Raw genomic sequence first — 56,595 nt, forward strand, 5'->3', positions numbered from 1 at the left:
GGCGGGGGAAACGTGTTGCAGTGGCATCCGGAACATGATTCATGCTGACACGAACCACTGACGCTGGCGACGATGGCTCACGATTCTCACGGAGTCCCCAGCAACGCCGCCACGCAAGAAATCGCTACGACAAGCAAAAGACTGCTCTCGGGTAGACTGAGGTGTAATCCCCCCACTTCTTCGAAGGGATCCACCATGCCAGCAATCGTCATCATCGGCGCCCAATGGGGCGACGAGGGCAAGGGAAAAGCAACCGACCTCCTCGGTAGCCGCATCGACTATGTCGTGAAATTCAACGGCGGCAACAACGCCGGTCACACGGTCGTGATCGGCGACGAAAAGTACGCGCTTCACCTCCTGCCGTCGGGCATCCTCACCGAGGGCGTCACCCCGATCATCTCCAACGGTGTCGTCATCGACCCCGAAGTTCTCTTTGAAGAACTGGACGCCCTGATCGCCCGCGGAGTCGACGTCTCCAAACTGCTGGTGAGTGCCAACGCGCACATCATCACCAACTACCACCGCACCCTCGACAAGGTGACGGAACGCTTCCTCGGCAAGCGCCAAATCGGCACGACCGGCCGCGGAATTGGTCCGGCGTATGCCGACAAGATCAACCGCGTCGGCATCCGAGTTCAAGACCTTTTTGACGAGAACATTCTTCGCCAAAAGGTTGAGGGCGCTCTTGACCAGAAGAACCACCTGCTCGTGAAGGTCTACAACCGTCGCGCAATCGAGGTTGAAGAGATCGTCACCGAGTTGCTCAGCTATGCCGACCGTCTGCGCCCCATGGTCGCCGACACCGGTCTGCTGCTGAACAAGGCACTCGACGATGGCGAGATTGTGCTCTTCGAGGGCGGCCAGGCCACGATGCTGGATGTTGACCACGGCACGTACCCGTTCGTCACGTCCTCCAACTCCACCTCGGGTGGCGCGGCTACCGGTTCGGGCGTTGCCCCCAACCGCCTCGAGCGCATCATCGGAATCGTCAAGGCCTACACAACGCGTGTGGGTGCTGGCCCGTTCCCGACCGAACTGCACGATGAGTCTGGCGAGTTCTTGCGCTCTAACGGTTTCGAATTCGGCACCACCACCGGGCGCCCGCGTCGCTGTGGTTGGTATGACGCCCCCATCGCCCGCTACACGGCACGCGTCAACGGAGTCACCGACTTCGTGCTCACCAAGCTTGATGTGCTCACCGGCCTCAAGACGATCCCCGTGTGTGTCGCGTATGACGTTGACGGTGTGCGCTTCGATGAGATGCCTGTATCGCAGTCTGACTTCCACCACTCGGTGCCGATCTACGAAGAGTTCCCCGGCTGGGACGAAGACATCACCGGCGCTCGCACCTTCGAAGACCTGCCCAAGAACGCGCAAGACTACGTGCTCGCCATTGAAGCAATGAGCGGCGCCCGCATGTCAGCAATCGGTGTTGGCCCCGGCCGCGACGAAATCATCGTTCGTCACGACCTCGTCGACTAAGCCTCGACACTCAGTTCGCACTCAAGCGGCACGCACCGGAGAGATTCGGGGCGTGCCGCTTCTGCGTGGGCGGGGCGGGGCGGGCGTGCAGTCGAGCGAACGTGTGGTGGCGCCAGTTCAGGGTGGACTGGTACGGTCGAAAAACCGTCGACGAGAGGAGTAATCATCAGATTCCTAAAGTATGGTTCTGCCGCGATGCTGGTCTTGCTCTTCCTCTCCCTTTTCTGGCGTCGAGAAGGAATGATCGACGATCCGCTCGCCCTGATCCTCCTGCTCGTGGCCGTAATCGGGTTCGCGGCCTTCACTCTCGCGGTCGGTCTGCGATCGATGACGCCCGGAAAGAGTCTTGGCGCTGTCACGATTGTGGGACTCGTGACGGTTTTTCTCGCGTTAGCAGGCACGCTTAGCTCGTTCTCAGTGGTCAGCGCTGGCGGAACAGAAGGCTTCATCTACTTCCTCGTGAACATCAGCCTGGCCCTGACCGGAGTGATTCTGGTCGTTGTAGGCGCTCGGCGGGCTCAATCGGAGTCACACGAGCGCGGTAGCGCCGCGGGCGAATTCTCCGAACCTTGGTAGTCAATTTGTCAGCGCGGTGGAACCATAACATCCACTATTACCGTCGCATTCTTGATGCCGTGCCCGCGAGCGCACGCAACGCGCTCGACGTCGGGACCGGCAACGGACTACTGGCGGCCGCACTTCGTGAGCGTGTGCCGAGTGTCACAGGGATCGACATCGACGCCGCCGTGCTGGAATACGCGCGCGCTGAGACCGACCGCGTCACCTGGCTTCAGGGCGACGCATTGACCTATCCGTTTCGCCCGGCCTCGTTCGACGTCGTGGCTTCGGTGGCAACCATCCATCACATGCCGGACCTTGAAAGCACGCTTGCCCGGTTGGCGGAACTAACGGTACCCGGCGGCGTGATAGCCGTCGTGGGGTTGGCCCGGTCGACGCGACCGATCGATTTCGTCTATGACCTCGCGGGGCTCGTGGAGCAACGCCGGTATCGTCGGCTTGCTAGTTCGTGGGAGCATTCCGCACCGGTCGTCTGGCCCCCGCCGCACAGCTACGCTGACGTTCGGCGCGCTGCGGCGCGAGTGCTTCCCGGAGCGAGGTGGACTCGGCTCGCTTTGTGGCGCTACTCCCTCATCTGGACCAAGCCAAGTCTCTGACGACTCCCGCACTGCCGCACGCCGCGGGTAGCCAATCGCGGATTGCTGGACTAAACGGCCGTAATCGGTGGGTGAAAGTCCGAAAACCGCGGGTACGCAGGCTCCGCAGGGTGGGAGGATTTGGGAGTGACCGTAACGCGCCCGCAGCCCCGCATCCTTCAGGGAACTTTTGTCTCCGTTGAGCCCCTGACCGAAGCGCACCTTGCTGCGCTCTGGCCCGCCCTCGGAGTGCCCGCGGTCTTCGCGGGAGGCTACGGCGGAGGACCCGCAGGATTGCCCGCCGATGAAGCATCCTTCGTGGAATGGATGCGCGCCGGCTACCTCGGTTACACCGACCGGATGCCGTTCGCGGTGCGCGTGAACTCTGGCGCTGGTGTCGATGGTGGCCCCGACGCCGGACGGCTCGTCGGCGTGAGCACCCTTGGAGACCTTGACGAGGCCAATGCCAACGCGCACATCGGCTGGACCGCCTACGACCCGACCGTGTGGGGCACCGCCGTGAACCCCGAAACGAAACTCCTGCTGCTCGGCTTCGCCTTCGGCAACGGCTACAACCGCGTGCGACTCCAAGCGGATGCCATCAACGCCCGTTCGCGCGCCGCCATCCTCAAGCTCGGTGCGACCTTCGAAGGCATCCAGCGCCAACACCTGCTGCGGGCCGACGGCTCGTGGCGCGACACCGCGGTGTACTCCGTGATCGACACAGACTGGCCAGAGGTGAAGGCCGGGCTGCTCGCCCGCCTCGAGCAGGAGTCGCGCGCGTGAGCCGCCCCACTGCTTCCGCTGGTCGGGTCGAAAAGCACGACACGGCATCCACTCTGGGTACGACGCTGCGCTTTGCCGCAGCCGGCCTCGTCTGGGGTTCAAGCTTTTTCTTCATCAAAGTGGCCCTGGATGGCGTGAGCTTCGGCCAGGTCGCCTGGAGCCGGGCAGTGCTCGGCGCTCTCGCGCTCGTCGTGGTGTTTGCGGTCAGCCGCCGGAAGCTCCCGCGCCAGCCCATCGTGTGGGCGCACTTCACAGTGCTCGCGTTCCTCTTCGCCGTGTTTCCGTACCTGCTGTTCGCGTGGGCTGAGCAGTACGTGAGCTCGAGCCTCGCGAGCATCTACAACGCGACAACGCCCATCATGACCGCTATTTTTGCCACCCTCGTGTTCCGGGTAGAGAAGCTCACGCGCTCGCAGATCGCGGGCGTCACCCTGGGCATCTTTGGCGTGCTCGTGATCATCGCGCCGTGGCAAGCGGGCGACATCAGCGGCAGCCTGTTGGGCCAGCTCGCGTGCCTCGGCGCCGCGCTCTGCTACGGCGCCGCCATGAGCTACCAGCGCAAATTCGTGGCGCCGTACAAGGTGCCCGGCGTCACCTCCGCCACGATGAACATCGGCATCGCCGCCGTCATCTACCTTCTGCTGACTCCGCTCGTCGCGACCGGCCCGGTGAACCTCACCCTCCCCGTGGTGGCCAGCCTCCTCGCGCTCGGGGTGCTCGGCACCGGCATGGCCTACGTCTGGAACTACCGGGTGCTCGCCGAATGGGGACCGACCCGCACCTCGACCGTCACCTACATCACGCCCGTGATCGGCGTCATCCTCGGTTTCGTCATCCTGAAAGAAACAATGTCCTGGCATGAGCCTCTGGGGGCCGTGATCGTTTTGGTCGGGGTGCTGCTGGCTCAGGGGCGACTCACCCTGCCGAGGGCGCTGACTCGAGCGGCTTAGATAAAGCTTTCCTATGAATTCCATCGGCAATGCCGTTTCGGTGCTCTCTGGCGGCGAGGGTCTGGGAAAATTGAGCCGTGTCTTCCCCTTATCTCGCGCGCCGTATCGGCGTCGGTGCAGCAGCCCTCGGCGTTGTCGCGGCCATTACCGCGCTCATCATGCTGGCTGCCTCAGCCGTCGAAACGGCATCCCCGGCTGCTGAGGATGTCGCAGCCGTCGCCTCCGGAACGCCCCAAGTGCACGAGGTCAGTGCCACCGCCGGCACTCTCGTAGGCGGGGAATCCATCACCATCACCGGTGCTTCCCTCGACGCGGTCACCGACGTTACCTTTGGCGGAGTCTCTGCCACCAACGTTGTCGTTTCCGACAGCGGAACTCTCACCGCGACAGTACCGTCGGCCGTCGACTTTCAACCCACAACCGTCGCCATTGAAGTTGTCGCCGATGCTGAGCCGGTTCAGGCCGCAGCCACGCTCGACTACACCTACGCGGCATCCACCCCGGTCGATAACCAGATGCAGTACCTCATGGCGCACTGGGAGGACTACAACGTTGACGAATATGGCGACCTCAACTCGGTGGGCGGAGACTGTGCCAACTTTGCGAGCCAGTCGCTGCTCATGCGCGGCTGGACGATGACCGAGGAATGGTTCAACTACGACGCGGCCGCAGACTGGAGCGGAGCGTGGGGCTACGTTCCCACCTTCGAGAACTGGCTGACTGAAAACCCGGAACTTGGCGCCACCTCGTTGACCTTTGACCAGCGCGATCAGGTCAAAGTCGGCGACCTCGTCGTCTTCGACTGGAACGACAACGACTATCTCGACCACATTCAGGTCGTTTCCTCAGTAGAGACCGTCGACGGCGAAATCGTCATCAAGATGGTCGGCCACAACCTCGACACCAACTACCGTGACCTCGACGAAACCATCACCGTTGACCACCCTGACGCCACCGGGCACTTCTGGAGCATCCCGTAGCGAGCCGTGGGCGCTGAAGCGCTAGCCGTTGAGGGCCGCGTCGACAATCGCCTTCGCTTCGGCCTGCACGAGCCGCAAGTGCTCGGCACCCTTGAACGATTCGGCGTAGATCTTGTAGACGTCTTCGGTGCCGCTGGGGCGCGCAGCGAACCACGCAAACTCCGTCGTCACTTTCACGCCGCCGATCGCGGCGCCGTTTCCGGGAGCCTCCGAGAGCTTCGCCGTGATGGGGTCGCCCGCCAATTCGGTGGCCGCGATCGCAGCCCCGCTCAACTTGCCCAGCTTGGCCTTCTGCTCTTTGCTGGCCACAGCATCCACTCGTTCGTAGGCCGGGTCGCCGAACTCTTCGACGAGCTCGGCGTAGAGAACGGATGGCGTTTTGCCGGTCACTGCCAGAATCTCGGCTGCCAGCAGGGCCAGCAAAATCCCGTCTTTGTCGGTCGTCCAGACGGAGCCGTCTTTGCGCAGGAAGCTTGCCCCCGCGCTCTCCTCGCCACCGAAAGCCACCGAGCCATCGACGAGGCCGGGCACAAACCATTTGAAACCGACGGGCACCTCAATGAGGTCGCGGCCCATGGCGGCAGCAACCCGGTCGATCATGGAACTCGAGACGAGGGTCTTGCCGACAGCGGCATCCGGGTTCCAGCCCTCGCGGTGCGTGTAGAGATACTGAATCGCTACTGCCAAGTAGTGGTTAGGGTTCATGAGGCCGCCGTCGGGCGTGACGATGCCGTGGCGGTCAGCGTCGGCGTCGTTGCCGGTGAGGATGTCGAACTCGTCGCGGCGGGCGACGACAGAGGCCATGGCCGACTTCGATGACGGGTCCATGCGAATCTTGCCGTCCCAGTCGAGCGTCATGAATGCCCAGGTCGGATCGACGTCCGGATTCACGACGGTGAGGTTGAGGTCGTACTTTTCGGCGATCAACTTCCAATAGTTGACGCTCGCACCACCCAGCGGGTCTGCACCGATGCGGATGCCAGCCGTACGGATCGCATCAATGTCGATGATGTTCTCGAGGTCGTCAACGTAGCGCCCGCGGAAGTCGTAGCTGCCCGCCGTCGTGTTCTCAGCCCCGGCGTCGCCGATGTGCTTTACGGCCGTGTTGCCGTCAGCGATGATCGCATTCGCACGGTCAGCAATCCAGCCGGTCGCATCGCTGTCGGCAGGGCCACCGTGCGGCGGGTTGTACTTGAAACCACCATCGCGGGGCGGGTTGTGGCTCGGGGTGATGATGATGCCGTCGGCCTCATCGCCGTTGTCGGCCGCGTTGTACGTAATGATCGCGTGGCTCAGTGCGGGAGTGGGCACGAAGTCGTCGAACTCGTCTTTTAGCGCGAGAACGCCATTGGCGGCGAGCACGTCGAGCGCGGTAGTCTCGGCGGGCTGCGAGAGCGCGTGGGTGTCCCGCCCAATAAACAGCGGGCCCGTGATGCCCTGGCTGGCACGATATTCCACGATCGCCTGCGTGATGGCGGCGATGTGCCCTTCATTGAAAGCGGTGTCGAGTGCGGAGCCACGGTGGCCGCTCGTACCGAACACCACCCGCTGCTCGGGCACCGAAACATCCGGAACCAGCGCGTAATACGCCGCCACCAACTCGGTCACATCAATGAGGTCGGATGCCTGGGCTGTCGTGCCTGCGCGATCGTTCATGCAAACCAGTCTTCCACCTTCACTCGGCGGTGCGCGCGTCATGTGGCAAACACGCAGCCTTCAGAACCCCTAAAGTCGTTATATGGCAGCAGGAGATCAGGCCCACAACGACAACGTCGACCCCGAAGTGCGCGAGCAGCTTCTGGGCGCTCGCCGCAGCATTGACAACATTGATGCGGCCCTCATCCATTTGCTTGCCGAACGCTTCAAATACACGCAGCAGGTTGGTCGTCTCAAGGCCACCAAGGGCCTGCCCGCGTCTGATCCCAACCGTGAGCGCGACCAGATCGCACGCCTCAAGTCGCTCGCCGAAGAGTCGCACCTCGACCCGGCCTTCGCCGAGAAGTGGTTCAACTTCGTCGTCGCCGAGGTCATTCACCACCACGAGCAGATCGCGTCGGGCAGCGAGCCCGATTCCGCCAACTAGGCACGCAGCAGGCTAGCGCGCGCGGATGCCGTGCTGATCGAGCACGTCGAGGAACGTTGTCGGCTCGGGCCGCACCCGGTGGTTGTCGGTCTGTTCGGCCCAGAGCACGGTTCCACTGGCGTCGGTGATGATCACGGTCGGCACGACGGTATCGCCGCCTGCGGGTGCTCCGGCGCTGAAGATGACGGGCGTTCCGCCGGGTTGCACGAGGTCGAGAGCGGCGGCGGCTGCGCCATCCGTATCGATGTAGAAGTTGACGGGGATGTCGAAGCGTTGCGAGAGCTCAACGGTGTCGGCGGGCTTTTGGGGGCTGATGATCGCGACGGCGACTCCGCGGCGATCGAGCTCGCGATACTGGTCGGCGATCTGGGCGACCTGAGCCATGCAGAACGGGCACCAGTTACCGCGAATGAACATGAGCACGTGCGGTTGCTGGGTGAAGACGCTGCTGTCGACGGCAGCGCCATCCACGGTGGTGAGCGGGAACAGGGGCAGCGGTTCATCGACGCGCACTGGCTCGGTCGAGACGTGCTGCACCGAGTACCAGTAGTTGTAGCCGAGAATCACGGCCAGCCCGAGAACGGCCACGAGCACGGCAAGCGGTCCGGCGAGGATGGCGGCAAAGATCGCCACGCCGGAGACAGCAAGCTGAACCCATGGATGCCGGCGCTGCACAACGACGACGCGCGTCATCAGCAACGCCAAATAGAGCGCGTACGCAACCCACGGCAGGGCGGCGGCGAGCCACCACGGTTGTGCTTCCGTGATGGCGCGCAGGATGACGAGCGTGATCACCCCGAGGGCGAGCGCGGCGGTGACTTCTCCGTAAACCCTCTTGATGGTCTGCACGCTAGGCGCCGAAGGCCTTCGCGAGCGTTCCTTGGTGAGCAGTGAGCAGTTCTTCGAGGGTCAGCGTGAACTGGTCTTGAATTTCCAGTGCGGGGGAGGCGGCATCCGTGACTCCGATGCGCACGGCAGGGTAGCCGCGGCCTTCGCAGAGTCCGCGGAATTTCACGTCGTCTTCGCGCGGGATCGAGACGACCATGCGGCCGGTTGATTCGCTGAAGAGTGCGGTAGCCGCGTCGATTTCGTCGCGCTCGAGCAGTTCGCCGAGCCACACGCGAGCGCCAACGCCGAAGCGCATGACAGATTCGGCGAGGGTTTGGGCGAGTCCACCGTCGGCGAGGTCGTGGGCGCTGGCGATGATGTTCTGCTCGTTGCCAGCCTTGATGAGGTCCGCGAGGCGACGTTCGCCGGCGAGGTCGACCTTGGGCGGCAGACCACCGAGGTGGTCGTGGATTGTGCCGGCCCAGGCCGAGCCGTCTAGCTCAAGCGCGGTGGTGCCAAGCAGGTAGATGTTGTTGCCTTCGTCTTGCCAGCCGCTCGGGATGCGCTCAGCAACGTCACGGATCAGGCCGAGCACCGCGACCACAGGGGTCGGGTGGATGGGCACATCGCCGGTCTGGTTGTAGAACGAGACGTTCCCGCCGGTGACGGGGATTTCCATCTCGAGGCAAGCATCCGCGAGACCTTCAACGGCCTTGCTGAACTGCCACATCACTTCGGGGTTCTCGGGGCTGCCGAAGTTGAGGCAGTCACTGACGGCGACGGGGTTGGCGCCGGTGGCGGCCACGTTGCGGAACGCTTCGGCGAGAGCAAGCTGGGCTCCGGCGTAAGGGTCGAGCTGGCAGAAGCGACCGTTGGCGTCGGTCGCGACAGAGAAGCCGAGACCGCTCTCTTCGTCGATGCGCACCATGCCGGCGTCATCCGGGAAGCTTAGGGCGGTGTTGCCGAGAACGTAGCGGTCGTACTGGTCGGTGATCCAGCTCTTGTCGGCGAGGTTGGGGCTCGCGAGCAGCTGCAGCATCTGGTCGCGCAGCTCGATGCCGTCCTTGGGGCGTGCGAGGCCCGAGGCGCTGTCGGCCTGAAGCTTGTCGATCCACTTGGGGTACGCAACGGGGCGGTCGTAGACGGGGCCATCGATGGCGACGGTGCGCGGCTCGACGTTCACGATTTCTTCGTCGTGCCAGTTGATGATGAGGCGGCCGGTGTCGGTGACTTCACCGAGCACGCTGGTTTCGACGTCCCACTTCTCAACGACCTTGAGGAAGCCTTCGAGCTTCTCGGGCTTCACGATCGCCATCATGCGTTCTTGGCTTTCGGACATCAGAATTTCTTCTGCCGTGAGGGTGGGGTCGCGCAGCAGTACCTTCTCGAGTTCGATGAACATTCCACCGTCACCGTTGGAGGCGAGCTCGCTCGTCGCGCAGCTGATCCCGGCAGCACCGAGGTCTTGGATGCCCTCCACGAGGTCACCCTGGAAGAGTTCGAGGCAGCACTCGATGAGTACCTTTTCGGCGAAGGGGTCGCCGACCTGAACGGCGGGGCGCTTGGTTGGCCCGCCTTCGGAGAAGGAATCGGAGGCGAGGATGGATGCTCCACCGATGCCATCGCCACCGGTGCGGGCACCGAACAGCACAACCTTGTTGCCCACGCCGCGAGCGTTAGCCAGGTGCAGGTCTTCGTGGCGCAGCACTCCCACGGCCAGCGCGTTGACGAGCGGGTTGGCCTGATAGACGGAGTCGAAGTAGGTTTCGCCGCCAATGTTGGGCAGGCCGAGGCAATTGCCGTAGAAGCTGATGCCCGAAACGACACCCTTGGCAACGCGAGCGGTGTCTGGATTGTCGATGGCGCCGAAGCGGAGCGCATCCATGACAGCAACGGGGCGAGCACCCATGGAGATGATGTCGCGCACGATGCCGCCGACACCGGTCGCAGCACCCTGGAAGGGCTCGATGTAGCTGGGGTGGTTGTGGCTTTCGATCTTGAAGGTGACAGCCCAACCCTCACCAACATCGATAACACCGGCGTTTTCGCCCATGCCAACCATGAGGTTCTTGGTCATGTTCTCGCTAACCTTCTTGCCAAACTGGCGAAGGTAGTTCTTGGAAGACTTATAGGAGCAGTGCTCGCTCCACATGACGGAATACATGGCGAGCTCGCCGCTCGTGGGGCGGCGGCCCAGAATCTCACGAATCTTCGCGTACTCATCGGCCTTGAGGCCGAGGGCGCCGTAGGGCTGCTCTTTCTCGGGCGTAGCCATCGCGTTCGATACCGTGTCGGCAACATGCTGGCGGGAATTGGTTGAGACGTCAGTCACGAGGGGCTTCTCCCAGAAGATTATGGATGCCGGGGTGCTCACGCCGGCCGCCTCCAGTCTACCTAGGTGCGCGGGCGCGCTTCAGCGCGTCAGAAGGCCATTAGAGCGAAGCCCGCAATGATACTCAGGAGGCCGATTCCGGTGAGGATCGAGCCGATGATGAGGGCAATGTTCGTGCGGCGGGGCCGCGCGAGACTCCACCGCGAGGGATGGCACTGGTCGTAATACAGAGCGACTTGAGCGCCGACATCCATGATGGGAACTTCTGACGGCTCGTGAAGGATGGAGTATTGCTTGCCGTCGCTATCGGACCACCGAAAACCTTGAAAGCCTCCGGCTTCGAAAACCTCGGCGGTGGTCGCGATCCATTTGCACGCCCGCAGAGCGAGAATCCACCCGAAAAGGAGCAGCGGGATGCCGGGGACGAGTCCGACCCAGGACATCGTTTCGAGCACCACTCCTAAAGCGCCCTCAGGTCCGGTCATTGTGCAATATTATCGGCTGAGTTGCTCAGGAAGCGTGGGCGTCGGAGGGGGAATTGCTGCAGGCCATTCCGACATACCTGCAGTCGCTATGACCGACTTTCAGTGCATCGCGAAGTTCGTCAGCGTAATGCTGCGTCTAACCGGATGCTGTTTTGCGGTGAGGACGAATCCGAAACGTTCGAAGAATGGCCTGGCTGGTAGTCCGCTCCCAGACCCATCGTTCACCATCTGACGTCCGCTACGCACAGCCCGTTTTCGGCCTTGCGGTAGAAGACAAAACTTGGGCTGACGTCGCTAGTCTCACTCCATCCTTCGAGGTTGATGCTCCACGAGGCGTCGAGCGACGGACGATCGATCGAGATGTCGGCGCTGAACTGTTCGGGCTCTCCGGCACGCAACCCGTTCCACGCTTGCGGGTCACCAAAGTCCGCTGCAAAGTCTTCGCACGCGAGCGCATCTTGATCACCCGAGGATGCAGCGCGGATGAGCTGCTTTGTCGTGTCGATGACACGAGCACCGTCGGCGCCCCAGACGGCGGTGTCGACCCAGCGCCCCGAAAGGATCGCCACGGCGATGACCGCAATGATCACGCCAGCAATCCGCATGAGCGTTCGCGTATTCATGGGGTAACCATAAGCGTCAGGTGTTGGAGCGCGACTCGTTGTTGAGTCCAGGCAGGCTGACGACGAAGCCCCCGATCATGATGACCCCGGCAATGCCCCCAACGATGAAGGGGAGCAGGAATGAGGGAGGCGCCGCGTTGAGTGGCCCCGCTTCATCAACCCACGTGCCGTACTGGATGCCGTAGAAGAACAGCACCACAAGAATGGCCGCGCCCAGCAGGCCGCTCGTCACTGACCAGATTCGGTTTCGCATATTTGGGTCCTCCGCGAGTGGATAAAAGTAAATGACGGTCGAGTGTTGCGTGCGCCGCTCGAGCAGTTAGCCCTGACCAGGCCCGCCCCAGCGACCACCGTCGGGAGGTTCTGGGCACACGGAGTCTTCACGGAAGACTCCGATTTCCGCGCGTACGGCCACTCCGTTAGCGGTGCGGTTCACGGTGTAGGCGATGCCTTCGAGGGATTCTGGTTCGGGAACGTTGCCGAGGGTCACGGTGTCGTATTCGGTTTCATCGTCAACCGTGATCGGGATCGGAACCGGATCGTTCAGACCGGCTGTGGGGTGCTCTTTGAGCCAGTTTGCAGTATCGATTACGTCGGCACCCGCGATGGTCCAGTACGCGGTCCGAGTTTCCATGGGCGAGCACGGCCAGGCGTAGTACGAGTAAGAGAAGGGGTAGGTCGATGCCGGGGTGCTTTCGGACGGCACGGCGCCGGACGGCAGGACCGCGCCTTCGAGCCACGAATCCGCCTTCGCGACGGCGGCGACATCCACCTTCGTGGGGGTGGCGGTGGCACTGGGAGAGGGGGAAGTGGATAGCGATGGTTCCGGAGCGGCAGCGCCGTCATCCGCTACCGTTGCGCACCCCGCCAGAAGCACAGCGCTGACCGACAAGACGAAGACACTGCGTAGACGTGGCATTTGCTCACCTTACGTCGCGAAGGCGACTCTGGCTAGATGGTCGCCGCGATCAGACCGCGGCGAGATCGAGCGAGCGCTTACGGCCCGGCAGCGCGAACCAGCGGCCGTCGTGCTGGCCGACGCGGATCGGATGCGCGAAGGCGGTCGTCACATTCTCGGTGGTCAAGACCTGTTCGGCTGGCCCGGCCTGCGAGATCCGACCGTTCGCAATCAAAGCGGCATGGGATGTCGTGGAGGGCAGTTCTTCGAGGTGGTGCGTCACGAGAATCGAGGCCAGCCGCGGAAAGTTGTGGGTGAGCGAATCGATGGTTTCGAGGAGTTGCTCGCGTGCCGCGACATCCAACCCGGTGCTGGGTTCGTCGAGAAGTAGCAGGTCAGGTTCGGCGATCAGGGCGCGTGCGATGAGGGCTCGGCCACGTTCTCCCTGCGACAACGTCGGCCAGCGGTGGGCATCCTTGCCTGCCAGCCCCATCTGTTCGATCAGTTCTGTCGCGCGGTTTGCCTGCTGCGCGGAGGGATCCCAGCGTGCGGGAATCTCGAGGGATCCGGTGAGGCCGGTGAGCACGACATCCCGAATCGTGAGGGGTGCGTGAAGCGGATGACGCGGGTTGACGTGCCCGATGGAACGACGCAGCGCCTGCAGTTCCACCCGCCCGAGGCGTTGCCCGAGGATGTCCACGGTTCCAGACGTCGGGTGGGTTGACGCGCCCACGAAACCGAGGATGGTGCTCTTGCCGGCGCCGTTGGGACCGAGGAGCGCCCAGTGTTCGCCCGCGCGCACGGTGAGGTCGACCTCGTGGAGGATGGTGCGCTCGCCGCGGCGGAAGGTCACGCCGCGCAGCTCGACGACGATGGGGTTGCTGGTCACGATGGGGGTTTGGCTCACGAGGGTGCTTTCGCTGATGAGGGTGCTGTTGTTCATGAGAGGGCTCGATGCACGCCGGTGAGGTGCGCCCGGCTGCACTCGGCCGCGGCGGCCGGGTTTCGTTCAGCGATTGCTTCGACGAGTGCGACGTGGGCGGCTTGGTCTGCGTCGTAGTCGTGGATGGGGCGCAGCTTCAGCATCTCAATCATTGCGACGCGCACTCGCGGCACGAAGCCGTCGAACAGTTCGAGCAGCACTTCGTTGTGGGATGCCGCGACGACTTCCCGGTGGAGCGCCATGTCGACGTCAACGAACTCTTCGAGTGGGTGTTCCGTGCCCGAGCGGCGGGCAAGTGCTCGGCGCATCGCCCGCAGGTCTGATGGTGTCCGCCGGTGCGCCGCGAGTGCTGCCGCTTCGGCCTCGATTGCAACGCGGGCCTCGATGACTGAGGCGATAGACACTCGGCGCAACACGACATCCCAGTCCTCGGCGATGTCGGTCGAGATTACAAAGACACCGGAGCCTTGGCGGCTTTCGAGCACGCCTTGCCCGGCGAGTTCGCGGATGGCCTCCCGCAACGTGGAGCGCCCGACACCGATCTCAAGGGCCAGCGTCGTCTCGCCCGGCAGCTTATGCCCCAGGGGCCACTCGCCGGCACGGATACGCCCGAGCAGCACTTCGGCTGCCTGCGCTGCAAGCCGACCGTGTTGCACTGCTGGTGTCATGCAGGTGCTCCCGTCGCAGTGTTTGTCTATCGTGAAACTCTACACCTCAGACAAGTTGGGGTTCGGCGTTCCCACGCCAGGCAATGCCAATGATGTGGCCCGTCTGGTTGGGGCTGCCGGCGAGCAGCTTCTAGAGCTGCTCGAATTCCTGTCGTTTTTTGAACCAAGACTGCTGCAGGGATACTCCTCTTCAGGCATTGCGGGGGGTGTTCACACCGTATCGAAAACGGGCTGGCGGGAGTTGGTGCTGGTGTCAGCCGGGGCTACACTCCGTCGCTGATTGAAGTCGACGCGCTAGCAGCTTCTTGGCTGTCGCGAATACGGCTTCGTGGTTCTAGGAACAGGCCTGCCGCGGTGCAGTCGCGGCGGGAAAATGGCATCCTGACCATTGGCGTGCTCGAATTCGTGGCGCCTGCCGCGGGGTCGAGCGGCCCTTCAACTGCGAGCTAGCTGGGTTCGTAACTCGTGGATCACTTTCGACGGGGCGTGTTCTCCGAACCCTGCAGTGCTTAGGCCAAGTCTGTGGGTCCGGAGCTCGAGGTTTTCCGCTCTGCCGTCTTTGTGCCGGCCCACTTCTTGGACTTCCAGCAGGCCGAACCACTCCAAAGTTTTTCGAGCTGACGAGTAGGCATCTCGGTGGATTCCGTAATTCTTGAGACGAATTTCGGGTGGAATTACAACGAGCCCACCCTCAGGCCATCCGCCTTCTTGACACGCGACCATAAGCAAAAGAGCGATTTCTGAGTCCTCGAGGACATGCAACCAGCCGTTCGCTATGAAGCCATTGGGTACAGCGAAAATGGATTCCCCGGGTACCGGAACGCGATACTCCTCGGCTTCTCCGACGGACTCGACTCCACGTTCATTTAGAAGAGCAAAGTCGTCGAAACGGTTACGAGCTCTCGGTTCGCCCGGGATCGAAACTAATCCAGCCTTGGCTAGCCTGCGAAGCGCGCTGCGTACACTTCGCGCGCGCTTGTCGCGAGCCGTTAGATAGACCCCGTTGCTGTGGCTGTCAGTCGCATCGGCGACGAGTAAGTCCGCCCATCCAAGGTGCTTTGAGTCCCCTGCAATAGGGATGTCGAACTCATGCAGCCGGGCCTTCTCGCCTGGTTTACGTTTCGTCTGCACCAGCGCAAAAACTATAAGGGCGAACCGTAGTGATCCTCCGCGGCTGGTGATGAGGCGGGTCGCGGGTGGGCGCAGGGCGTGCGGCGGGGCTTTTCTGTCAGAGGCATCAGGCGCAGTGTCCTTGTCTCGGAAGGAGAAGCCCGAACGCAAGAGGAGTCCTGCCGCCGGCATTGGGGCCGGCATCGATTTGTAGACTCTTTCGATCCTGTCGACGTGTTCGGCTCGGTCTAGGCGGCGTAGACGCGCCTCGAGCTTCGAAAATTCTTTCGTGGTCGGGCGCCGCGTCGAATCCGCTGAAACACTCATTAGAACAACCCCAAGATGCATCAAAATAGTCTGAACGTTTTAACCGGCCAGTACGATCATCGCTTACAAGTTGGATATTGGTGTCTGGCTGGTTGAAGCGTCTTCTCATCCTAGTGGAAAACCCTCGTGCGTTGTGGGGTAATGATCACACGAGGCGCTGAGGGTCAGCGTGAACGGGCATCACAATCGTGAAGGAGGTGGCTAGGGTGGCGAGCAAACACCGGGTGCGGGCAGGCATCGAGCGGGCAGGAATGTGGTCGACCATCACCGGAGCTGTGCATGCTGGTTGGGGCCCGACTGTGCGATTGCTTATGGTCTTGGCGATTCTTGGCGCGGTTTTTATCGCTGCTAGCGACAGTGCAGCTTTGTCTGCTTTCTGGTCGTTTTTGGCGGCTAGCCGATGAACCCCGACTGCTATTCATGTGGAGAATGGTCGGTGACTGATTCTTCAGGTGACGATTTGCCGCCCAGCGGGTACTAGGTCAGTCGAGGACCAAAGCCGGCTCGCCTCCAAGACTGAGTCTGGGTCAATCTCGAGTTGCTGGATTGGCGATAGCTCAAAACCGTTGGCGGTCGAAACGCTCGACCACCATTCTTGCGCTCTCAATGACTGTGCGCTTTGATCTTTTTCGATTTTCACAATACGCGAGAACAGATTTGCGTTCACATGGCCGACGATCGGCAGAAAGCTGTTTTCGGCAAATTGGAACGCGGGATAGTAGGTCTGGGGGCCAAGCTTGTGCGCGATCAATGCGCCTCTAGACCGAAGGTACTGGAGCCAGTCCTTCTGGGCTTTCTCATTCCCTTTCGTTGACACATGCAGCCGTGCCTCTGCATTGTTCAAGCATTCCAGAGCGTCGATAGCATCGACCAACCGGCTGATGATGGGAGCGCCTCGATATTTGGGCTCCCAGATTCGTTCGTTCTGCCAGCCAGGGGGAAAGCCGAGGTTTCTCAACGAAACATCCCCTTGACGGGCAAAGTCAGTGATCACGTCCAGTGCCCGGGCGTACCAGCAAGACTCAGGCTGAATGCGAGCGAGGAAGAAGCGGATAACAGTCAGAGTCCCGTACACCTTGCGAAGGGCGATCGAATCTAGATGTTGGAGTTCGGGCAGGGTTGTTTTTGCTGGCGGCGGCACGACCACGTCGAGGGTGCGATTCCACAACCGTCCGTGGTGTGCGCATATGTTTCGCACGTGTCGGAGGTGGTTGATCCACTTCTCCATCGTTGCGCTATCGCCATCGCCATTCCGATCAAGGATTTCGAAGCGCGCCGCGATTAGCTTGCGGTCGTTATCCTGCATCATCTTGAAGAGGTTGCGCAGCGTTCCAAGGGACATCACCTCGGTCGCAGCCCACACTGGGAGTCGAGAGCCGTACCGGCGGCGGAAGTGTTTCACGAATTCTTCTTGTGAACGCCTTTCCTCGCGGTTGTAGGCCTCTACCCACTCCGCTTGATCGGACCGAAATACGGCTGTGTCATTTGCGGCCCAGACGCCTGCAGAAGGCGCGAGCGAGGAGGGGTTCCGATGCGCGAAACTCGACCGGCGGCCTAGACGGTGCCCCACGTGAAAGCGAAGCGCGATTTCAATTTGCCCAATGCCCTCGAGAACTACAAGGCGCAGTTGCTCGTCGAGGTTATAGAGCAACTCCAGCTTCCGCAGAGAAGTGCCGTCTTTCACCCTGCTTGACGAAGAATTCTTTCTGTAAAAGTAGGTATACCCAGATAGCCGGTAATAACCACAACGGCGCAGAAAATCCTCTGCGTAAGCGTCGTCCCCTACGTCAATTCCTCGACTTTTGAGGATGTCTACTTGTTCGGGTATTGACGCGAATGGCTTCGAATATCCTGTAGAAGAAAAGTCCATAAAAGAAAGCTAGCCGCCTCTCCTACGGAGAGAACGGCTAGTCGTAATAAATTTATTCTAACTGATTGCCTAATTTAAGCAAAGCACTTTTGCGCGGATGTGGATTGGGTTCGAGCGTCAGCGGGTTTTCGGGCTCGACGTGATGCGACAATCGTTTGCAAAGCGAGATGTGATGCTTCATCCACATTGCGTCTTGAGAAGTGAGCGTCGGGGTTGGCTATGGGCCCTTTCCGCGGTCATGTTTCGAAGTTGTCTTGAGTTATTCAAAACAACTGGTACCGTCGTAGGTGTGGAAACAGTGACGGATTCGGCGCTCGCCGACACTCTGCGAGAGGCCGGTCTCAAAGTGACCGAGCCCCGCGTCGCTGTGCTGACCGCGCTCACCGACATCCCTCACTCCGATGCCGACACGATTTTCGGAGCTGTACTGCCGAGTGTGCCCGGCACCTCCCTCCAAGCCGTGTACGGAGTGCTGGCGGCGTTGACGGCGGCGGGCTTGCTGCGCAAGATCGAACCGGCAGGGTCATCCGCCCTCTATGAACGTCGCACTGGCGACAACCATCACCACATCGTGTGCACCGAATGCGGTGCCGTGCGCGATGTGGACTGTGTCGTCGGTCACGCGCCGTGCCTCACGCCCTCCGATGCCGGTGGCTTCACCGTGCACATCGCCGAAGTGAACTTCTGGGGTGTCTGCCCCGATTGCCAGAACGCTCTCACCCAAAAGAGCGCAGACTGAACAACAGAGACAGAGCTGTCTACGCTGTAGCCCATTCTTCAATTTGCCACTAATCACACCCACACAAAGGAGACATCGTGACTGAACCCACGACAACCCAGGCCGGCGCACCCATTGCGAGCGACGAACATTCGCTCACCACGGGTCCCGATGGCGCAACCGCACTTCACGACCGTTTTCTGGTCGAGAAGCTTGCCTCGTTCAACCGTGAGCGTGTGCCGGAGCGCAACCCTCACGCCAAGGGTGGTGGAGCATTCGGAGAGTTCGTCGTCACTGAAGACGTGTCGCAGTTCACGAAGGCCGCCGTCTTCCAGAAGGGTGCGAAGAGCGAAACGATTCTGCGGTTCTCGTCCGTAGCCGGTGAGCAGGGTTCGCCCGACACCTGGCGCGACGTTCGTGGCTTCGCGCTGCGTTTCTACACGACCGAGGGCAACTACGACATCGTCGGAAACAACACCCCCGTCTTCTTCCTCCGCGACGCCATGAAGTTCCCCGACTTCATCCACTCGCAGAAGCGCATGGGCGACTCTGGCCTGCGCAACGGCGACATGCAGTGGGACTTCTGGACCCTCTCGCCCGAAAGCGCCCACCAGGTCACGTACCTCATGGGTGACCGCGGCCTCAGCAAGTCGTGGCGCCACATCAACGGCTACGGATCGCACACCTACCAGTGGATCAACGCTGCCGGTGAGCGCTTCTGGGTGCAGTACCACTTCCACTCCCGCCAGGGCGTAGAGCTGATGGAAGCTGCGGATGCCGAGCGCATCGCCGGAGAAGACGCCGACTACTACCGTCGCGACCTCTTCGATTCCATCGCCAAGGGCGACTTCCCCACGTGGGACGTTTCGGTTCAGGTCATGCCCTACGAAGAAGCCAAGACCTACCGCTTCAACCCCTTCGACATGACCAAGACCTGGTCGCACAAGGACTACCCGCTGATTCCGGTGGGCCACTTCACGCTCAACCGCAACCCGGAGAGCTTCTTCGCGCAGATCGAGCAGTCAGCGTTCTCGCCGTCGAACATGGTTCCCGGCACCGACATCAGCCCCGACAAGATGCTGATGGCGCGTGTGTTCTCCTACCCGGATGCCCAGCGCAACCGCATCGGAGCCAACTACAACCAGCTCCCCGTCAACCAGCCTCACGCCTCCGAAGCGCGCAACTACCAGCACGAAGGCGCCATGAACTACAAGATCGGTGACGCTGCAGCACGCACGTACACGCCGAACTCGTTCGGTGGACCCGCAGCTCAGCCCGAGCTTGCTGGCGAAGGTGGCTGGGCAAGCGACGGCGAACTCATGCGCAGCGCTCAGACCCTGCACTCCGAAGACGACGACTTCGGCCAGGCCGGAACGCTCTACCGCGACGTCTTCTCGGCAGAGTCGAAGGCTCGCTTCATCGAAACCCTCACCGGACAGGGCCGCGGCATCACCGTTCCCGAGATCCTCGAGCGTTTCTACTGGTACTGGGGCAGCGTGGATGCCGAACTCGGCGCCACCCTCCGCAAGACCGTTCCCGGCAACGGCGACACCGCCAACGAGGAAGCCGACCCCGTCGGAGTCGGCCCCGCCGAGTAGCACTGAGTTAGAACGGCAGCGCTAACGCGAAGTCGAACACCGGATGCCCGGTCCCACCTGTGGGGCCGGGCATCCGTGCGTTAAGCCGAGAGACCGAGTGCCCCGTCGATCACAGCGACCGTGCCTCCGACATAGGCCACGATAATCACCGCGATGCGAGCAGCCCGGTGGCTGACATGGCGAGTGAGCACTTCACCCAGCGCGAGCCCGACCAGCAGTGAGCCGACGATGAGAATCCAGCTGGCGGCATCCAAATCAGGAAGCACGCCGCCCGAGAAGAACGCCTTCGTGACGAGGGATGCCGTGCCCACGATCACAAAATACGGCTGCAGCGTGGCCGCGAAGTTCACTTGAGGCCAGCGCATCAGCACCGCGTAGATGCTGAGAGCCGGGCCGCCGACGCCCGCCGCCGTATTCATGAAACCGGATGCTGCCCCCGCCACAATTGCCGTCGGGCGGGCCGGAACGATATGTTCCGCGCGCGTGATGAGCAACGTCGCGGTGAGAGCCAAGATGACGAGCACGCCAACGCTGAGCTGCAGAACGGAGCCGGGCAAACGGGTGACGAGTAGCGATCCGGGAATGATGGCTAGCACTGCCGGGATCGCCAGCCACGCCAGGGTGCGCCACTCGATGTGGCGCCAGACCCGCGGAATAATGAGCAGCGACGACACGACGCCGCACAGGTTCACGACGAGCACGCCGTCGAAGGGGCCGAGCAGAATCACGATCAGCGGCGACGCTACGAGCGCGAACCCCATGCCCGTGATGCGTTGAGAGAGTGCTCCTATAACGACGGCGAGAGCGACAAGAGCGAGCACCGCCCCAGCCTAAGCGGATGCCGGGTTTACCAAAGACCGCAGCAGGCGCAGAGTGCGGGCTGCCCGTCGCGAGGCAGCGGGGATGGTGGCAGGGCTAGAGGTTTTTGGCGTAGCAGACGCTCAGTGGCTCGCCCACGTAGTCGCCGAAGTTTTCGATGCGGCTGTAGCCCTCGCGCTCGTAAAAGCGCATGGCGTCGGGCTGGGCTGTTCCGGTTTCGAGCGCCAACGTCGTTGCTGACTGGGCGCGGGCCCATTCTTCGAGTCCCTTGAGTACAGCAACTGCAATACCGGTACCGCGCTGAGCGGGCGTGACGTACATCCGCTTCACTTCAAAGATCTCTTCGCTCAGCTCACGGAGCCCGCCGCACCCAGCCGGAACGCCATCGACATAGGCGATCAAGAACACCACAACAGAGTCAGCGTTCGGCTTGACGCCGGGTTCGCTGTCTTCGGTTCCGTACCGTGCTGTGAGCTCAGCGCGCTGCGCTGAACGCAGCATGACCGAGTCGGCGTGCTCAAAGGGAACGCTACGGAGTTCGAGTTCGTAAGTGTCTTCCACGTCAGAATTCTAGTCTGCGTGCCACACGGAGCTCGCCAAGTGTCGACGACGCTGCTAGCGGTGATTAGTTGCGACTCGGGAAGATTCCTAGGTGGCAGAGTGTCCACGTCATGTTGTTAGGCGTGACCGCGCTCATGTCGGGAATGTTGAAGGTGGTGCGACCATCACCGCCGTAGGTGGTCCCTAGAAGCGAGAAGAGTGCAGTGTTGTTTGCAATTGACAGTTCACGCCCATCGGCCACGATGCCTTCACCGGCGTAGCTTGATGCTGTCAATGAGAGGGTGCCCAGATAGCACTCGTAGGTTCCGCCGTCACCCGCGCGATTAACGCTACTTCCGAAGCTGTTGGAGAGAGCGGAATCGCCGGTTGCGCCGGTTGCGCCGGCAGCTCCTGTTGCGCCGGCAGCTCCCGTTTCGCCTGTTGGGCCCGCGTCGCCCTGAGGCCCCTGCGGGCCGGCCGGGCCGTCAGCGCCGTTGGTGCCCGTTGCGCCGGTGGGGCCTGTGGCGCCGGTGAGGCCGATGGGGCCGGTCGCTCCGGTGAGTCCTGTAGTGCCGTCAGTGCCGTCTGCACCCGCGGCGCCAGTGGCTCCCGTCGGTCCTCTGAGCGCGGTGCCTCCGTTCGCCCCGGTGAGTCCTGTTGCGCCTGTTGCGCCATTGAGACCGTCGGCGCCATCAGCTCCGTCGCTACCATCAGCGCCATCAGTGCCGTTTTTCCCGTCTTCGCCGTCCGCGGCAGCGTCGGTCATGAAGACTGCTTCGACAAAACCGGCACCGCACGAGTCGCCAGCGTCAATGAGCTTGATAGCCGAGGCGGTGGTGTCGACGCAGGCCTTCTGCAGCGCATCCGCAGAACTGCCCTGGCTCGTGCAGCCGGCAAGCATGACGGCTGCCACGGCTGCTCCTGCAAACAGTCGAAGTGAACGGGACGGCGTACGGGAGGCTGAAGGCAAAGAGGAGATCCAGACATAGGAGAAGCGCAGTAATGCGTCACGGGTTGATACAAACATAACGAAGTTCTCTCAGTTAACCCAAGTGGTCTCGGCCCCCAGTATGGGGGTGCAGCGGGCGTTCTACCTGCCTGCCATGGTGGGTGAACACAGCTACAGGGTGCAGAATTCGAAGCATGATGAATGCGAACGGCGGTGGGCAGCGCGGTGGCGAAGAACTGATCAGTGACGTAGCCGAACCCGTCGCATTAATAGCTTCCTCCCACGCCTTCGAGGAAGTGGTGGCTGCTGTTCGCGCCGGCACAATCGATGCGGATGAGGCCTCAGCCCAACTCATCAGACTGCTGACCGACAAAGAGATGCTCGGTCTGCTCGACGGTGACTCTCCCCGGCGGCTCCTGCCCTTCATCCCGGCCCTTCTCGGGCGGCGGCCATTCGTGGCCGGTGCAGTGTCACGGCTCGGCATCCCCGGCATCCGCTTCAGCGATGGTGCTCGCGGCGTCGTGATTGGCGCGGCTACGGCGTTCCCCGTGACAATGGCGCGGGCGGCAACGTGGGACCCAGAGCTTGAGGAGCGCGTCGGGGTGGCAATCGGCGCCGAGACCCGCGCTCGGGGCGCCAACTACTCGGCGTCGGTGTGCGTGAACCTGCTGCGGCATCCGGCCTGGGGGCGCGCGCAGGAATGCTACGGCGAAGACCCGGTACTCGTCGGCCAGATGGGCTCGGCCCTCACCCGCGGTGTTCGCGTGCACACGATGGCGTGCGTCAAGCATTTCGCGCTCAACTCCATGGAGAACGAACGTTTCGAAGTGGATGTCGCCGTCGACGACCACGCCCTGCACGAGGTGTATTTGCCCCATTTCAAAGCCACGGTGGATGCCGGAGCCGACTCGATCATGAGCGCCTACAACCGGGTGCGCGGCGAGTATATGGATGTCAACCGCGCCCTGCTGACAGACGTACTGCGCGACGAGTGGGGCTTCACCGGCTTCGTGACGAGCGACTGGGTGTTCGGTACGCACGATGCCGTCGCGAGCCTCGAAGCCGGAATGGACGTCGAGATGCCGCTGCGGATGCTGCGGGCTCGTGCCCTCCCTGCGGCTCTCCGTAACGGTGAGCTCGACCGCGCGACCGTGCTGCAGTCGGCCCACCGCATCCTGCGCACCAGCATTCTGCATGCGGCCACGCGCCAGCAGCAGGAGCCGGATGTGTCAGTCATCGCCTCGCCCGCGCACCGGGCTCTTGCCCTTCACGCCGCCGCCGAGTCGATCGTGCTGCTCAAGAACGACGCTGTTGAAACCGCGCCCCTGCTGCCGTTGCCGCGCACCACGCGTCGGCTCGCTGTCATCGGGCGGCTCGCTGACGCAGACAATCTGGGCGATCACGGCTCATCGCGGGTGCGGCCGCCGTCCACCGTTTCCCCGTTGCAAGGGTTGCGCGAAGCGTTCCCCGCGGCTCACATCACGACCGCCACAGGCAAGGACGAGAGCGCTGCTGCGGCGCTCGCGGCGCAGGCAGAGATCGCGATCGTCGTTGTCGGGCTCGATCAGCATGACGAGGGGGAGTCGGTTGTCACCGGGGGAGTCGACGTCGGAATCCTCGGTCGCGCATTCAACTCCGGCCTGTCTCGCCGCATTTTCATCGGGCTGGCGCACCTCGCGGCACGCTTCGTTCGCGGTGGCGATCGCAGCTCGCTCGAACTGCGGCCTTCTGACGCGAGTCTCATCAGAGCCGTTGCCGCAGCCAACCCGCGCACGGTGGTGGTGCTGGTCGGCGGCAGTGCGATCGTGACCGACGCCTGGCGGGATCGTATTTCTGCGCTGGTTCTCGCCTGGTACGGCGGCATGGAAGGCGGGCACGCGCTCGCGAGCATGCTCACCGGCGAGGCCGAACCCGGAGGCCGGTTGCCCTTCGTCATCCCGCGCGACGCCGCTCAACTGCCTCCATTCGACAGCGCAGCGAAGGCAGTGGTCTATGACGACACCTGGGGCCAGCGCCACCTCGATGGCACCGGCAGCACTCCCGCCTTCCCCTTCGGATTCGGCCTGGGCTACACGACGATGACCCACGAGCTGCTCGACCACACCTTCGCCGACACCGGCGGCAGCGCTCGCGTGCTCGTCACCAATACAGGGGACCGCGACGGATCGATCGTCGTGCAGCTTTACGCTGCTGACGTGGCGGCCGAGCATCCGGTCGCCCAATTAGTGGGCTTTCAGAAAGTGATAGTGCGGCGCGGGGCGAGCACGACCGTACAGATTGCGCTCGATGCGGGGCCGACGTTGCAGCGGGATCCGAATACTCGACAGTGGAGCGCGCGGTCAGGCGAGTGGGCGCTGCTCGCCGCTCAGCACAGCCCGTCGAACTGGACTGGCGCGGAGCCGTTGCGCCCTATCGCCGGCTAGCGCCGGTAGCCGCGTGCGGGAGCGGGTCAATGCGAACACGCAGGGAGTCGTCGTGGCGCAGAACGGCCCGGATCAAGCGGCGGCCCTCCCAGCGAAGCGACGCGAGTGTCTGATCGGGGCGGAGCACTAACTCGCCCTCGGTCGACGCGTAGCGCTTCTGCAGGTCTTTCAGCTCGTCGGCTTTCAGGAGTGCGACCGTGCTGTTGTCGGTGGGATCGGTCAGCCGTACCAGAGCGGAATCTCCCCGCAAGTCGCTCGCCACCAGTCGTTTTTCGCTGGCGGCAAGAATAGCTTTTTGAGCGTCTCGGGTCACGACAATCGGGCGGCGCGGGCCATCGAGCAGGCCGGTAAGAACGTCCGCTGCGGCATCTGGCCGGCCAGTTTTCTTCGCGGCTGCTTGCATCCGTTCGAGGCGGCCGGGCTCGCGCAAAATCTGGTCGATCTTCCAGCCGAGCGTGGTGACGTCATTGCAGCGAACAGCTGCACCCTGCTCCATCAGGTAGTCACCGTTGCGAACCTCTTGCCCCGGGATGGGGTTTACCAGCACCATCGGCAACCCCGCCGCCATGCATTCGGAAGCCGATAGCCCGCCCGGTTTACCCACAAAGAGGTCGGCGCTTCTCAGAAGTGCGGGCATCTCGGTTGTGAATCCCAGAATGTGGAAGCGATCGTCAGTGCCAACGAGTTTCTCAATGTCGTCACGAGTCTCCTCGTTGTGTCCGCATACGACGGTGGCTGTGAAGGCTGAGCGCATATGCAGTGTCTGCCGCACCGCAGCGACGGCGTAGTCCCCGCCCGCAGCGCCTGCAGAAATCAAGATGTGGGGAACGTCATGGGCGACGCGGTCGGTTTCGGCATCCGGATACGAACTGATCGGGATGCCGGTGGCGGCTACACGATCGGCGGGCAGGCCGAGCGCCATCAGTTCCACCCTGCCTTCCTCGCGCGCCACATTAAACGAGTGGAATGCGCTGGTCAGCCAGAGGCCTTGAGGGTCGTAGTCGGTGGTGACAACCGCTGTTTTGGCATCAATTACTCCGCGCATAAGGAGCGTGGACATGAGCTGGGCGGGAAGAAAGTGTGTGCTGACGATTGCGGTCGGCTGAAAGCGTTTGATGGCGCGAATCACGGGAAGAGAGTTGGCCTGCGTCCAGGGGTCGATCGGTCCCCTGCGCCAAAAAGGGGCGTCGCTGACGTCGTACGCCCACTCAAGCACCCACGGCAAACCTTTGGCGAGCACGAAGTAGCCCTTGCCCAACACGTCGCGGTACAGAGTGCTGCTCACCTGAAGCACGTCGAGCACTTTCACTTCGACGACATCCGTGCGCGCATCACACGCTTGGCGCACTGCCGCGGCGGCGCTGTTATGCCCCGAGCCGACACCAGCAGACAAGATCAGTACCCGCTCTCCTCCAGCAGTGGGGGAATGAGTGGGGAGGGTCTCTGGCATGGAGGAAATGATAGTCGAGCCCGGTGCGGCTGCGCCCGGAGTTTGTGCAGTTCCGTTCCCGGAAAACTTCTTAGAGCCAGCGATGCTCTGAGGTCGCTACGCGCGCAGCCTCGGCGAAGCGGGCGAATCGTTCGCGCTCCACCGCGTCATACGTTTCTGCCGCCACGGATGCGTCGAGCCGGTCGATCTGCGCCGACACCGCTTCGGACTGTTCGGTGCGTTGCGCGCGGTAGCCCACTTCTTGCAGCAGTTGGTACAAACGCTCGACCACTCCGGGGTCGCTCGCGCCATAGCGCCGTGGCTGAGTCAGGGCGACGTCGAGCAGGTTGATGAAATTGTGGGGCTTGATGATCACGCGCACGATGTCGTCATCATCGGTGAGCCCGCGAGACTGAATCTCCAGGTCCGCGAGCGAGCACAGCGTCGCCGAAATATGGCCGAGCGTGTGCACTGCCGTCGTCGGGTCGTTAACTCCCGGGGAGAGAGCGCGTGCCGTGATATCCACGAGCTGGCGGATGCCAAAACCAATATCTTGGCTGGCCGTGCGCTCGTAGGCGAGGCTGACGGCGCCGACCAACGCACTGTTGATGGTGGCGCGTTCTTCGTCATCCATGTGGCGCATGGGGTCACGCGGCCACCAGCGCAGCACCGGGGTGCCGCTGACCACGTGATGGCCGACGGTGTGTTCTTCGCGCGCCACGATGTCGTGTTTGATCGCGATCGTCAGCAGGCGTGAGCGATCACTGGAACGAATGAACCCTGAGCGCTTGGCGAGGCTCAGCTCGATGCGCTCGGCGGGTGGCCACTCGGGCAGTTCCGTTTCACCGGTTGCCATGGTGGATGCCACGAGCTCGATGGTCTTACTGGTTTCGAGGTACACCTGCCGCATCGTTGTCTCAATGCGCAGTTGCCGCGCGAGGTGCGCCAGGAACAGCGTGAGCATGACAACGCTCGCGAGGGTCAGGAGCGACGCCAACGTCACCGCGAGGCGCGGCACGATCGGGTCGATGCTGTCGTCGCCGTCCTGAACCGTGCGCAACACCGTGAGGGCGTAAGCGAAGGTGCCCACGAACACCGAGAGCGTCCAGTGCACCGTCTGGTCTTTGAGGAAGGTGCGCAGCACGCGCGGCGATGCTTGGCTGCTGGCCAATTGGAGCGCGACGACGGTGAGAGAGAAAGTGAGGGAGGTTGCGGTGATCAGCGAACCCGAGATGGCCGAGAGCACGGCGCGGGCGCTTTCGGGGCCGCCGGCAAACAGGAATCGTTCAACGCCGACGGGCAATGACGAGTCAACGGCACGATCGATCAGGGGGAGCACGATGCCCAAGATCACGGCAATGATGATCGACATCGTAGGCAACGGCCACAGCTCAGCGGCGATGCCCTCGCGCACGGTGGCGATCCACCGGCGCAGGGAATTGCGGCGTGCACTCTGTGTTGCTAGCTCGCTCATGACATCCCTCTCGAATTGCCCTAGTTAATCACGTCAGCCTTTGTTGTGGTGCCTGCCCCTAGGCTGGAGCAACGCCAATGAAAGGAAATCACTCGATTGTTTGAATGGGTATCGTGGCTGGGTCTTGCCGTTGCTGTCGTGATTGCGCTTGTCGCCGTCGTCATTGCCGTCGGGGTGATCTCTCTCATTGTGCGCGGCATCGCACGGCTTCGGCCTGGGGTTTACGAAACCTTGGCTCCAACTCGCCGCCGACTTCGCGTACTCATGGCCTTGCTTGCCGTGTGGGCTGCGATCTCGATCACTCTTCCGGTGGAGAGCATGCGCGACGTTATCGATGGTGTTCTTCTCGTGCTGGTGATTGCCGCCAGCGGCTGGGTGCTGATCGCCGTGATCAACCTTTTGCTCAATCGCACCCTCACTCGATACCCCACTGACGTTCCCGACAACCGGGCTGCTCGCCGAATCCGCACCCAGATTCAACTGATTCGCCGCATCCTCGGAGCGGTCATCATCATCGTCACGATCGGCGCCATCCTCTTGACGCTCCCCGGTGCCGAAGCACTCGGCGCCAGTGTGCTCGCCTCTGCTGGTCTCGTCAGCGTTGTGGCCGGTATCGCCGCGCAGTCCGCTCTCGCCAACGTCTTTGCCGGAATGCAGCTCGCCTTCAGCGACGCCATCCGAGTGGATGACGTCGTGATCGCCGACGGCGAATGGGGTCGCATCGAAGAGATCACCCTCACCTACATCGTCGTGAGCATCTGGGATCAGCGCCGCCTCGTGCTGCCCTCCACGTACTTCACGACCACGCCATTCCAGAACTGGACCCGTAACGCCACCGAACTTCTCGGCGAGATCAACTTCGATCTCGACTGGCGCGTCAACATCGACCAGATGCGCGTGCATCTCAAGAAGATCGTTGCCGAATCCGACCTGTGGGACGGCCGCACCGCCAACATCCAAGTCGTGGACGCCACGGGTGGCTTCGTGCGCGTTCGCGTGCTGATTAGCGCCGCAGACTCTGGCGCTCAATGGGACCTCCGCACTCACGTGCGCGAAGAGATGGTCGGCTGGCTGCAGCAGAAAGACTCCGCAGCCCTGCCGCGCACTCGCGTGCTCATGGTCGACAACGAAGCCCGTGGTCGCACCAAGGGCTCGGTCGAACCTCAAGAGCGCGGCCTCTTCAGCGGTAGCGCTGAGGCCGACGCTCGTCGTCAAGAGTTCACGGGGGCGATTCCGGTTCAAGACAACGTTCCCGAAAACCTCGTTGGCCCAGAAGAGACCGATGCTGATGAGGCTCAGGCTTCCACTGACAAGCGCGTCATCAACGACTAGGAGTCATTCACGATGCCCGGCCTCGACAATGTTGTCAGTTCCCCGCCACTCAGTTCACGCAGCTGGGGGTTGGTGCCGGCAGCGCTGTTGAGCGGATCGGCGGTGCTGATGTTCTCGCTTCGGCTTCCGCTGCTGGGCTATGTCGTGGTGGCATTTGCGCTCGCCGCCGCGTGGTTCACCGACAGCCGCAAGCACACCGAGGGGCTCGCGAAAGACCTGCTGCTGATCGCGGTCGGCATGATCATCGTCTCCACGGTGTCGGTTGAAGCCGACATCAGCTGGGGCAACTTCTTCCTGCTCGGTTTCGTGCTGGCTGCGGCCGTTGCCGTGCCCTACGCACTGTCACGTTTTGTGTTCAAAGACCGTCTCATCCGCTTTCCATGGCGGGGCGGATGGCCGTGGAACCGCGTTCAGTGGGGCTACCTGTTTCTCGTGCTCTTTCTCGGCTGGCTCATTCTGCCGTTCTACTTCATTACGAGTGGCGTGTACCTCAACTGGCCCATCGTCACGACGCCCGACGAGATCGGCCGTCTCTTCGTTGGTGTGAACGCCGTCGGCACGTGGGATGAGCTGTTCTTCATCCTCACCGTCTTCGTGCTCTTCCGTCGACACTTCCCGGTGTGGCAGGCCAACCTGCTGCAGATGGTGATCTTCGTGGCGTTCCTGTGGGAACTCGGCTACCAATCGTGGGGCCCGCTGCTCACCATCCCGTTCGCCCTGCTGCAGGGCTGGATCTACTCGACCACCAAGTCGCTCGTCTACGTGCTGAGCGTGCACCTACTGTTCGACGCGGTGGTGTTCCTCGTCATCGTGCACGCCAGAAACCCGGGAGTGATCGGGTTCTTCCTGCTGTAGCAGGCAGTGCGGCGGTGCCGCCGATCCTGCGAAGTTACTCTTTGCCGCCGGGAGGACCCACGGTGATCAGCACGACGTAGAGCAGAATGACGGCGCCCGCGATCAGCGCAACCAAGATGTACGGGTGGTTCAAGAACCAGCGCATCGTGCGGTCGACCCAGCCAGCATCTCGCGGATGATCGGATGCTTCCTTGCGCCAGTCGCCCTTGAGACGACCCGAGCGTGCAAGCCACAGCTCCACCGGAATGGTCGCGTACGGAATCACGGCGCTACCGATGGTGAGAACGGCGGTGCCGACGCTCCAACGCTGGTTCACCGTCAACAACACGGCCGTGGCACCGTAGGCGAGGAAGACGAAACCGTGGATGGCCCCACCGATCGACACCGCGACATCCAGCCCCGCCGTAGCGCGCAAGATGAGGCCGGTGATGAGCAGGGTCCAGGTGACCGCCTCAGCAAAGGCAAGAACACGGAACAGTGACTTCGGGGTCGCAAACATGGGGCCGAGCTTTCAGTTTTAGGCGTTGGCCATCAACGAGCTGATCGCGCTCGTGAAGAACGTGAGGCCGTCGGTGCCCGAACGCATGGCAGCGCGAGTGTCTGGGCCAAAACCAGGCTCGGTCGCGTGCTCGGGATGAGGCATCAGACCAACAACGTTGCCACGAGCATTCGAGATGCCAGCAATGTCATTCGCCGACCCGTTGGGGTTGACCTCGAGGTAGCGGAACACAACCTGGCCTTCACCCTCAAGGCGGTCAAGAGTGTTCTGGTCGGCGATGTAGCCGCCCTCACCGTTCTTGAGCGGGATGATGATCTCTTCGTCTTCTTTGAAGCCGTTGCTCCACGCGGTGTCGACGTTCTCGACGCGCAGCTTCTGGTCGCGGCAGACAAAGTCGCCGTGATCGTTGCGCACGAGGCCGCCAGGTAGAAGGTGTGACTCCACCAAAATCTGGAAACCGTTGCAGATGCCCAAAACAGGCATTCCGGCGTTAGCGGCCGTGATGACTTCGCTCATGATGGGCGAGTGGGCTGCGATTGCGCCGGCACGGAGGTAGTCGCCGTAGCTGAAACCACCGGGCAGAACGATGGCATCCACGTTCTTGAGGTCGTGGTCGCCGTGCCACAGGGCTACCGGCTCACCGCCACCCAGCTTGACAGCACGCTGAGCGTCACGGTCGTCGAGCGAACCCGGGAAGGTGATGACTCCGACGCGCACTATGCGCCCTGAGCGTCGTCGGCGGGGCGAGCCTCGCCGACATAAATAACGTCTTCAATGACCGTGTTGGCGAGAAGATCGTTCGCGATCTCGCGGGCCTCAGCCAGCAGCTCATCAGTGATCGGGCCCTCAACGGTGAGCTCAAAACGCTTACCGATGCGCACCGCGCTGAACTCGCTCTTGTCGAGACGGACGAGGGCGCCGGCTACGGCCTTACCCTGAGGATCGAGGATTTCAGCCTTAGGCATTACCTCGACGACAATAATTGGCACCGAATCACTCCATGATTTCGCGCGGGCGGATTGCACCAAGTCTAGCGGAGGGTAGCCGTGCGCCAGACTGTACCCATGGACATTGACCGCGCAGTGCAATCTCGCATCGTTCGTACGCTCGTTGCGGGGCAAGTGCTCGCCGGTCTGGGGCTCGGAGCAACCGTTGCCGTCGGTGCGATTCTGGCTGCCGATCTAGGTGGCGAGACGCTCTCGGGTGCCGCCGCGACCTCCAGCACCCTGGGCGCTGCGCTTGTATCGATTCCGCTGGCACGACTTGCTCAGCGTTGGGGGCGGCGGCCTGCACTGGCACTGGGCGCGGGCGTTGCGGCCGGCGGTTCGCTCATCACCGTTATCGCGGTGGGCGTCGCGTTCTTCCCGCTCCTCATTCTTGGTTTTGCGATGCTCGGTGTCGGAACGGCCGTTGGTCTTCAGGCGCGCTTTGCGGCGACGGATGTCGCGGCTCCGGCACACCGCGGTCGTGACCTCTCTCTCGTTGTCTGGTCGACCACGATCGGTGCCGTCGCCGGCCCGAACCTCATCGGCCCGGGCGAAGCGATTGCGCAGTGGCTCTCGTTGCCCACCAACACCGGATCGTTTGTCTTCGCGATCGCCGCGCAGCTCGCAGCGATGGCGCTCTATCTTGTGGCGCTGCGCCCCGATCCGCTCACTCTCGCTCGCAACCGCCCCGTCGATGCTGCGGTTGCTGCGGATGCCGGAATCGTGCGCGGTCGTGGCCCGTTGGTCTTCGCTATCGCTGCTATCGCGATTAGCCATGCGGTGATGGTCTCGATCATGGCAATGACTCCCGTGCACTTGAGCCACCACGGAGCGAGCCTCACGATTATCGGCTTCACCATCAGCCTGCACATCGCCGGTATGTACGCACTCTCGCCCGTGTTCGGTTGGGCGAGTGACCGTTTCGGGCGCATCCCGACAATTCTTATTGGGCAAGGGTTCTTCGCGGCATCCGTCGTGGTCGTTGCGCTGGGAGAACTCAGCAACACGGCTGTCACCGTCGGGCTTGTGTTGCTCGGGCTCGGCTGGAGCGCATCAACCGTTGCGGGCTCGGCACTCGTCGCCGACCTTGCGACCGGAAAAACGAAGCTCCGCATTCAGGGTCGCAGTGACACCATCATGAGTCTCGCCGGTGCCTTCGGCGGAGGGTTTGCGGGGCCCATCCTCACGCAAGTTGGCTACGCCGGCCTCGCCTGGGGGGCCGGAATCCTGGTGCTGGTCGTTACGGTGGCCGCGCTTGTCGTCTGGCGAAGCGCTGCTGTTGCCGCAGCCGAAGAAGTATTGCTCGACGACAAAGTCACCTCATAACAAAGGCCTCTCCGCGCAGTGTGCAGAGAGGCCTCGTCAGGAAATCGCGAGAGCGCGACTACTGCTGGAGTGCAGCCTGAAGGTCGAAGGTGAGGGCCACGTCTTCGCCGAGAAGAACGCCGCCGGTTTCGAGAGCTGCGTTGTAGTTCACGCCGAAGTTGGTGCGGTTGATCACAGTGCTGGCGCTTGCCGCCGCAATGGTCTGGCCGTAGGGGTTCTGGGCGATGCCGCCGAACTCGCCCTTCAGGGTGACAGGCTTCGTGACGCCACGGAGGGTGAGGTCGCCCTCGATGGTGAGGTCATCGCCGTTGATTGCGACAGAGGTCGACTTAAAGGTGGCGGTGGGGAACTGCTCAACATTGAAGAAGTCGTTGTTGCGCAGGTGGCCGTCGCGGTCTGCCTGGTTGGTGTTGATCGTCGCCATGGCGATCTCTGCCGTCACCGAGTTCTCGGCGGGCGTTTCGGAGGTGACGATGGTGCCCGAGAAACCCTCGAAGGTTCCGCGAACCTTGCTGATCATGAGGTGCTTGACGGTGAAAGAAACCGTCGAGTGAGTGGCATCAATGTGCCACGTGCCGGTAGTGAAGCTGGGGTGTTCAAGGAGAGAAGTAGTCATGTAGATCGGCAACTCTCAGTGGGGCTAATCCATTCCGAGAGTGCGGGTCTGTTCGCTGGGAGCGTGACTCAGCAATCATCGAGGCCACCCACAGCATCCGCTGCCCAATTGACGAGCGACAGTAGGTAGGCTCGCACTATGGACACCACGGGACTCGACGAATTTCTTGAGCACAACGACTTCTCTGGCACGGTCCTCATCAAGCGAGGTAACGCCACCATTTACGAGGCTGTCGCGGGCAAGGCCAGCCAGCGCTGGGATGTGCTGAATACGCCAGATACTCGCTTCGACTCGAGCTCGATCACCAAACTTTTCACGAGCGTTGCTGCGCTGCAGCAAGTGTCGAAGGATGACCTCGACCTCGAGACATCCATCCACCACTATGTTGATTTGGCCGAGACCGAGATCGACCCGGCCGTGACGCTGTTGCATGTGCTCACCCACACGAGCGGCATTGCGGATGACGTGGATGAAGAGGAGGGCGAAAGCTACGCCGACCTCTGGGCAGAATTCCCGACCTACACAATTCTTGAGCCCGCCGACCAGCTCCCCACCTTTGTGAACAAGGAGTCGCTGGCCGAGCCCGGTGTCGAATGCGTTTACACCAACGCGGGTTACGTGCTCGCAGGCCTTGCGCTTGAGAAGGTCACGAAGACCGACTACCGCCAGTACATTTTCGACGAGGTTTTCACGCCGGCCGGCATGGTCGACTCGGGGTTCTATGACCGTCGGGATGCCGCCCCTCGCGTTGCCGAGGGCTGGGACTACATCGACGGCCGTTGGGTTTCCAATATCTACAGCGCCCCGCCCATTGGTCTGCCCGATGGCGGAGCTCACGTCACCGCCGCCGACCTCATTCGCTTCATTCAGGCTGTGCGCAACGGCGAGCTTCTCGACACCGAATTCACCGAAGAGTTTCTCACCCCGCAGGTGCAGTACGACGAAGAGACCTGGTACGGCTTCGGTCTCGAGTTCGACATGAATGAAGACGGCACCGTGCGCAGCTACTTCGCCGACGGTGTCAGCCCCGGCGCCTCCGGAATCGTGCGCCACTACCTCGAGAACGGTCTCGACGTTGTGGTGCTTTCGAACTCCGAAGAGGGCGCGTGGCCGGTCATCCGCGAGATCGACGAACGCCTCGGCGGGTAACCTGTCGGTTCGCTAGCTCGCTAGTGCGCTCGGCGGCTAGCTCGCGCTACTGCGCAGTGCTGACGCGAATTGTGTTGGCCCACGGGTCATCGAAGCTGAGGGTCTGGCCATCGTGACGCAGCGGGATGCCGTGGTGTGTCATCCGTTCGCCAAGCGCTCCGAGATCGTCGGCATTCGGCACCGCTATATCGATTTGGGCAAGCCCGAGTGCGGGCAGGCGCGGACCAGCGCCGCTCGAGTTCCACGTGTTCATAGCCATGTGGTGGTGGTAGCCGCCGGCGCTCACGAACACGGCGCTTCCGGGGATTTCGGTGGTCGCTTCGAAGCCGAGATGGTTCACGTAAAACTCGCGGGCTGTTTTTACGTCGCCGACTTGCAGGTGCACGTGGCCGACGCGGGCACCACCGATGACGGGCTGCTCGACGGCGGCCTCGGTGAGGTACTCCTGAAGGAAGCTGTTGGGGTCGAGAAAGAGGGTCGCCATTTCGACGGCGCCGTGGGTCCAGCTCCACTGGGTGCGGTCGCGATCCCAATAGAGCTCAACGCCATTGCCTTCGGGGTCGGTGAAATAGAACGCTTTGCTCACGAGGTGGTCGGCGCTGCCGGTGAAGGTCTTCGGGTAGCGAGTGGCGACCGAATAGACGGATGCCGCCAGCGCTTCTTCGGTGTCGAACAGAATGGCGGTGTGGAACAGTCCGGCATCGCGCGGGCTCGCGTGCTTGAGCGCGGGGGAATGCTTAAGGATCACGACGGGCGTGGTGCCGCGACCGAGAACGACCGTGTCAGAAGACTCGCTCAGCACGGTTAGCGCCACGGCATCCCGGTAGTACGCGGTGAGCGCATCAAGGTTTGCGACGCTGAGCGTCACCGCGCCCATGGCGGTGTCGGCGGCAAGGAGATCGGTCATGGCCGGTACAACCTTGCCGCCAACAGCGGTATTCCGAAAGCTCTGGGGGAGTGGGCGGGCAGACCTAAGCGGCCGCGCTCACACCTTTAAGCTCTGCAAGCTCGCGCAGGCCAGAAGCCAAGCGTGAGACGCCTTCCCGGAAGATTTCGTCGCGGCCGTTCGAGCCGTACATGACGCGGATGTAGCCCTCGCCGACGTTGCCGAACCAGTTGCCGGGGGAGACACCGAGCTGCTGGGTCTCGACGAGGTGCTTGACGACTTCGAGCGAGGTGCCGAGCTCGGAGATGTTGACCCAGTGATAGAAACCACCGGCCGGCATTGTGACGCCCACGCCAGGGATACCCTGGAGCGCCTCGAAGATCGCGTGGCGACGCTGGTCGTAGATCGTGAACCACTCATCCGTGTAGGCGGGGTTCTCGTAGGCGGCGGCAACACCGTATTGAGCGAAGGTGTTCGTGGGGCCGACGTAGTTGAAGGTCGCGATCTTGAGCAGCGGCATAATCTCGGCCGGAGCAACGAGGTAACCCACGCGGAACCCCGTGAGGCCGAGGTCTTTCGAGGTGCCGAAGACGGTGAGGGTGCGTTCGCGCATTCCGGGCAGAGTCGCGAAGTTCACGTACTCGGCGCCGTCGTAGATCTGGCGCTCGAAGTCTTGGTCAACGATCACTCCCAGGTCGAACTCTTCGGCCAGCGCTGCGAGTTCCATGAGATTCTCGCGGGTGTAGACGGTGCCGGTCGGGTTGTTGGGGTTGGTGATCACGATGGCGCGTGTGCGTTCCGTGATGCGCGAGCGGAACTCATCCATCCGCAGGGCGAAGCCGTCTTCTTCGTAGGTCGGAACCTCAACGCACACCGCACCCATCTGGTGGATGTCGTTGATGTTCTCTGCGAAGCCGGGGCTCGTGACGAGAACTTCATCGCCCTGGCCGGGGCGGATGCAGATGCGAATCGAGAGAAAGAGGGTGAAGGCCGAGCTGGGGCCAACCATCAACTCCGTTTCGGGGTCGATCTCCATCCCGTTGAAGTCCCACAGTTTGTTAACGAGCGCCGTCTTCAGGCGAGGCTCGGCGTAGCCGTTGTCGAGCGAGTAGTGCGTTTTGCCGTCATCGAGGGCTTGCTTGGTGGCATCGATGACGTGATCCGGCAGGCACTTATCTGGCGCGAACGGATCCGCGCCCATCATCATGATCCGACGCTCGGGATCGAGCCCTGCATAGAGGGAAAAATCGGGAGCGGCGAGGTCTCGCCACGAATCATCAATGCGCACGGAGCTGCTTTCTGTTGGAGCGGTTATTCGTCAATGCCGAGAATGTGAGTGAGCGGTGACGTGTCGTTGACCCGGCCGAGACTGATCATCGCTTCTACGCGCTGAAGGCCAGCGACGGCTCCCAGCTTCTCGAGCAGAAGGGTCTGCAGCTCGGCATGATCTTTCAGACGGAAACGCGCCATCATGTCGTAGGTGCCGCTCAGGATCAGAATCTCAGTGAGGGAAGGAATTGCCTGCAGAGCCTCAATGACCGTCAGCATTTTGGCATCCGACGTGATCTTGATCGGGATCACGACGAGCATCGGGCGGCCCATCGCTGACCAGTCCATCTCGATGCTGCGGCGGCGAATGACACCCGTGCGCTCGAGGCGGGCAACGCGCTCGCCGACGCTCGGCGCCGACATCCCGACCAGTGCCCCGAGGCTGCGTAGCGAAACGCTGGCGTCTTCGTGCAGATGGCGGATCAGCTGAAGGTCAACCGTGTCGAGCTCGACCTTGGGTGTGCTCTCTTCGAGCAGGTCAATGATCGTGGAGGCTTCGGCCGCTGCGACGGGATCAGTCATTGTTCGCGAACCCGTTGGCCTCAAGGTTGTTGAGCAGGTCGAGCGTGAACTGGATGTGGGTGAGGTAGTCCTCGAGGTAGCCGTGTTCGTTGTAGCCGTGCATGTTGCCCTCCGGTCGCAAAGTTCCGGTGGGTGAGATCAGGGGAGCCCCGAGATGTTCAAGGAAGAATGCTCCCGGTCCGGAACCAGTCATCACATCGTAGATGACCGGTTCTGCTTCGAAAGCTTTTGTTGCAGCTTCCAGCACCGAGACCGCGAACGGAGTGTCTACCGGAGAGAACGCAGGCTGCATGGTGCGGATGAGGTTGACCTGAATATCGGGAGCGGTGTCGCCGAGGAAGGTCTTCACGGCATCGAAGCACGCGTGCGGGTCCATTCCCGGAACGAGCCCGAAGCGCACCTTCGCGGTGCCCTTCGCCGGAACACTGTGGCTGACGCTGGGGTCGATATCGAAGCCTGAGAGGCTCATCGACGGGGTGAAGATGAAGCGCTCCTTCAGCTCTGCCGCGGGCAGATCCTTCAAAGGGTTGACGCCGGGGAGGCTGATGGCATCGCCGGGAAGCGAAAGCTCCTGCGTGCGAGCCTTGGCTGCGGCATCCGGACGCAACGCAGAATCCGTGAAACCGGGAACGGCGATGAGGCCGTCCTCGGTGACGAGAGACGTGATCGCCCGCATCAACTCGAGCGGTGCGGAACGCAGAATCTGCGAATACGAGGGGTGCTGATTGGAGGCCAGGATGTTCAGGCTCAGGCTGATCTCCATGCCGCCACGGCATCCGAAGCCGACTGCGGGGCGACCGTCGTCTTCACGAAGGTAGCTCTCCCACAGCACGGCATCGGAGCTGAGGCGTTCGGAGTTCTCGGCCAACACTGTTTCGAGGCCGGGGCTACCGATCTCTTCACACGGGTCGGCGAGGTAGATCATGCTGTACGGCAAGCCGTCCGGGTGATCCTCAATGAACAGTTCGAGCGCGCGTAGGCGGCTCGTGACATCGGCCTTGTCGTCACAGGCACCGCGGGCCCACATGGCGCCGTCGCGGATTTCTGATTCGAAGGGGCCCGAAATCCACTGGTCGAGGTCGCCGACAGGCTGCACGTCGTAGTGGTTGTAGAGCATGAGCGTTTTGTCGCTCGCTCCGGGGAAGTAGGCGACCACGACCGGCCCGTATTCAGGAATCTCGATGCGCTCGACGCGCTCGCTGAGCCGGCGAAGCTTCTGCTCCAACCAGTCGGCGGCAGCTTCGATCGCACCACGATCGCTTGCCACAGAAGGAAAGCGACAGAATTCCTGCCATTCGCGGATGCTCTGCTCACGCTCGGCATCAATACGGGGGTCGCGCACGATTAGACTCCTCGGGAAATGGCGACGGGGGTGAGCTCGTACGGGTAGTCCGTAATGCGCTCGGCCCCGGTTTCGGTGACGAGAACGATGTCTTCGAGGCGAACTCCGCCGAAGCCCTGGCGGTAGCAGCCGGGCTCGATGGCGATCACGTCACCGGCAACCAGCACGGCGTCGTTCTGGCCGAGGCCGGGAGCTTCGTGAACTTCGAGGCCGATTCCGTGGCCGAGGCTGTGGAAGTAGCCCTCGTTGAGAACCTCGCCCGGCTTCTTGGTGAGCTGGGTGGGGTAGCCGGCGTTGCTGATCGGCTCGCACGAGATGCGGTGCAGTTCGGCAACGGGAAGACCGGGGCGGATGGCGGCGAGCGTGTTGTCGAAGGCTTCCTTCACGATGCGCCAGTACGTCTCGAGCTCTTCGTTGATCTCGCCCTTGACGAAGGTGCGGGTCATGTCGGAGTTTCCACCGGACTCGGTGTCGCGGGGGCAGATGTCGACCGTGACGGGCTCGCCCTCGAAAATCTGGCCCGAGCCAGCGTGGTGGCCGATGCAGGTCTGCTCGCCGTGAGCCACGATGAGGCCGGCGTCTTCGCAACCGTTGCGCAAGAAGGCGGCGCGGATGCCCGTCTTCAAGTCTTCACACGTGAGGGGCTTGCCGTCGATGAGCAGTCCGCCATCGGCACCGACCGTTGCGGCTTCCATCTGGGTGGCGACGTGGGCGACGCCCGCTTCGGCAGCGATCTGAGCGCGGCGCATGCCGGCAAGCTCGGCGGGTGACTTCACGCGGCGGCGCATCTCGAAGAGGTGGTTGTCGACGTTCAGCTCGATGCCAGCAGCACGCAAGTGATCGGCGACGCCGAGCGGGAAAGTGGAAGGAACGCTGGCGCTCGTCACGCCGGTGCGGGTGCAAGCCTCAACCAAGCAGTTGAGTTCGGCGAGGTCGGGGCCCTGTCCAGCGGCGCGGAAGTCATCGAAGCCGAGCTCTTCGAGCGGGAAGACGGTCATGTTGTCGACGTCGCGCATCCGTGCTGCTTCCAGCGACTTGATCGCGGTGTAGCGCTTGCCATCAACTTCGATGTAGAGGAACGGGTCGTGCACCTCGTGGGTGATTACGTGTCGCATATCTGCTGACATCGTGCTCGAAAACATGAGGATAGGAGCGCTCGTCATCGTCTCTACTTCTTTCTTTGCTCGGTGCGGCTGAACGCCGTCATGGCGAAACCTTACGGTATCCGTATGAAGGCAATGATAGGCCATGTGACGGTTTTGTAAATTGTTTGTAAGGCAACTAGTCAATACAACCTAACAACGAGATAACATTATGACACTTTACGTTAGGTCGCTGTTTCATAGCCCTAAAGTAAATCCAACGCCCGGAGCCACTCACTGTTGGCACCGTAGGCGCTCACTGCACAGGAGGAAGCATGAAGACATCACGTTTCGGGTTGGGCGCTGTCGCGCTCGCCTCGGCGGTCTCGCTCACTCTCGCCGGCTGCGCTAGCAGCGATGGCGGAGATTCAGGCGACGTCAACCAGATCATCACCACCAATGGAAGCGAGCCGCTGGGCCCGCTCATCACCACGGGAACCACCGAAGTGGGTGGCGGCAAGATTCTGACCAACATCTACGCGGGTCTCGTTTCCTACAACGCCGATGGCAGCATCAGCAACGACGTCGCCGAGTCGATCGAATCGGAAGACGGCCAAAACTGGACCGTCACGCTCAACGACGGCTGGACCTTCACTAACGGTGAAGCAGTCACCTCACAGTCGTTCATCGATGCATGGAACTACGGCGCGACCTTCAGCAACGCGCAGGCGTCCTCCTACTTCTTCGACAACATCGAAGGCTTCAACTACGAAGAAGACGCGGAGCTCACCGGCCTCACCGCCGTTGATGACCTCACGTTCGAGGTCGCGCTCAACTCTCCTGAAGCTGACTGGCCGCTGCGCCTCGGCTACACCGCCTTCATGCCGCTGCCGACCGTAGCGTTCGAAGACATGGATGCGTACGGCGAAAGTCCCGTCGGTAACGGTCCGTACATGTTGGACGGTGACGACGCGTGGGAGCACGACGTTCAGATCGCTCTCGTCACTAACCCTGACTACGACGGTGTGCGCACCCCCGCCAATGGCGGAGTTACGTTCAAGTTCTACACCTCGCAAGAATCCGCTTACGCGGACGTTCTTGGTGGCAACCTCGACATCCTCGACGCTGTACCCGACTCGGCATTCGGAATCTTCGAAGACGAGTTCGGCGACCGCGCCATCAACCAGCCTGCAGCCATCTTCCAGGGCTTCAACATTCCTTTCTACCTCGAGCACTTCAGTGGGGAAGAGGGAGAGCTGCGTCGTGCCGCTATCTCGATGTCGATCAACCGTGACGAGATCACCGATGTGATCTTCCAAGGAACCCGCACTCCCGCAACCGACTTCACGTCGCCTGTTGTCGATGGCTACTCGGACTCGCTCGCCGGTGCTGAGGTGCTCCAATTCAACCCCGAAGAAGCTCAGAAGCTGTGGGCCGAAGCCGACGCCATCTCGCCCTATGGCGACACCGTGTTCGACATCGCCTACAACGCTGATGGTGGCCACCAAGGTTGGGTGGATGCTGTAGCTAACAGCATCAAGAACACGCTCGATATTGAGGCTGTTGGAAAGTCGTACCCCGACTTCAAGTCGTCGCTCGAAGACCGTGTAGCGGGCACGCTCACCGGCGGAACTCGCGCCGGATGGCAGGCTGACTACCCGTCGCTGTACAACTTCCTTGCTCCCCTGTACCAGACCGGTGCCGGCTCGAACTTCGAGGGCTACAGCAGCGCCGAGTTCGATGCACTCATGAAGGAGGGTGCAGCAGCGGACTCGGTCGATGACGCAACTGCTCTCTACCAGCAGGCTCAGGAAGTTCTGCTCACGGATCTGCCCAGCATTCCGCTGTGGTACTCCAACGCCACTGGCGTCTCGGCTGACACCGTCGAGAACGTTGAGTTCGGTTGGGATTCAGTTCCGCTGTATTACGAAGTCACCAAGGGCTAATAGCTCCCACGTGAACTAGCACCAGGGATCAAGCCCGGGTCGACTTCGGTCGGCCCGGGCTTTCTGGCGTGCGTCTAAACGGCACCCGTTGGTGTGGTGTTACCGGCTTTTATCGTCGCAATGGTCTTTGCCCATACGTCAGGATCTCCAACCAGGTGGGGGAGGGAAATCCTGTCGGCGTAGTCGCCGTGGCGGGCCAACATGGCGCTCCCCACCTCCTGCGGCTCAGCTTCCACTGCGAAAAGCTCCAGCACGTCATCGCCTATGAGCTTGGTCATTCGGCTCCAGCGGTCTTTCGACTTCTCCACCGACAGCGCGTGGAGTCGATCGCCGAGGTCGCCCAAGTCGTGTGCTTCCCAGACAGGGCGGTAGCTGCGGGTGCTACCGTAGAAGGCGACCTGATATCGGACCTGCTCCCGATTTTTGACGAGCTCCTCTTCAGTGGCGCCCGTAACGAGGAAACCACCGGCCGTGATCGTGAAGTCATCACGCTTGCGACCGCCAGCGGCGAGCCCGCGTTCGATCGCGGGCATCATGACGGCATCTAGATAACCGCGGGTCCAGAACCCGTGGAGGACGATTCCATCCCCCACCTCGGCGCTGACCTCCGCCATGCGTGGGCCCACAGCGGCGAGCCAAATTGGCGGTGGTGCCGGCGTCCGAGTGTGCGGCACGAAGTATTCAGTCATGAGTGAGTGCTCGTAGAACTCTCCAGAGAACGCCAGTGGCGTGTCCTCGCGCCATGAATCCCAGATTGCCGTCGTCGCAAGCACAAACTCTCGCATGCGAGCGGTCGGCTTACTCCAGGGCATGGAGAAACGGCGGGTGATGTGCGCGCGGATCTGAGTGCCGAGACCAAGGTGAAAACGTCCGGCGGTGAGCTCTCCCAGTTCGTGGGCGGCATACGCAAGAGTCATGGGGGTTCGTGCGAACGCGACAGCAATCTTTGTTCCCAGGTCCATATCTCCCGAGTATTGGCTCGATACGGCGCATGCAACGAATGGATCCCCGGTCACTTCGGCTGCGAAGATACCGTCAAAGCCGAGTTGCTGAGCCAGCAACGTGCTCTCTGCCGTATGCCCAAGGTCGCTCAGATGAGTGTCGACCTTCAGGGCGTTGCTCCGCCCACTCTCGTCGCTTTCGCTGATGAGACCTCTGTGGTCGTCACGCTGCCGCATGGGCTCTCACTTCCTCGTGAACCTTGTCGTACGTCGAGCTATGAGCCGCTCTCGTGCTGAGAGTGGTGTCGACTCTGGTCACCGTAACACCGCCGCCGCCAGTTTGTATGCATTGCGTCAAATGGGCCGCGGGGGCATTCTCGGCTCACAAAGACGAGTTCACGGTGCCATTTTTGGCAAAGTGCTGGCCGCGCCGCTATTTTGGCGATGATTAGCGCACGCCGCGAGCCGCCGAAACCGTCATTCGTATACAAATGGCGTTAAATAGGCGCAGAAATCTTGACTTAACGACGAAATACTCGAAGTATGTATACCAAACGCACCAAGCTAGTCCAATGAGGGGCTCGCTTCGACGGTCTATCAGCCCCGTCATGGAGAATTCCGGCTCCCTCAATGTTAATGATGACATCAGAGAAGGACTCACATGATGACTATGGGAACGAAACCACGCCGGCGGATCATGGCGACGATAGCAGTGGGGGCTGCCGCTGCGTTTGTGCTGTCAGGGTGCTCCCGCGCTGACATCGGTGGAGGAGAGGTTGCCACCGGCAACGCGCTGCCCGCCGGCTCATCGGCAGCTGACTTCCAAGAAGCGCTGAGCGACATGCCAGACACGACTTTGACCTTTCAATCGACTGTTTCGTCGGCCGACAGCCCCGACGCAGAGTCAACGCTGGAATTCATCGAGCGCGTCAACGAGTATTCGGGCGGCAAGATCATGCTCGACGTTACCTGGGCGAACGGAATCGTACCCAACGTCGTTGAGGTCGACAAGGCTCTGGCTGACGGCCGCATCGACATTGGGTATGCCTGGCCGCAGTACAACGCCTCGGAGTACCCGGCCAACAACTTGCTCGTAAACCTGACCCTGCTCCGTGACCCGCAGATGGTGCCTGGTTACTACTCGATTATGGCGTCGCTGCAGCAGGAAGGCCTTCAGACTCCCGAGATAATGGAAGAGTACACAAAGCAGGGGATCACGCCCCTCACCGTCATGGGCGCCGACGGTCCATCCATCATCGCGTGTACTGAGCCTGTTCTCACCCTTGCCGACCTCGCGGGTAAGCAGATTCGCGCCGGCGGAGTCGCGCAGTCTCGTCAAATCGAAGAGCTGGGTGCAGTGCCGGTTTCGATGCCGTATACCGAGGTGTATGAAGCACTGCAGCGAGGGATACTTGACTGCTCGATGTCAGCTCATGCAATTGCTGTTATTGCCGGTCACACCGAGGTTGCTCCGTTCATCATGCACACCACTGCCGCGAGCTTCGTGTCGACTCCGTCGAACTTGTACGCCGGGCCGGTGTTCACGACGCTCCCCGTCGTGGCGCAGCAGCTCATCCTTGAATCGGTCGACATCATGCGGGGAGCGTCCATTGAGTCTGGCCTCAGTCGTATCGCTACTACTTTCGCTGATTCCGTCGCTGACAATGGCGGGGCCTTACTGGCCTTCGACCCCGAGGTCGACGCGAGACTTGCCGAGATCAACGAAGGTATCGTCCAGGATGCGATTGACTCGGACTTGCTCGATGGAGCATCGCTGGTACAGCGCATCGAGGCGGCGAACGTCGAATGGCTGGAAATCGGTACTGAGCTCGGTTATACCGAAGACGGTCCCGTCGAGGAATTCCCGGAGTGGTATATCGGTACCGACTCGGAGCCGTGGGCAAGCATGGTGAGCGAAATGATCACGCAGAAGCGGTTCAGCTAGAGCTGCCTGCGAGGGCTCGGTGCCACCTGGCCCCGAGCCCTCGCAACCCTCGAGGCTCGTCCGCGTGCCAACCCCTCACTACCCACCGACCCAAAGGAGCAACGACAACGATGTCCCAATCCGCAGCGTCGCCGCCGACAGTAGGCGGCATAATCATAAAACTCCCGGACAGGCCAGCGAAACGCTTCGCGCACCGGGCCACCTTCATACTTGAGGTGATTGCCTCGGCACTCATCTTCGTCATGATGCTGATCGTGCTGGTGAACGTGATTAGCCGCTACGCATTCGGTCAACCGATCCAGGGCACAAACGAACAGGTTGGATTCATCCTGCTCCCGGCAGTGGTATTCATCGGCTATGTCGTGGCCCAGGTGCGTGGCGCGACGATCGAAGCCGACATCGTCTACCAAAAGTTCCCGAGGCAGATTCGACGTGAAGTCCGGTTTGTCACTGGTATCTTCTCGATGATCGTCACTTTTGGCTTCGGCTGGTACGGCATGATCGAGGCAATTCACGCAAACGAAATTGGTAAGAGTGCCCCGGCAAGCGATGTTTTCATCGCCCCAATTTACTGGTTCGTGCCTGCCGCTTTTGCGGTGCTAGTTGTTCTGTTCGCCCTCGACGCCTTTCGCGCCATCCGGGGCCGTTTCGACAAAGAGGACTTCACCGAAGAAGCCCTTACAGATGCGGCGATAGGTTAGGACCCAGCTATGACTGATCAAAAGACCAGCGTGTTCGAGCCCGGTGTCGCCGTGGGTCGCACAGCTGTGGCGCAACAATTTACCAAAGAGAACCCGAGTCCCGGCCGCCTCTGGGCCTATCGGGTCGGCATTGCCCTTGCTCTCGCCGTCCCCCTGAGTGGCGTGTTCATTGCTCCAACTCGTGAGCTCGTCGGACTCTCCGCGATTTTACTGATGTTCGTTTTGATGCTCATGAGAATCCCCATCGCTTTCGCGCTGGCGATACCTGGGCTCCTCGGTGTTTACTCGCTCAACGGGATTGCCGCGCTGGCAAATCTACTTAAGGGAGAGCCTCTTATCGCGGCCTCACAGTGGGCACTGAGCGTGCTGCCGATGTTCGTGCTGATGGGGCTGTTGCTGTGGCAGTCAGGAATCACGACCAAGATGTACGAAACTGCGCGCAACTGGTTGGGCTGGCTGCCCGGCGGCTTGGGCGTCGGCACGAACATGGCAGGCGCAGGACTGGCTGCTGTATCGGGGTCGACCATGGGCACGACGTATGCGCTGGCCCGCATTGGAATCCCTGAGATGCTAAAGGCCGGGTATGGGAAGCCGATCGCTATCGGTTCGGTTATCGTAGCCGGACTTCCCGGGCAGCTAATTCCGCCCAGTATCTTCCTTGTGGTCGTTGCCGGACTTCTTGAGAACCCTGTGGGCCCTCAGCTGATGGCGGGGCTCATTCCGGGCATTACGGTGGCACTCCTCTTCTCTCTGATGATCGTCGTCTTTTCTGTGTTCATCCCGAAGTGGGCTGGCCGCGGAGCAACGGCCGCGGTGAGGCCGACCATTAGCTGGAGCGGGCGTTGGCGTTCGCTAGCCGATATCTGGCCGGTAGCTGTGCTCATCTTGGTCGTTCTCGGCGGCATGTTCATGGGCGTGTTTACCGCCACCGAGGCAGGAGCCGCGGGCGCGTTTGGTGCACTCATCTTTTGTGTGTGGTTCCAGCGCAAGAACAAGCCGTTGGCAAAGGTCGGAACCTCGGCCGTGGAGACGGTCAGCAGCGTGGGTTCCATCTTCTTGATGATCGCTGGCGCGCACATACTCGGCTCGCTGGTTGCCGTCTCAGGTCTGGGGAGATTGTTCTCCGATTTTGTCTCGAACACCGGGATGGGGCGCGTTGAATTCCTGATCCTCGTCATGTTCATCTACATCCTCTTGGGCATGTTCATGGATCCGCTCGCGATTTTGCTGACGACCATTCCCATTCTGATGCCTGTACTAAATCAGCTCGGTGTTGACCCACTCTGGTTTGGCGTCTTCGCCGTCTTCATGGGTGAGCTCGCGATTCTCACACCGCCAGTGGGCATGCTGAGTTTTGTGATCCACAAGATCGTTCAGGATCCGGCGGTCAATCTGGGCCAGCATTTCAAGCTGACGGACGTGTTCAAGGCCGTGATGCTGTTCCTGCCGATGGCGATCATCGTGGTTCTCATCTGGATCTTCTTCCCAGAGATTGTTACCTGGTTGCCTAACCAGATGTAGAGAAGCCCCACAACGAACAAAGACCGTACGCACCCGCGTACGGTCTTTGTTTTATGCAGTGACTGCGCGCATCACGGGATGCGCGGAACGAAGAACGGGATCACTTCCCCGCCACGATCCACGCTGGACTTGTCGAACGCGACCCTCATCCGCGCCCCCTCCGGCAGGAGCGAATCCACTTCGCCAAACCGGGTCCACCACCATGGGCCCTCATCCAATCGGACGATTCCGACGAAGTCGCGGCTCGGTACGCCGCCCGCCCCGCGAATGTGGATGATGGATGAACTGACGACGGTGGCGTACCCCGATGCCGCAAACTGTTCGATCCGGTCCGGATCCATGTGTGGGGTTTCTTGCACGTCAAGCACTCGGCCCGTTTCTCGATCACGGGTGAGTAGGAACACATCGCGGCTCAAGGCTTCAAAGAAGTCTGATGATGCGGCGTCGCGAATTACGATGGGATGGTTCATCTGTGCCTCCTAGTTAGTTCCGAGGATGAGGGTCGAGTGGTGGTCGAGGATCCCGCCGTTGCCCGAAACCAGAACCCGGTCGTGAGAGACGGACTGCCGCTCGCCTGCTTGCCCCCGTGCCTGGATGATGCCCTCTGAGAGTGGCGTCATCCCCCACATGTAGTAGGAGGAGAGTTGTCCGCCGCCCGTGTTGAGCGCGAGATGACCGCCAGGGCCGAGCATTCCGGGCTCCGATACAAACGCCCCGCCCTCACCTTTGTCGCAGAAGCCATAATCTTCGAGGCTGACGAGCACCGTGTAGGTGTAGCAATCGTAGAGTTCAACTACGTCGATCTCGTCAAGGTTCGTGCGTGCCATTTCGAGCGCTCTGCGGCCAGATTGTGCGGCCCCGGTCACAAGTCCGAAGCTATCGTTGCGCCGCCCTGTCGAGCCAGGATGGCCTTGGCCCCAGCCGAGGACTTCCACCGGAGGTTGCTTGAGTGATCGTGCTCGCTCGGCCGACGTGACAATTACGGCGATGCCGCCATTGGAGACTAGGCAGCAGTCGAAGAGGTGGAACGGCTCCGCGATCCACCGCGAGGCGTGATACTCCTCGAGGCTGAGGGGCGTTCTGAATTGGGCGTGCGGGTTAAGTTCTGCCCATCGCCGCTGAGCTACGGCGATAGCCGCGAAGTCGTCGTTAGTGGTGCCGTACGCGTTCATGTGGCGCTGTGCTGCTAGGGCGTACATGGTCGTCGGTGAGGTGATGCCGCTCGCGGCCGTTAACCCTGGCCAGCCCGTTAAGGTCGGGGCCACTTTGTTGTAGGACGCCCCCGAGCTTGCTCCGCTGACGAGCGGAGCGTCCGCCCACACACAGGCGACTGTCGTCGCCGTACCCGACATTATGGCCATCGCAGCGTGCTGAATCATTTGGCCGGCGGTAGAGCCAAAGGCTTGCATCTTCGTGAGGAGACGGAGATCCTTGAGTTGCAGGTCAGTTTGGAGTGAGAGGCCGACTGAGTCGTCGAGCCCACCGGAGACAATGAGCCCGTCGATATCTCCGAGGTTGAGGCCGGCGTCGACGGTGGCCGCGCGCACCGCCTCGCCCGCAAAATCCCGAGCAGTGGACCCGTAGACCTTGCCGAGAGGGGTCATGCCCAGGCCGACGATCGTCGGGTTCAGAGCCCTGCGGGAGCCGTTCATCGTCCGGTCCATTCTGGCTCGCGCTTCTCGACGAAAGCCCTCAAGCCTTCGCCGGAGTCGTGACTCTTTCTGAGCCTCGCCATCTCATCGTTCGATCGTGCCCAGTAACTTGACTCCTCGATGGCGGTGCCTTGGCTGATCGCTTTTGCGATTCTCTTGCTGGCCTGAACTGACAGAGGGGAATTCGCAGAAATTCGCTGAGCAAGCGCAAGCGCGTTCGGCATCAGGTCCTTCGCCGGCACCACGGTGTTGATGAGGCCAAGGCGTAACGCCGTGTCAGCTTTCATCGATTCACCGGTGAGGATCGCCTCCATGGCCACCTTGCGTGGTATCTGCTGAGGGAGGCGAAAGGCACCTCCCGCGGCCGCCAAGATTCCTCTTCGCACCTCGGGCAGCCCGAATGTGGCGTGTTCAGCAGCCACGGCAAGGTCGCTCGCTAGAACGAGTTCAGTGCCTCCGCCGAGCGCGTAGCCGTTCACCGCCGCGATGATCGGCTTAGAAATCTCGTGATGGGCGAAGCCCCCGAAACCCCAGACCTCAAGCCGTGGGTCGCGGGGAAGTCCTACATCGGCGGATGCTTCTTTGAGGTCAGCCCCCACACAGAAACTCTGCTCGCCCGCTCCGGTAATGATGACAGCTCGCACGGCAGGATCGTCGTCAGCGAAGTCGAGCGCGATGCCGATTCCCAGCGCCATTCCCTGGGTGATCGCGTTGTGTGCTTCGGGGCGGTTCAGCGTCACGACGAGGGTGTGACCCTCCACCCGGGTGACTACCAAGCCACCGCTTGCGGTGTGTATCTGTTCGCTGGCGCTGATCATTCGTACTCTCCTCGTTCGCCGGCCTGATCATCGTGACGACGAGTCAGGGAGATGATTGTTGGCTCGGGGTGGGGGAGTGCCGCGGTTCGGCTCCCAAATCGACGGGGAAGTTGGCAATGTCGCGGAGACTTTCCTCGCTGACATCCGCGAGATTCCTAGGCTCCCAGCGCGCCGCTCGTTTTTCGAGGAGCGTCGCGGTGACACCTTCGGCTAGGTCGCTGCGCGCACTGAGACCAACCATGTAGCGAAACTCCTGCTGCAAACACCCCCAGAGATCTAGATCGGCGGCGGATCGAATCGCGGAGAAGGTGGCTTTCACTGCAAACGGCGATGCAGCACGTATTTTTTCAGCCGCGCTGGTGGCGGTATCTGACGAGCTCGCATCGAGGCGGTTGAGAATATCTTCAATGCTGTCAGCGTTGTACCAGTACTCGGCCATCGCGCTCTGCGCTGCCACGGTGGCCGCAGGCGCCCGGGAAGCGAACCTATTTATGACGTCCTGGACGGTGCTTTCGCCGCGGGCAGAGAGTGCGGAGACAAGGCTGTCGAGTGCGGAATGCGGCACATAATCATCGGCGAGGCCACAAAATAGGGCATCAGCTGCATCCATGGTTGAGGATGTGAGAGCCCAGTGCATTCCCCATCCGTGCCGCACGCGCGCGAGGTGGTAACTCATTCCCGCATCAGGGGTAAGCCCGATTTTGGTCTCGGGCATCGCCAGGCGAGAGCGTTCCGTAACGATGCGGTGCGATGCATGCCCAGCGAGACCGAAGCCTCCGCCCATCACAATGCCGTCCATCAAAGCCACCACGGGCTTGGGGTAGGTGGCGATCAGAAAATCTAGCGCGTACTCCGCTCGCAGGAAGTGATGGTCGCCCTCGCCCTCGCTCGCACCGTCTGATCGTAAGTCCCCTCCAGCGCAAAACCCTCGGTCGCCGGCGCCGCGGAGCACCACGAGCTTAACCGCCGGGTCCGAACGCCACAGCGTAAGTGCGGTCATCAACTGGGAGACGAGATTCAGATCCAGCGCGTTGATTCGGTGAGGGCGATTAAGGGTGGCTATTCCTACGTCGCCTGAGACCTCGAGAAGAAGGCTTCGGTCGTGTGTCACATCGAACCCCGCATTCTTTGGCCGAGTCGGATTGCTCATCGGCGAGACCCACGACTCTTCGAGAAGGCGAGCACATCATGCGCGGGCAGACGTGACATCCAAAGCTCTCAAGATGGGCTTTCGTATGCAATTATCGTCAATGAAGCAAATATCGTCAACTAAAACGAGCGCAATTTGATCCAATTGTATGCATTAGCGTCAACCCGGTCTGATCATCACGAGAGCGATTCAGGCCCTGCGGGCCGCAATAACAGAGTAGGCGTTGAGCGAAAGCCCGAGGCGTTTCTTGCCGCTCTTAGCCCGTGGTCGAATCTCCACCGAGAAACGCTTCGGCGGCACCAGACCGAACGAAGTCCATGTGCATCTCAGTTTGCAGGAGTGCCGACGCAATATAGAACCCAGCAAGGTTCTCCCAGCCAGCAGTCCACGTAAGTCGGGAAGCGACCTCCCAGACCGTTGACTCACCGTTCGTCGCGAGAGCATCCGCAACTTCCTTCGTGCGTCTGAGGTGGTGAGCCGCCATTGACTCGGAACGTTTCGCTAAGCCGCGGAAGCGATATTCGTGGCCAGGGGCCGCTTCGCACCCGTCTAGCTCGGCTGTGCGGCGCAGTCCCTTGAGGTACGCAGCCATAGGATTCTCCTGGCTTTTCCCACCGAGCCCCAACCCCGGATGGATCCGGGGCAGGACATGGTCGCCGGTGAACACGAGCGAGGCTTCGGGATCGTGAAAGCACAGGTGTCCGGTGGTGTGACCGCCGGTGTGCATCGCGCGAATGTGACGTCCCGGTATTGCGAGTTCTTCCCCGTCAGCGAGCAGCACATCGGGCGTCGGGGCGAGTGGCGGCTTGGCACCCTCCAGCTGGCTCAGCTCACGGAGTTGTGCGGCGGGGATACCCCAAGACCCGAGGTCCCAGCGTTTATCGCGACCGGCTGCAGCGGCAACGGATGCAGTGAACTCATCGGCGCCCACCATCAGCGATGCGCCAGTAGCATCACGGAGTTGCTCCACCTGCCCGGAGTGGTCGGGATGCAAATGCGTCACCACGATCGACTGGATTTGCGAGAGGTCGGAGCCGATCTCCGGGAGGAAAGACTCGAGCCGGAGCGCATTTTCTTTCGTTCCCCAACCCGGGTCGATTACATGCAGGCTGTCATCGGAGCCGACGATCACGTAGCAAAAGCTGTATCGCAAGTGTGGGCCAGGCATTTCCATTGTCACCGACCAGACTCCATCGGCTACTCGATCGGGAGCGGGAAGCTGCCCGTCAGCGATCGCGCTGGCTTGTGTCGGACTGACGGGGGCGGGAGCGTGCGCTGAGGAAGGCCTGACCATAACGTCAGCATATCTGAAATGTATACATTGAACCCTCGCGGTGTTTCGTGTGGTAGAGCCAGTCCCTACCGAATGGTCTATTCCCGAATTGAATCTGGGAGTGTGCTGGCGGCCTTGACCTAGAGTGCACTCCAACTCTTAGAGTCAGGACCATGATCTCCCTCGAAGAAATGACAGCCCGCCAGCAACCCCTCGAATCGAACTTCGGATACCGCAGCACAGCATCCGAAGTGATCGCCGGCTTCGACCTCGCCGGCAAGACCGCCGTCGTCACTGGCGGCTACTCAGGCCTCGGCTTCGAAACGGTGAAGGCGCTCGCCGAAGCGGGCGTTGCCGTGATCGTTCCCGCCCGTCGACCGGAGAAGGCGACCGAAGCGCTCGAAGGCCTGGCGAACGTTCGCGTCGAGAAGATGGACCTCGGCGACCTCGACTCTGTTGCCGCCTTCACCGCTGGGATGCGCGAAGCCGGCACCCGCGTCGACATCATGATCAACGCCGCCGGAGTCATGGCAACCCCCGAACTGCGCACGCCCCGGGGCTGGGAAATGCAGTTTGGAACCAACCTTCTCGGACACTTTGCTCTCGTTGCCGGCCTCGAAGCCCTGCTGCAGGATGGCGCGCGAATCGTGTCGTACTCGTCGATCGGCCACTGGCGTTCGCCCGTGAACTTCGACGACATCAACTTCGACACCACCGACTACGAGCCCTGGGTTGCCTACGGCCAGTCGAAGACAGCGGATGCCCTGTTCGCTGTTGCTCTGGATGCTCGCCTGGCCGGCCGCGGCATCCACGCGTTCTCGGTGCACCCCGGTGGCATCATGACCGACCTGCAGCGCAACATGCCTCGCGAAGAGTTGCTCGCACGCCAGTGGATCGACGAAGAGGGCAACCCGAATCCGCTGTTCAAGACGCCGGCTGAAGGTGCGTCGACCGGCCTCTGGGCGGCAACTGCTCCTGAGTTGGCCGAGCGTGGCGGTGCGTACTGCGAAGACTGCTCCATTAAGGGAGTCGTGGCGGATGACCAGACCGACATGATGATCGGCGGCGCTAAAGCATGGGCGATCGATCCCGAAGCCGCCGAAAAGTTGTGGGCGGTCGCGGTGAAGGCGACCAGCTTGGATCCGTTCTCTAGCTAAGCCAGCGGACGCGAGCCGGTCGCCGCGGCGGCGCGCTAGCTCGGTTCGAAGGTGGGGTAGTCGGTGTAGCCCTCGGGGCCGTCTCCGTAGAAGCTGGCGGCATCGGGGGTGTTCAGCGGTAGGTTTTCTTGCCAGCGGTACACCAGGTCGGGATTCGCGATGGCCGGGCGGCCGACGACGACACCTTCGGCGTGGCCGTCACTCACCAGGCTGAGTGCCTCGTCGCGTGTGGTCATCTGCTGGAAGCCACTATTGAGCAGCACGGGCCCTCCGAAGCGGGTGCGCAGTTCTTGCACGAAGGCGCCGGTGGGTTCGGCGTGCAGAATGCTGAGGTAGGCAAGACCGAGCGGGGCGAGACCGTCGACGAGGGCGCCGTAGGTCGCAAGTACGTCGGCGCTGTCTGTCTCCAACGCACCTTGGATGTTGTGTGCTGGCGAGATGCGGAGCCCCACGCGGCCGGCGCCAATCGCCTCGGCGACTGCGGTCGCAACTTCGATCACGAAGCGAGCACGGTTTTCGGGGGAGCCGCCATACTGGCCCTCGCGCTGGTTGGAAGCGGGGGAGAGAAACTCGTGCAGCAGGTAGCCGTTGGCGGAGTGCAGTTCGACGCCGTCGAATCCCGCTGCAACAGCGCTGCGCGAGGCCGTGATGAACTCGTCAATCACGCCGGCGAGCTCGCCATCGGTGAGGGCATGGGGAACTTGGAAGGGCTGCTTGCCCTCGTAGGTGCGAGTTTCACCCTCGATTGCGATCGCGCTGGGGGCGACCGGAGTGTGTCCGCCGTTGGTGGCTTCGTGGCTCACTCGCCCGGCGTGCATGACCTGCGCAACGATCTGCCCGCCCGCCGCGTGCACTGCGTCAGTGACGTGCTTCCAGCCCTCTAGTTGCTCGGGCTCGACCAGTCCGGGCTGGCCCGGGAAACCGCGCCCAGCATGGCTCGGGTAGGTGCCCTCGGACACAATCAGACCGAGCGAGGCACGCTGCGCGTAATGTTCGGCGACCATTGGGCCGGGAATGCCCGCTTTGCCCGAGCGGGTGCGAGTGAGTGGTGCCATCACCAAGCGGTTGGTCAGGTTCAGCTCGCCGAGGGTCGTGGGGGAAAACAAGTTCACAGCAGATCTCTTTCTGTCGGTCGTATCAAATTCAACATCACCCGGCGTGCACTATTCCTCCCTGAGAAGATGCTCCGACTAGGGGTTCGGGCTGAGGGTTTTGCGCATCTGCTGGGTCGTGACGGTGTATCCCGAGGAACCGTAGAGCGAGACAGCGGGGGTGTTGTGCCCGAACACGTTCAGCTCAAGGGCTGGCACGCCGGCATCCAGCACCGCAGCTTCGACCGCGGCCAGAAGAGCGCGACCAAGACCGCTGCCTCGGCGCTCTTCGACCACTTGGATGTCGAACAAATAGGCGAGGTCGGGTGACCCCTGCGGGAGGAGCGAGGCATTGTCGGCGACAGCGCGCTCAATTGAGCCCTCGAGTGGCCAGCGCCCGATCGCGACTTGCTCGGCAGCGAACTCCTCCGTTGTTGCGTGCTGCCAAGCGTCGAACTCGCTCGTGGTCATGGGGCGGACGTTCACGGTTGTCATAAAGCAATGATTGCAGCGGGAGGCCAAGTTCGCGCCGATCGCGCGGGCTTAGGCCGGGGTAAAGGTTGCAAACGGCGACGCAGCCACTATGTAGGTGACCCACAGCGCGGTGATGATTGCGATGCTCGTGATCACTCGCGGCGTGGTCAGGGGCCGGGCGCGAGGGTTGGCGGCCGCGAGAATGACGACCGATACTGCGGGAAGGTGCAGCGACATCCCCCGGGCAAGAGCGATCCACTCGCTAGTGCCACAGGCTTCGCGAAAACTCTGCCCGGAGTCGCCCCATGCTGCTGCGGCGAAGAGATGAAGAGGAACGACCGCGATGAGAAGGATTGCGACGACAGCGGCGGTGGTCAAGGGCAACAGCTCGGGGCGTGCCGCGTGAATAAGGCGTCGCAGCCAAAACCACGCACCGATAGCAGCGGCGGCGAGCAATGGAGAGGCCACGGCGGCAAGATCGAGTTCAGAGGCGACGCGCCCGCAATCATTCCAGCGGTCGAGGGCGGGAAACATGGCGATGCTCGAGCCCAGGCTGAGCGCCACGCAGGAGAGAAGCGCAACCCAAATCACCGCGACTCTCCGCAGTGGTGTCAGGTGAGGGACGTGTTCAGCGTGGTCGGTCACGGCGTGATGTCGGCGTCGTCCGACGAATGCTCCGGCTCGACGGGATACTGCACGAAGCATACGTAGTGCGCTACCTCGCGCTCCTCGGTGGAGAACTCCGAAGATGAGGTCTCGTTGAGGCAGTCGCGTAACTGTTCAGAGCCGCCGAGCGCTGGAGCGGTGCTCCACTCTACGAACTTCGCTTCGGGCCTCACGGCATCCGGAAACTGTCGTTCGACCGCATTCCACAGCTCATCCGCCTTCTCCTGCAGTTGTTCCTGCTGCCAGTCGAATTCGTCTGTCGGCGTGCTGGATGCCGCACCGGGGTTGGGGGCGGCATTCGGTTCATGTGCGCGGCACGCAGAAAGCGCGAGCGAAGCCATGCTCAAGGCCACGATCGCTGCGGATAAACGAGAACGCTGCGCGACATTCATAAATCGAATGTAGCTCAACTTGTCGAACTTGTCGCTCGTTCATTGTCTGGTTGTCGCTGCGGTTAGGTGCCTGGATCGCGCGCAGCGCACGGGTCGTTTCTTCGAGAACAATCTGAGCACCGATTCTAAGCGAGGGCGATCAGCCGGTCGCGCGCTGCGTGCCGGTCAACTGCAAGCGCGGTTAGGAGGGCTGCGGCTGAGTCGGGCTCGCGGCGGTCGAGGAGCGCGAGGAGGAGGTGGCGCGACGTCACTGTTTGCGCCTTTTCGGCGGCAGCGCTGACCAGAGTCTGTTGAAGAACGGCCTTAGCGCCCGCCGTCAGGGGAACTCGTTTCGAGGCGGCGGCGTGGGCGGTTGGGCTGAACGTGCCGACATCGAGCCCGATCGCCGTCAAGGCATCTCGGTCGAGTTGGTCGGCGGCTTCCGCGGCACTCGTAGCGTCGACTCCAACGGCTCGAGCGAGCTCCTCTTCGTGCAGCAGAGCCAGCAGAAGGTGGTCGGTGCCGAGGCGCCGGTCGCCCCGCCGCGCTGCCTCGTGCCGGGCATCCTCGACGGTGGTTCTCGCAGATTGTGTCAACGTCTCAAACATCATTTCCCTGCTTTCCATATTTGAGGTGAACGGACTGTCGTGTGACACCCAGCGCGTCGCCGATCTGCTCCCACGACCAGCCATCGCGGCGAGCCTGCGCAACATGGGTCGCTTCGACGTGCTCCGCGAGGCGGTGTAGTGCCCCGACCGCACGCAACCCGGTTGCGGGAGTGGCGGTGCGGAGCTGTTCGCCCAAGTTCACTGAATCCATAGTGTCAGTTTCACTTGACGAAGCGATGTTGTCAAGTAAAACTGACAAACCTTACGTGTTTGACTCATTTCAAGCCCCGCCGCCGTGCACACAGGAGCCGCGTCTACTCTGGGTTAGACCTCCCGTTTCCGCGGTTCTGGAAGTGGAGGGGTGAACTCCAGCCCGGCGTCTAGACCTACGGTCTCTCGTCTTACTAAGGAAGAAGCGATTCGCCTGTGACCTCCGCGACGAAGACTGCCCCGCCCGCCGCTCTCAGTGTGAAACGCATTCGCAGCTGGGCGGCACTGCTGGGTGTGCTCAGCGCCGCCGTCGTGCTCGCCGTTGCCGAGTTCTTTGCCGTCTTCATCTCTCCCGCCAGCAGCCCGGTGCTTGCCGTGGGATCGCTCGTGATCGACCTCGCGCCGCCGTGGTTGAAAGACCTCACGATCGCGCTCTTCGGCACCAATGACAAGATCGTGCTGTTGCTCTGCGTGGGGCTCTTGGTGCTCGTTCTTGCTGTGGCAGTTGGCCTCGTGGAGTATGCGCGGCCCAGCTGGGGCGTCATCCTGCTCGTCTTCATCGGCGTCGTCGCGACGATCGCGGTCACGACCCGCGCCCAAGCGTCCGCAAGCTGGCCAATGCCGACCGTTCTCGGCGTTGTTGCCGGTGTACTCGTGTTGCGCATCACGATGATTCGC

57 protein-coding genes (2 of these 57 cut by a window edge) are annotated in these 56,595 nt (G+C 62.0%); 20 read left to right on the forward strand and 37 right to left on the reverse strand.

The features are described 5' to 3' along the window. Positions 1–27 carry the 5' portion of a M4 family metallopeptidase gene (locus tag I6E73_RS02300; protein ID WP_197122805.1) on the reverse strand. The gene continues 1,077 nt to the left of window position 1, outside the view, so the window shows 27 of its 1,104 coding nt (coding positions 1–27); it begins with the start codon at positions 25–27; its stop codon lies beyond the left edge, outside the window. A gap of 168 nt (positions 28–195) precedes the next feature. Here I6E73_RS02300 and I6E73_RS02305 point away from each other — a divergent pair, with 168 nt between their 5' ends. The 6 genes from I6E73_RS02305 to I6E73_RS02330 all read left to right on the forward strand — a co-directional run bounded on the left by I6E73_RS02305 (position 196) and on the right by I6E73_RS02330 (position 5,352). Next, complete coding sequence (locus I6E73_RS02305; protein ID WP_197122807.1) at positions 196–1,482, forward strand: adenylosuccinate synthase; 1,287 nt, start codon at positions 196–198, stop codon at positions 1,480–1,482. Positions 1,483–1,722: 240 nt separating this feature from the next. Then, positions 1,723–2,058, forward strand: a complete 336-nt coding sequence (locus I6E73_RS02310) for a hypothetical protein (RefSeq protein WP_197122809.1) — start codon at positions 1,723–1,725, stop codon at positions 2,056–2,058. Next, positions 2,052–2,657, forward strand: coding sequence for a bifunctional 2-polyprenyl-6-hydroxyphenol methylase/3-demethylubiquinol 3-O-methyltransferase UbiG (locus tag I6E73_RS02315; RefSeq protein ID WP_197122812.1), 606 nt, complete (start codon positions 2,052–2,054; stop codon positions 2,655–2,657). The genes I6E73_RS02310 and I6E73_RS02315 overlap by 7 nt, the downstream gene beginning before the upstream one ends. A 126-nt stretch (positions 2,658–2,783) precedes the next feature. After that, complete coding sequence (locus I6E73_RS02320; protein ID WP_197122814.1) at positions 2,784–3,422, forward strand: GNAT family N-acetyltransferase; 639 nt, start codon at positions 2,784–2,786, stop codon at positions 3,420–3,422. Further along, positions 3,419–4,372, forward strand: coding sequence for a DMT family transporter (locus I6E73_RS02325; RefSeq protein ID WP_307784200.1), 954 nt, complete (start codon positions 3,419–3,421; stop codon positions 4,370–4,372). The genes I6E73_RS02320 and I6E73_RS02325 overlap by 4 nt, the downstream gene beginning before the upstream one ends. 77 nt (positions 4,373–4,449) lie before the next feature. After that, positions 4,450–5,352, forward strand: coding sequence for an amidase domain-containing protein (locus I6E73_RS02330; RefSeq protein WP_197122816.1), 903 nt, complete (start codon positions 4,450–4,452; stop codon positions 5,350–5,352). Between the two features lie 21 nt (positions 5,353–5,373). Here I6E73_RS02330 and pgm read toward each other — a convergent pair whose 3' ends face one another. Then, positions 5,374–7,008: a phosphoglucomutase (alpha-D-glucose-1,6-bisphosphate-dependent) gene (gene pgm, locus I6E73_RS02335; protein WP_197122818.1), complete on the reverse strand. Its 1,635-nt coding sequence runs from the start codon at positions 7,006–7,008 to the stop codon at positions 5,374–5,376. An 82-nt stretch (positions 7,009–7,090) separates the two neighbouring features. On the opposite strand from pgm, the gene I6E73_RS02340 reads away from it, so the two are divergent. Then, the gene (locus I6E73_RS02340; RefSeq protein ID WP_197122820.1) at positions 7,091–7,435 is read left to right on the forward strand and encodes a chorismate mutase; all 345 of its coding nucleotides are present in this window, start codon (positions 7,091–7,093) and stop codon (positions 7,433–7,435) included. A gap of 12 nt (positions 7,436–7,447) precedes the next feature. Here I6E73_RS02340 and I6E73_RS02345 read toward each other — a convergent pair whose 3' ends face one another. The 9 genes from I6E73_RS02345 to I6E73_RS02385 form a co-directional block, all read right to left on the reverse strand. Further along, positions 7,448–8,284: a redoxin domain-containing protein gene (locus tag I6E73_RS02345; protein WP_197122822.1), complete on the reverse strand. Its 837-nt coding sequence runs from the start codon at positions 8,282–8,284 to the stop codon at positions 7,448–7,450. Between the two features lies 1 nt (position 8,285). Next, positions 8,286–10,538, reverse strand: coding sequence for a phosphoribosylformylglycinamidine synthase subunit PurL (gene purL / locus I6E73_RS02350; protein WP_197125041.1), 2,253 nt, complete (start codon positions 10,536–10,538; stop codon positions 8,286–8,288). A 146-nt stretch (positions 10,539–10,684) separates the two neighbouring features. Next, complete coding sequence (locus I6E73_RS02355; protein ID WP_231600518.1) at positions 10,685–11,080, reverse strand: hypothetical protein; 396 nt, start codon at positions 11,078–11,080, stop codon at positions 10,685–10,687. A gap of 221 nt (positions 11,081–11,301) precedes the next feature. Continuing rightward, positions 11,302–11,703 carry a hypothetical protein gene (locus I6E73_RS02360; RefSeq protein ID WP_231600520.1) on the reverse strand — a complete coding sequence of 134 codons (402 nt, stop codon included), beginning with the start codon at positions 11,701–11,703 and terminating at the stop codon, positions 11,302–11,304. A 16-nt stretch (positions 11,704–11,719) separates the two neighbouring features. Beyond that, positions 11,720–11,956, reverse strand: a complete 237-nt coding sequence (locus tag I6E73_RS02365) for a hypothetical protein (protein WP_197122824.1) — start codon at positions 11,954–11,956, stop codon at positions 11,720–11,722. A gap of 66 nt (positions 11,957–12,022) precedes the next feature. Beyond that, complete coding sequence (locus I6E73_RS02370) at positions 12,023–12,622, reverse strand: hypothetical protein (protein ID WP_197122826.1); 600 nt, start codon at positions 12,620–12,622, stop codon at positions 12,023–12,025. Positions 12,623–12,671: 49 nt separating this feature from the next. Further along, positions 12,672–13,544, reverse strand: a complete 873-nt coding sequence (locus I6E73_RS02375; RefSeq protein ID WP_231600521.1) for an ABC transporter ATP-binding protein — start codon at positions 13,542–13,544, stop codon at positions 12,672–12,674. Then, entirely contained in the window at positions 13,541–14,212 is a 672-nt protein-coding gene (locus I6E73_RS02380; protein ID WP_197122828.1) for a FadR/GntR family transcriptional regulator, read from the reverse strand. Before I6E73_RS02380 ends, I6E73_RS02375 begins: the two co-directional genes overlap by 4 nt. Positions 14,213–16,097: 1,885 nt before the next feature. Then, the gene (locus I6E73_RS02385; RefSeq protein ID WP_197122830.1) at positions 16,098–17,519 is read right to left on the reverse strand and encodes an Abi family protein; all 1,422 of its coding nucleotides are present in this window, start codon (positions 17,517–17,519) and stop codon (positions 16,098–16,100) included. Positions 17,520–17,808: 289 nt separating this feature from the next. On the opposite strand from I6E73_RS02385, the gene I6E73_RS02390 reads away from it, so the two are divergent. After that, positions 17,809–18,258 (forward strand): Fur family transcriptional regulator, encoded by a 450-nt coding sequence (locus I6E73_RS02390; RefSeq protein ID WP_307784201.1) that lies wholly within the window; start codon positions 17,809–17,811, stop codon positions 18,256–18,258. 77 nt (positions 18,259–18,335) lie between these two features. Next, positions 18,336–19,835: a catalase gene (locus I6E73_RS02395; RefSeq protein ID WP_197122832.1), complete on the forward strand. Its 1,500-nt coding sequence runs from the start codon at positions 18,336–18,338 to the stop codon at positions 19,833–19,835. 80 nt (positions 19,836–19,915) lie between these two features. On the opposite strand, the gene I6E73_RS02400 is transcribed toward I6E73_RS02395, so the two are convergent. From I6E73_RS02400 to I6E73_RS14805, 3 genes are all read right to left on the reverse strand, one after another. Then, the gene (locus tag I6E73_RS02400) at positions 19,916–20,656 is read right to left on the reverse strand and encodes a sulfite exporter TauE/SafE family protein (protein WP_197122834.1); all 741 of its coding nucleotides are present in this window, start codon (positions 20,654–20,656) and stop codon (positions 19,916–19,918) included. 94 nt (positions 20,657–20,750) lie between these two features. Further along, a complete protein-coding gene (locus I6E73_RS02405) occupies positions 20,751–21,215 on the reverse strand; it encodes a GNAT family N-acetyltransferase (RefSeq protein ID WP_197122836.1) in 465 nt (154 codons plus the stop codon). A gap of 64 nt (positions 21,216–21,279) precedes the next feature. Beyond that, the gene (locus I6E73_RS14805; protein WP_307784202.1) at positions 21,280–22,107 is read right to left on the reverse strand and encodes a tail fiber protein; all 828 of its coding nucleotides are present in this window, start codon (positions 22,105–22,107) and stop codon (positions 21,280–21,282) included. Positions 22,108–22,337: 230 nt separating this feature from the next. Between I6E73_RS14805 and I6E73_RS02415 the strand changes: the two genes are divergently transcribed. Then, positions 22,338–24,566 (forward strand): beta-glucosidase, encoded by a 2,229-nt coding sequence (locus tag I6E73_RS02415; RefSeq protein WP_197122840.1) that lies wholly within the window; start codon positions 22,338–22,340, stop codon positions 24,564–24,566. Here I6E73_RS02415 and I6E73_RS02420 read toward each other — a convergent pair. Beyond that, the gene (locus tag I6E73_RS02420) at positions 24,553–26,016 is read right to left on the reverse strand and encodes a glycosyltransferase (RefSeq protein ID WP_197122842.1); all 1,464 of its coding nucleotides are present in this window, start codon (positions 26,014–26,016) and stop codon (positions 24,553–24,555) included. The genes I6E73_RS02415 and I6E73_RS02420 overlap by 14 nt on opposite strands. Before the next feature lie 70 nt (positions 26,017–26,086). Then, complete coding sequence (locus I6E73_RS02425) at positions 26,087–27,469, reverse strand: DUF2254 domain-containing protein (protein WP_197122844.1); 1,383 nt, start codon at positions 27,467–27,469, stop codon at positions 26,087–26,089. Positions 27,470–27,565: 96 nt separating this feature from the next. On the opposite strand from I6E73_RS02425, the gene I6E73_RS02430 reads away from it, so the two are divergent. Then, on the forward strand, positions 27,566–28,801 hold the full coding sequence (locus tag I6E73_RS02430) for a mechanosensitive ion channel family protein (RefSeq protein WP_197122846.1): 1,236 nt from the start codon (positions 27,566–27,568) through the stop codon (positions 28,799–28,801). A gap of 12 nt (positions 28,802–28,813) precedes the next feature. After that, on the forward strand, positions 28,814–29,656 hold the full coding sequence (locus I6E73_RS02435; RefSeq protein ID WP_197122848.1) for a type II CAAX prenyl endopeptidase Rce1 family protein: 843 nt from the start codon (positions 28,814–28,816) through the stop codon (positions 29,654–29,656). 34 nt (positions 29,657–29,690) lie between these two features. Here I6E73_RS02435 and I6E73_RS02440 read toward each other — a convergent pair whose 3' ends face one another. Genes I6E73_RS02440 through purS form a run of 3 tightly spaced genes read right to left on the reverse strand, consistent with a single transcriptional unit; the run spans position 29,691 to position 31,144 of the window. Continuing rightward, entirely contained in the window at positions 29,691–30,155 is a 465-nt protein-coding gene (locus tag I6E73_RS02440) for a DUF3817 domain-containing protein (protein ID WP_197122850.1), read from the reverse strand. A gap of 18 nt (positions 30,156–30,173) precedes the next feature. Then, positions 30,174–30,872 (reverse strand): phosphoribosylformylglycinamidine synthase subunit PurQ, encoded by a 699-nt coding sequence (gene purQ / locus I6E73_RS02445; protein ID WP_197122852.1) that lies wholly within the window; start codon positions 30,870–30,872, stop codon positions 30,174–30,176. Continuing rightward, positions 30,872–31,144 (reverse strand): phosphoribosylformylglycinamidine synthase subunit PurS, encoded by a 273-nt coding sequence (gene purS, locus I6E73_RS02450; protein WP_010204162.1) that lies wholly within the window; start codon positions 31,142–31,144, stop codon positions 30,872–30,874. The genes purQ and purS overlap by 1 nt, the downstream gene beginning before the upstream one ends. Before the next feature lie 75 nt (positions 31,145–31,219). Between purS and I6E73_RS02455 the strand changes: the two genes are divergently transcribed. After that, on the forward strand, positions 31,220–32,467 hold the full coding sequence (locus I6E73_RS02455; RefSeq protein ID WP_231599631.1) for an MFS transporter: 1,248 nt from the start codon (positions 31,220–31,222) through the stop codon (positions 32,465–32,467). 58 nt (positions 32,468–32,525) lie between these two features. On the opposite strand, the gene I6E73_RS02460 is transcribed toward I6E73_RS02455, so the two are convergent. Next, positions 32,526–33,083 (reverse strand): YceI family protein, encoded by a 558-nt coding sequence (locus I6E73_RS02460; RefSeq protein WP_197122854.1) that lies wholly within the window; start codon positions 33,081–33,083, stop codon positions 32,526–32,528. Positions 33,084–33,221: 138 nt separating this feature from the next. Between I6E73_RS02460 and I6E73_RS02465 the strand changes: the two genes are divergently transcribed. Beyond that, positions 33,222–34,232 (forward strand): serine hydrolase, encoded by a 1,011-nt coding sequence (locus tag I6E73_RS02465; RefSeq protein WP_197122856.1) that lies wholly within the window; start codon positions 33,222–33,224, stop codon positions 34,230–34,232. Positions 34,233–34,278: 46 nt separating this feature from the next. Here the strand turns inward: I6E73_RS02465 and I6E73_RS02470 are convergent, their stop codons facing one another. The 5 genes from I6E73_RS02470 to I6E73_RS02490 form a co-directional block, all read right to left on the reverse strand. After that, the gene (locus I6E73_RS02470; RefSeq protein WP_197122858.1) at positions 34,279–35,139 is read right to left on the reverse strand and encodes a VOC family protein; all 861 of its coding nucleotides are present in this window, start codon (positions 35,137–35,139) and stop codon (positions 34,279–34,281) included. A 64-nt stretch (positions 35,140–35,203) separates the two neighbouring features. Further along, complete coding sequence (locus I6E73_RS02475; RefSeq protein WP_197122860.1) at positions 35,204–36,406, reverse strand: pyridoxal phosphate-dependent aminotransferase; 1,203 nt, start codon at positions 36,404–36,406, stop codon at positions 35,204–35,206. A gap of 23 nt (positions 36,407–36,429) precedes the next feature. Then, on the reverse strand, positions 36,430–36,969 hold the full coding sequence (locus I6E73_RS02480; protein ID WP_197109338.1) for an Lrp/AsnC family transcriptional regulator: 540 nt from the start codon (positions 36,967–36,969) through the stop codon (positions 36,430–36,432). Next, entirely contained in the window at positions 36,962–38,311 is a 1,350-nt protein-coding gene (locus I6E73_RS02485) for a M20/M25/M40 family metallo-hydrolase (RefSeq protein ID WP_197122862.1), read from the reverse strand. Before I6E73_RS02485 ends, I6E73_RS02480 begins: the two co-directional genes overlap by 8 nt. Before the next feature lie 2 nt (positions 38,312–38,313). Beyond that, complete coding sequence (locus I6E73_RS02490; RefSeq protein ID WP_197122864.1) at positions 38,314–39,474, reverse strand: Xaa-Pro peptidase family protein; 1,161 nt, start codon at positions 39,472–39,474, stop codon at positions 38,314–38,316. Positions 39,475–39,728: 254 nt separating this feature from the next. Between I6E73_RS02490 and I6E73_RS02495 the strand changes: the two genes are divergently transcribed. Then, entirely contained in the window at positions 39,729–41,339 is a 1,611-nt protein-coding gene (locus tag I6E73_RS02495; RefSeq protein ID WP_197109341.1) for an ABC transporter substrate-binding protein, read from the forward strand. A gap of 74 nt (positions 41,340–41,413) precedes the next feature. Here the strand turns inward: I6E73_RS02495 and I6E73_RS02500 are convergent, their stop codons facing one another. Further along, positions 41,414–42,517 carry a TIGR03617 family F420-dependent LLM class oxidoreductase gene (locus I6E73_RS02500; RefSeq protein ID WP_197122866.1) on the reverse strand — a complete coding sequence of 368 codons (1,104 nt, stop codon included), beginning with the start codon at positions 42,515–42,517 and terminating at the stop codon, positions 41,414–41,416. A 424-nt stretch (positions 42,518–42,941) separates the two neighbouring features. Here I6E73_RS02500 and dctP point away from each other — a divergent pair, with 424 nt between their 5' ends. The 3 genes from dctP to I6E73_RS02515 all read left to right on the forward strand — a co-directional run bounded on the left by dctP (position 42,942) and on the right by I6E73_RS02515 (position 46,447). Next, positions 42,942–44,225, forward strand: a complete 1,284-nt coding sequence (dctP, locus tag I6E73_RS02505; protein WP_197122868.1) for a TRAP transporter substrate-binding protein DctP — start codon at positions 42,942–42,944, stop codon at positions 44,223–44,225. A 110-nt stretch (positions 44,226–44,335) separates the two neighbouring features. Continuing rightward, positions 44,336–44,926 carry a TRAP transporter small permease gene (locus I6E73_RS02510; protein WP_197122705.1) on the forward strand — a complete coding sequence of 197 codons (591 nt, stop codon included), beginning with the start codon at positions 44,336–44,338 and terminating at the stop codon, positions 44,924–44,926. Between the two features lie 9 nt (positions 44,927–44,935). After that, positions 44,936–46,447, forward strand: a complete 1,512-nt coding sequence (locus I6E73_RS02515; protein WP_197122870.1) for a TRAP transporter large permease — start codon at positions 44,936–44,938, stop codon at positions 46,445–46,447. A 71-nt stretch (positions 46,448–46,518) separates the two neighbouring features. On the opposite strand, the gene I6E73_RS02520 is transcribed toward I6E73_RS02515, so the two are convergent. The 5 genes from I6E73_RS02520 to I6E73_RS02540 form a co-directional block, all read right to left on the reverse strand. Then, entirely contained in the window at positions 46,519–46,917 is a 399-nt protein-coding gene (locus tag I6E73_RS02520) for a Zn-ribbon domain-containing OB-fold protein (RefSeq protein WP_197122709.1), read from the reverse strand. A 9-nt stretch (positions 46,918–46,926) separates the two neighbouring features. Continuing rightward, entirely contained in the window at positions 46,927–48,099 is a 1,173-nt protein-coding gene (locus tag I6E73_RS02525; RefSeq protein ID WP_197122711.1) for a thiolase family protein, read from the reverse strand. Continuing rightward, on the reverse strand, positions 48,096–48,917 hold the full coding sequence (locus I6E73_RS02530) for an enoyl-CoA hydratase-related protein (RefSeq protein WP_197122713.1): 822 nt from the start codon (positions 48,915–48,917) through the stop codon (positions 48,096–48,098). Before I6E73_RS02530 ends, I6E73_RS02525 begins: the two co-directional genes overlap by 4 nt. A gap of 43 nt (positions 48,918–48,960) precedes the next feature. Continuing rightward, positions 48,961–50,067, reverse strand: coding sequence for an enoyl-CoA hydratase/isomerase family protein (locus I6E73_RS02535; protein WP_231600522.1), 1,107 nt, complete (start codon positions 50,065–50,067; stop codon positions 48,961–48,963). Positions 50,068–50,323: 256 nt separating this feature from the next. Further along, complete coding sequence (locus tag I6E73_RS02540; protein WP_197122717.1) at positions 50,324–51,361, reverse strand: MBL fold metallo-hydrolase; 1,038 nt, start codon at positions 51,359–51,361, stop codon at positions 50,324–50,326. Between the two features lie 152 nt (positions 51,362–51,513). On the opposite strand from I6E73_RS02540, the gene I6E73_RS02545 reads away from it, so the two are divergent. Then, complete coding sequence (locus I6E73_RS02545; RefSeq protein ID WP_197122883.1) at positions 51,514–52,497, forward strand: oxidoreductase; 984 nt, start codon at positions 51,514–51,516, stop codon at positions 52,495–52,497. A gap of 35 nt (positions 52,498–52,532) precedes the next feature. On the opposite strand, the gene I6E73_RS02550 is transcribed toward I6E73_RS02545, so the two are convergent. The 6 genes from I6E73_RS02550 to I6E73_RS02575 all read right to left on the reverse strand — a co-directional run bounded on the left by I6E73_RS02550 (position 52,533) and on the right by I6E73_RS02575 (position 55,918). Next, complete coding sequence (locus I6E73_RS02550; RefSeq protein WP_197122885.1) at positions 52,533–53,609, reverse strand: alkene reductase; 1,077 nt, start codon at positions 53,607–53,609, stop codon at positions 52,533–52,535. Between the two features lie 78 nt (positions 53,610–53,687). Further along, entirely contained in the window at positions 53,688–54,083 is a 396-nt protein-coding gene (locus I6E73_RS02555; protein WP_197122887.1) for an N-acetyltransferase, read from the reverse strand. A 48-nt stretch (positions 54,084–54,131) separates the two neighbouring features. Continuing rightward, positions 54,132–54,653, reverse strand: a complete 522-nt coding sequence (locus tag I6E73_RS02560; protein ID WP_197122889.1) for a hypothetical protein — start codon at positions 54,651–54,653, stop codon at positions 54,132–54,134. A 50-nt stretch (positions 54,654–54,703) separates the two neighbouring features. After that, positions 54,704–55,120, reverse strand: coding sequence for a hypothetical protein (locus I6E73_RS02565; RefSeq protein ID WP_197122891.1), 417 nt, complete (start codon positions 55,118–55,120; stop codon positions 54,704–54,706). A gap of 125 nt (positions 55,121–55,245) precedes the next feature. Further along, on the reverse strand, positions 55,246–55,710 hold the full coding sequence (locus I6E73_RS02570; protein WP_231600524.1) for a Clp protease N-terminal domain-containing protein: 465 nt from the start codon (positions 55,708–55,710) through the stop codon (positions 55,246–55,248). Then, positions 55,700–55,918 (reverse strand): helix-turn-helix domain-containing protein, encoded by a 219-nt coding sequence (locus I6E73_RS02575; protein WP_129072396.1) that lies wholly within the window; start codon positions 55,916–55,918, stop codon positions 55,700–55,702. Before I6E73_RS02575 ends, I6E73_RS02570 begins: the two co-directional genes overlap by 11 nt. 215 nt (positions 55,919–56,133) lie before the next feature. On the opposite strand from I6E73_RS02575, the gene I6E73_RS02580 reads away from it, so the two are divergent. Further along, positions 56,134–56,595, forward strand: partial view of a molybdopterin-dependent oxidoreductase gene (locus I6E73_RS02580; RefSeq protein WP_197122893.1) — the beginning only. It continues 1,191 nt past the right edge of the window; only the first 462 of its 1,653 coding nucleotides appear in the window; the start codon lies at positions 56,134–56,136; the stop codon falls past the right edge of the window.

This window comes from Salinibacterium sp. SWN248 (assembly GCF_015864575.1).
Taxonomy (GTDB): Bacteria; Actinomycetota; Actinomycetes; order Actinomycetales; family Microbacteriaceae; genus Rhodoglobus.

Coding starts and splice junctions, on each gene's coding strand:
- I6E73_RS02305 (WP_197122807.1), top strand. CDS start 196: ATGCCAGCAATCGTCATCATCGGCGCCCAATGGGGCGACGAGGGCAAG.
- I6E73_RS02310 (WP_197122809.1), top strand. CDS start 1,723: ATGATCGACGATCCGCTCGCCCTGATCCTCCTGCTCGTGGCCGTAATC.
- pgm (WP_197122818.1), bottom strand. CDS start 7,008: ATGAACGATCGCGCAGGCACGACAGCCCAGGCATCCGACCTCATTGAT.
- I6E73_RS02340 (WP_197122820.1), top strand. CDS start 7,091: ATGGCAGCAGGAGATCAGGCCCACAACGACAACGTCGACCCCGAAGTG.
- purL (WP_197125041.1), bottom strand. CDS start 10,538: ATGGCTACGCCCGAGAAAGAGCAGCCCTACGGCGCCCTCGGCCTCAAG.
- I6E73_RS02355 (WP_231600518.1), bottom strand. CDS start 11,080: ATGACCGGACCTGAGGGCGCTTTAGGAGTGGTGCTCGAAACGATGTCC.
- I6E73_RS02360 (WP_231600520.1), bottom strand. CDS start 11,703: ATGAATACGCGAACGCTCATGCGGATTGCTGGCGTGATCATTGCGGTC.
- I6E73_RS02365 (WP_197122824.1), bottom strand. CDS start 11,956: ATGCGAAACCGAATCTGGTCAGTGACGAGCGGCCTGCTGGGCGCGGCC.
- I6E73_RS02370 (WP_197122826.1), bottom strand. CDS start 12,622: ATGCCACGTCTACGCAGTGTCTTCGTCTTGTCGGTCAGCGCTGTGCTT.
- I6E73_RS02375 (WP_231600521.1), bottom strand. CDS start 13,544: ATGAACAACAGCACCCTCATCAGCGAAAGCACCCTCGTGAGCCAAACC.
- I6E73_RS02380 (WP_197122828.1), bottom strand. CDS start 14,212: ATGACACCAGCAGTGCAACACGGTCGGCTTGCAGCGCAGGCAGCCGAA.
- I6E73_RS02385 (WP_197122830.1), bottom strand. CDS start 17,519: ATGGACTTTTCTTCTACAGGATATTCGAAGCCATTCGCGTCAATACCC.
- I6E73_RS02415 (WP_197122840.1), top strand. CDS start 22,338: ATGATGAATGCGAACGGCGGTGGGCAGCGCGGTGGCGAAGAACTGATC.
- I6E73_RS02420 (WP_197122842.1), bottom strand. CDS start 26,016: ATGCCAGAGACCCTCCCCACTCATTCCCCCACTGCTGGAGGAGAGCGG.
- I6E73_RS02425 (WP_197122844.1), bottom strand. CDS start 27,469: ATGAGCGAGCTAGCAACACAGAGTGCACGCCGCAATTCCCTGCGCCGG.
- I6E73_RS02435 (WP_197122848.1), top strand. CDS start 28,814: ATGCCCGGCCTCGACAATGTTGTCAGTTCCCCGCCACTCAGTTCACGC.
- I6E73_RS02440 (WP_197122850.1), bottom strand. CDS start 30,155: ATGTTTGCGACCCCGAAGTCACTGTTCCGTGTTCTTGCCTTTGCTGAG.
- I6E73_RS02455 (WP_231599631.1), top strand. CDS start 31,220: ATGGACATTGACCGCGCAGTGCAATCTCGCATCGTTCGTACGCTCGTT.
- I6E73_RS02460 (WP_197122854.1), bottom strand. CDS start 33,083: ATGACTACTTCTCTCCTTGAACACCCCAGCTTCACTACCGGCACGTGG.
- I6E73_RS02465 (WP_197122856.1), top strand. CDS start 33,222: ATGGACACCACGGGACTCGACGAATTTCTTGAGCACAACGACTTCTCT.
- I6E73_RS02470 (WP_197122858.1), bottom strand. CDS start 35,139: ATGACCGATCTCCTTGCCGCCGACACCGCCATGGGCGCGGTGACGCTC.
- I6E73_RS02480 (WP_197109338.1), bottom strand. CDS start 36,969: ATGACTGATCCCGTCGCAGCGGCCGAAGCCTCCACGATCATTGACCTG.
- I6E73_RS02490 (WP_197122864.1), bottom strand. CDS start 39,474: ATGACGAGCGCTCCTATCCTCATGTTTTCGAGCACGATGTCAGCAGAT.
- I6E73_RS02495 (WP_197109341.1), top strand. CDS start 39,729: ATGAAGACATCACGTTTCGGGTTGGGCGCTGTCGCGCTCGCCTCGGCG.
- I6E73_RS02500 (WP_197122866.1), bottom strand. CDS start 42,517: ATGCGGCAGCGTGACGACCACAGAGGTCTCATCAGCGAAAGCGACGAG.
- dctP (WP_197122868.1), top strand. CDS start 42,942: ATGATGACTATGGGAACGAAACCACGCCGGCGGATCATGGCGACGATA.
- I6E73_RS02510 (WP_197122705.1), top strand. CDS start 44,336: ATGTCCCAATCCGCAGCGTCGCCGCCGACAGTAGGCGGCATAATCATA.
- I6E73_RS02515 (WP_197122870.1), top strand. CDS start 44,936: ATGACTGATCAAAAGACCAGCGTGTTCGAGCCCGGTGTCGCCGTGGGT.
- I6E73_RS02520 (WP_197122709.1), bottom strand. CDS start 46,917: ATGAACCATCCCATCGTAATTCGCGACGCCGCATCATCAGACTTCTTT.
- I6E73_RS02525 (WP_197122711.1), bottom strand. CDS start 48,099: ATGAACGGCTCCCGCAGGGCTCTGAACCCGACGATCGTCGGCCTGGGC.
- I6E73_RS02530 (WP_197122713.1), bottom strand. CDS start 48,917: ATGATCAGCGCCAGCGAACAGATACACACCGCAAGCGGTGGCTTGGTA.
- I6E73_RS02535 (WP_231600522.1), bottom strand. CDS start 50,067: ATGAGCAATCCGACTCGGCCAAAGAATGCGGGGTTCGATGTGACACAC.
- I6E73_RS02540 (WP_197122717.1), bottom strand. CDS start 51,361: ATGGTCAGGCCTTCCTCAGCGCACGCTCCCGCCCCCGTCAGTCCGACA.
- I6E73_RS02545 (WP_197122883.1), top strand. CDS start 51,514: ATGATCTCCCTCGAAGAAATGACAGCCCGCCAGCAACCCCTCGAATCG.
- I6E73_RS02555 (WP_197122887.1), bottom strand. CDS start 54,083: ATGACAACCGTGAACGTCCGCCCCATGACCACGAGCGAGTTCGACGCT.
- I6E73_RS02565 (WP_197122891.1), bottom strand. CDS start 55,120: ATGAATGTCGCGCAGCGTTCTCGTTTATCCGCAGCGATCGTGGCCTTG.
- I6E73_RS02570 (WP_231600524.1), bottom strand. CDS start 55,710: ATGATGTTTGAGACGTTGACACAATCTGCGAGAACCACCGTCGAGGAT.
- I6E73_RS02575 (WP_129072396.1), bottom strand. CDS start 55,918: ATGGATTCAGTGAACTTGGGCGAACAGCTCCGCACCGCCACTCCCGCA.